This window comes from Mesorhizobium sp. M0001, from assembly GCF_040324255.1.
GTDB lineage: Bacteria > Pseudomonadota > Alphaproteobacteria > Rhizobiales > Rhizobiaceae > Mesorhizobium.
Map to the genome: position 1 here is coordinate 108983 of NZ_JAMYVS010000008.1, position 57671 is coordinate 166653.

A 57671-nucleotide genomic window follows, 5' to 3' on the forward strand; every position below is an offset into this window, starting at 1 on the left:
ACAAGCTCCGCCGGCAGGTTGCTACCGCGGTTTGGCAGAAACTCGTTCCTTTGGCTCAGCAGCATCGGGTCGCGGAATATTTGCTCCAGGACCCGTTCACGCGGTGGTCGGTCGAAAAACCGCGCGGGTATTCGGGCGATGCAGGCCTGCTGGATATTTACTACAAGCATCCGATCGCCGACGAGATCGTGGCCTCGTCTACCTTACTTGGTCGGCAAATCTATGCGTACACCAGTGAAGCTGCCAGTTCGGTGGCGGGGCGCGAGCGGCGGGATATTCTGGCCAGGACCGTGGACGAGACGGCCAGCAGTGTGGAAAAGGCTGAGGTGCTGGCGATTGCCTGCGGCCACCTCAGGGAAGCCGAACGCTCCGACGCGTTGGCCAGGCATAAACTGCAGCGTTGGATCGGCCTGGATCAGGACCCCGTCAGCGTAGCCACGGTGAACCACGACTTTGCCGGCACGGCAGTCGAGGCAGTCCAGGGTTCCGTACGCGGCATCCTGCGCCGCGCCTACGCCCTTGGCACATTCGATCTAGTCTACGCATCGGGGCTTTACGATTACCTGCCGCGTGCCATCGGCGTCCGCCTGCTTCAAAGAGCCATGGAACTCGTCAAGCCCGGTGGCGAATTCCTGTTTGCCAATTTCAGCGACGAGATAACGACGGATGGTTACATGGAGACTTTCATGGATTGGCCGCTCATCCTACGTTCGGCCGACGATATGTGGGACATCATCAATGCCGCCCTCGGCGGGAGTCCTTTCGACGCGAAAGTCTACTATGGCTCGAACCGGAATATCGTTTACGGCAAGGTGAGGAAGGGCGATCTCTAACTAGGCGCGGGAATCGCGCGCGCATCCCCGTAACAAGGTAGGTCTGCCATGACGAGGCCATGCCTTCGCCGGCTTTCCGGCGACGGGCGAGCAGGTCGTCCGGGCTGCGGGCGGCCTACGCCGTGTTCGTTCTGCTTGCCGCCATACAGATGTGGCGGCGGTTCCAGCAGCACGACGGTGCTGCCCGCTCGGCGGGCTGCGTCTGGCCGTGTTGCTGGCACTGCCGCTGATCGCCAGGCTGTCGGTCGTGCAATGCAACGCGACTGGCCGGCCTGATCAGGCCTCGAAATAGCCGGGACGGTCGAGATCGGCGATGAGCCCAAGCCCGGTCGGCTGCCATCCCAGCGCAGTGCGGGTCTGCTCACTTGACGCCGACAAGTCCCTGCCGATGAAATGCCCGAGAAAGCCGAAATGCGCAGCCGCCTCCTCGGGGCCTATGGAAACGACCGGCAGGCCGAGCCGGCGGCCGATGATCTCGGCGATCTCTTTGCTCGCCACGCCCTGTTCGGCAACCGCATGATAGCTGACGCCGCCCGCCCCCTTCTCCAGCGCCAGCCTGTACAGGGTGGCGGCGTCGAACCGGTGCACCGCCGCCCAGCAATTTGCGCCGTCGCCGACATAGGCCGAGACGCCCTTTTCACGCGCAATGGCAATCAGCATCGGCACGAAACCGTGATCGCCCTCGCCATGGACGGTCGGCGCCAGCCGCACCGTCGATGCGCGCACCCCGCGCGCTGCGAGCGCCACGGCCGTTGCTTCCGAAGCGCGCGGCATGGCGGCCGATGGAGGCGCGGGTTTGTCGTCTTCGGTTGCCGGCCTTCCCTGCGCAAAACCGGCGAGGCCGGAGGTGACAAGCAGCGGCCGCTCGGAACCCTCGAGCGCCGCGCCGAGCGTTTCGATGGCGCGCTGGTCAACTGCGCAACTGGCGGCGAATCTCGAAAAGTCGTGGTTGAAGGCCGTGTGGATGACGCCATCCGATTGGGCAGCGCCGCTGCGCAGGCTGTAGAAATCCTCGATATCGCCGCGATGCGCCTCGGCACCCGCGGCCACGATCGACTCCGCACCTGCTTCCGACCGCGCGAGGCCAAGCACCTGATGGCCCGCCCCGAGCAATTCCCGCACAACAGCCGAACCGACAAAACCGGTAGCCCCGGTAACGAACACACGCATGATGATTTCTCCTTGGTTTTTGTCGAGGGCCGTACAGGCAGCCCGTTGCGAAGGAGATAGAAGTTTGAGATCATACGATCTATACTGTAAAATCCGAGATATCTTCGCAATCGTCCGAGAACGCTCATGGATCCGCTGTCAGACGTGCTGTCGCTACTGAAGCCGCGCAATTACCTGTCGGCTGGGCTGGAAACCGGTGGCGACTGGGCGATCCAGTTTCCCGACCAGCAGGCCGCCATCAAATGCGGCGCCGTGGTGTCCGGCCGATGCTGGCTGTCGGTCGAGGGCGTCCCTGACGCGGTGCGGCTGGACGTGGGCGACTGCTTCCTGTTGCCGCGCGGCCGGCCTTTCCGCCTTGCCAGCGATCTCGGCCTGCCGACGGTCGATGCGCGAACGATCTTTTCACCGGCGCGGACCGGCGGCATCACCGTCCATAATGGCGGCGGCGATTTCCTCCTGGTCAGCAGTCGCTTCACGCTGTCCGGCGACCATGCCGGCATCCTCTTGCGGATGCTGCCGCCCATCGTCCACATCCGCGGCGAGAGCGACCATTCGGCGCTTCGCTGGCCGGTGGAGCGGATGATGCAGGAATTGCGCCAGCGGCGTCCCGGCGGCTTTCTCATCGTCGAGCACCTCGCCCACATGATCCTGATCGAGGCCTTGCGCCTGCATATGACCGCGCAAGGCAATGTCGGCTGGCTGTTCGCACTGACCGACAGGCAGATCGGCGCGACGATCGGCGCCATGCACGAGGACCCTGCACATGGCTGGACATTGCAGCAACTGGCGGAGCGCGCCGGCATGTCGCGATCGACTTTTGCGCTCAGATTCAAGCAGACGGTCGGGGCCTCACCCCTGGATTATCTGACGCGCTGGCGCATGATGCTCGCCGGCGACAGGCTGATGCATTCCGGCGATCCGGTTTCCGTCATCGCGCTGGCGCTCGGCTACGAATCCGAAAGCGCCTTCAGCACGGCATTCAAGCGCGTCATGGGCTGTTCGCCGCGGCAGTACAGCCGCCGGGAGCCGGACCTGACTGCGCAGGCCGAACGCGAAGCCGCCTGAGGCGGCGATCCGATCGCCTTGATCACCTTGCCCTTAAAGGCTGAAGCGCGAACGAAACTCGGTGAACGACATCGCCAGATGGTTCTCGTCCACATGGCCGGTGATTCCGTCCACACTGCGCGAGTCGAGTTGTAGCGGGCGAGCCAGAGCGGACAATTGCCGAAGCCGCTCGGATTTCCCAGCGCGCTTCGACCGCTGCGGCCCTTCTGCTCAGATCGATCCCTTGCTTGCTCCATGGCATGCGCTTGACAATCGACTGATTCGCAACCCTTCGGGAATATAAGTATTCCAGTTAACGTAGGGATAATCGGCAGCAGGAACTAGATTTCAGACGCACAATGGCACGAGCAAAATCGCTGTTTCCATGCTTCCAGAATGACTTGCTCGCGTGCTGGCGGTAACCGGCACAAACTTCTCCGATTTCCATGCCCCTACGGCTGGGTAGCGCAATACGGTTAATTGCGCGGCTGCTAATATGCCTATATCTTAAGCAGCGCAGGGGGCCTCATATCTCCCCGCAGTGGCCGGTGCGGTGAAGCCCCACAAGCATGCCCAACCTGCACCGGCCATTCCCTATGGCTGGGTATGGTCTTCGCGCTCGGCAATCTTTTCCAAGAGCTTCCGTGAAGCCTCTAGGACGCGTCGCGTTTCGGCGATGGTCGATTGCAGGGAGTCCAGTTGGCTCTCCGCTCGGAGCTGGCTACGGCGGGCGCTTTCAATGAACTGGTGGTCAGGTTCCCACCGGTCTTTCGTCGGGCTTAGCCTCTCTACAGACGAACGAACTTGTCGAGATGCAGGCGTATCCGCTGGCCCTCAGCATAGGACAGCGCAAACGGTTCAATCACGAATGATTCGGGTAATTTCCTGGTCTTCCTTGGCCACAGGAACGGACCATTCGCCGCCGGCTTCGACCACTTCCACGCAAGGCAATGCTTTGCGGATTGGACCCACGTTTCCACCACAGCCTCTAAACGAAAAGCAATGGTAACCTCGAGTTTTATACTCCCGTCGAAAGCGGGTTTTCAACAACAAAGATGGTCTGAATCATACCATTCGGGTTAGCGGATAGCGGCTGCCGACGTAGCGTCTCCAAGGCCAAGAAAACCGCCATCCGCGCGCAACAGCGGGTTCCATAGTCACGGCTACATCCGAAGAATCGACCGCATAGATTCAGGAATGTGTGTTGTCGTCACGGTTCCATACAATTTGGAAGGCCATTCCCCCTACGGCAGGGTAGCGCCAAAATGAAAGGATAAGCGGGCGGGCAAGTTGAAGGCGTACTGATGCCGGATCGGGCTTTGGTCCAGCAAAAGCCTCTCAGCCTGACGCCTCGGAAAAGTGCGCGGCAATGGCGCTCAGAAAAACCTTGCCGAACTCCTTGAGCTTGGCCGCACCGACGCCATTCACTTCGGCGAAATCGTGGAGGTCTTGCGGACGACGCTCGGCCATGTCGATCAGTGTACGATCCGAAAACACCACATAGGCCGGCACCTGGCGTTCCTTGGCCAGACGCAGCCGCAGCGTCTTGAGCGCCGCGAGCAGCGACGCATCTACATTTTCGCTCTGGGGGCTCTGCCCGGCGCGAGCCGCGCGGCGCGCGGCGCGCGTGCGCATCTCGACCCGATACTGGAACGGCACCTCGCCCCGGCCGAGTGCGTGGCCCTTGTCCGCGATGGCCAACCCGCCATGGCCGGCCGGGTCCGGCATCAGGAAACCGTTCGCGACCAGCTGGCGAATCATAGATTGCCAAAAATCCTTCTTGTGCGCGGTGCCATTGCCGAAGGCTGCCAGCCTGTGATGCCCCCTTGCCGCGATCTTTTCAGTCTCGTGGCCGATGAGGATGTCGATGACATGGCCGGCGCCGAAGCGCTCGCCGCTCTGCGCCACCGCCGCAAGGATGAGGCGCGCCTCGGCGGTGCCGTCGGCGCGCGGCGCCTGTTCCAGGCAATTGTCGCAATTGCCGCAAGGGACCGCCTCTTCACCGAAATAACCGAGCAGCACCTGGCGGCGGCACTCGGCCGTCTCGCAATAGCCGATCAGCGTATCGAGCCGGCCATGCGAGCGACGCTTGTGTTCGACAGCGGCGTCCTCGTCGTCGATGAACATGCGGCGCATGCGGATGTCGCCAAGGCCGTAAAGCATATGCGCCTCCGCCGCCCGGCCGTCGCGACCGGCGCGGCCGATTTCCTGGTAATAGGCTTCGAGGCTGCCCGGCAGGTCGGTGTGGAAGACATAGGCGACATCAGGCTTGTCGATCCCCATGCCGAAGGCGATGGTCGCCACCATGACGACGCCCGACAGGGTCATGAAGGCGTTTTGATTCGCATCGCGCGCCTCCTTGCTCATCCCGGCGTGATAGGCGAGCGCGGTGACGCCGTTCTTTTCGAGGAATGCCGCCATCTCTTCGGTCTTCTTGCGCGACAGGCAGTAGACGATGCCGCTGCGCCCCTGATGGCGCTCGATGAAGTTGAGCAACTGCCGCTTGCTGTCCTGCTTGGGTTCGATGGCAAGCTTGATGTTGGGCCGGTCGAAGCCAAGCACCTGCGTTTCGACACGCCCGCCAAACAGCCGTCTCTCGATGTCTGCCCGCGTCGTCTCGTCCGCCGTCGCCGTCACCGCAATGATCGGTACGTCGGGAAAGATGCCACGCAGCTGCGACAGGTCTTCATATTCGCGCCGGAACGCCGGCCCCCACTGCGAAATGCAATGCGCCTCGTCGATGGCGATCAGGCTGACATCGAGCCTGGCAAGCGCATCCAGCATCCGCTCGGTCATCAGCCGTTCCGGCGCGAGGTAGAGCAGCCGCGTCTGGCCCGACGCGACGCGGCGCCATGCCGCGACATTGGCATTACGGTCGATCGAGGAATTGATCGTATCGGCGGCGACGCCGGCGAGGCGCAGTGCCGCGACCTGATCCTGCATCAGCGCCACTAGCGGCGAAACGACAATGGTCAGCCCACCCGTGACCAGCGCCGGAACCTGGTAGCACAGCGATTTGCCGGCACCCGTCGGCATGACGGCCAGCACGTGGCGGCCGCCAAGCAGTGCCTCCATCACTGCGGCCTGTCCGGGACGGAAATCGTCGAAACCGAACACGTCCTTGAGGACACGTCGTTTGGGATCGTGCGTCGGTACGCTCGTCGTCGATATCTGCATCACTGATGTTTTCGATCGGCCGCCCGAAGCAGCGGCGTGGACAGAACGATTAGCGCAGCCCCTGCGTGACCACAACAAGCAGCAGCAACACCCCACCGGCGATCGACCTGGTTGGCATCGTTAAACCTATCTTCACCATGTTGCGGCACCGTCCAACCCTGCGGCGATGTTTCGAGTACCGCTGCGCCACGAGCGCACAGGCAACAGCCCGCGCCTCCCCAGGAGGCGCGGGTTTCCTGTTTCTGGAATTGCCGAAAAGGTTCAGGCCAGGAAATCGGCGCGGTGCGGGGTAAAGCTGTCGACCAGGCGCCCGGCCTCCAGCGCCTTGACGCCGTGCACCAGATTGGACGGCACGATGAAGCTGCCGCCGGTCTCGATTGTTTCGGTGCGGCCGTCGATTGTCACCTCGAAGCGACCTTCGGCGACATAGCTGGCCTGGACATGCGGGTGCGAATGCAGTGCGCCGACGCCGCCCTTGTCGAAGCCGAACTCGACCATCATCAGCTCATCCGTATGCAGGAGAACGCGCCGCCTGTTGCCGTCCGGCGTCGGCGTCCACGCGCTCTCGCCGGGTTGGGCAAAAATCTTATGCTCGATCATGACTGTTTCCTCATCGCGCCAGCCAGCCGCCATCCACCGGGATCACGGCGCCGTGCATATAGTCGGATGCGGGGGCCAGCAGGAAGACAGCGGCGTCGCCTATGTCTTCCGGTCCGCCCCAGCGCCCGGCCGGGATGCGCGCCAATATAGCGGCACTGCGGTCGGGATCGGCGCGCAACCCCTCGGTGTTGTTGGTTTCAATATAGCCGGGCGCAATGGCGTTGACGTTGATGCCTTTTGCCGCCCATTCGCAGGCCAGCAGCCGGGTTATGCCGAGCGCGCCATGTTTCGACGCGGTGTAGGACGCGACGCGGATGCCGCCCTGGAAACTCAGCACCGAGGCGATGTTGACGATCTTGCCGCGCCGCCTCGGGTCGGTCAGCACGCGCCTGGCAAAACCTTGGCTGAGAAAGAATAGCGTCTTCAGATTGACGTCGATGACGTCGTCCCAGTCGGCCTCGGAGAAATCGACCGCATCGGCGCGGCGGATGATGCCGGCATTGTTGACCAGCCCGTCGATCGGGCCGGTCTTCTCCCACACCTGGTCGAGCATCGCCTTGGCGGCCGCATGGTCGGCAAGATCGCATCGCACCGCCTCGAACTGGCCACCGGCTTCCGCGACTTGTCTTTCCGTGTCGTCCATCACCGAGCGGCCGACGCCAATGACGGTGCCGCCGGCGCGCGCGATCGAGACGGCGATGCCCTGGCCGATGCCAGTGTTCGCGCCGGTGACCAGGATGCGCTTGCCGGCCAGGCTGAAGGAGGAAGGTCCGCTCAACGCAGTTCGCCCAGCGGCACCGGATCGACATCGGTATAGTCGACATTGTCGCCGGCCATCGCCCAGATGAAGGCGTAGTTCGAGGTGCCGACCCCGGAATGGATAGACCAGCCTGGCGACAGCACCGCCTCCTCGTTGGCCATCACCAGATGCCGCGTTTCGTCGGGCTCGCCCATGAAATGGAAGACGCGCGCCGTCTCCGGCAGGTCGAAATAGAGATAGGCCTCCATGCGCCGGTCATGCACATGGCAAGGGATGGTGTTCCACACCGAGCCCGGCGCCAGCTGCGTCATGCCGACGACCAGCTGGCAGGTCTTGACCCCATCGGCATGGATGAACTGGAAGATCGAGCGCTCGTTGCAGCTTTCCTTGCTGCCGAGATCGAGACGCTTGGCATCGCCGATGCGGATCAGCCGGTTGGGATAGGTGTGATGCGCCGGCGCGCTGAGCAGGTAGAATTTGGCAGGCTGGCCCGCATCGGCCGACGCGAACGAAACGTCGGTGATGCCCATGCCGAGATAGAGCATGTCGCGCGCCTGCAACGGGTGGGCCTCGCCATTCGCCGTCACCGAGCCGGCGCCGCCGATATTGACGATGATCAACTCGCGGCGATCGAGAAGATTCTTGGTGCCCGTCGGCTTGATCGCTTCCAGCGGCAGCGGCGCTGCCGCCGGCACGGCGCCGCCAACGATCATGCGGTCATAGTGGGTGTAGGTCAGGCTGATGCGTCCCTGCTGGAACAGGTCGTCAATATGGAAATTGTGACGCAGTTCGTCGGTGCCCATGGAAGCAGCGGCGACCGGGTCGATGGCGAAACGCGAGGTGAAATCGGTATGCGGGTGACTTTGAGTCATTGCTGCTCCAGCTGAATGAATGGCTATTTGGTTGCCGATGCCTTGACCGAGTCGGCGTAGTAGACCTGGCGGGCGTGCAGCCGCTCGCGGTAGCGCTCTTGGCTGGCGGTGAGATGAGCGCGCATCGCCTCGCGCGCGGCTTCGGCGTCGCCTGAGGTGATCGCATTCAGGATCACCAGATGCTCGCGCTGCAGCCCGCGCTGATAGCTGTCGGATTGCACAAGTTCCGTCGACCAGGGCGAGGTCACGTCGCAGGGAATGGCGCGGCGGCCGAGCACATCGAGCATCTCGACATAGAACGGGTTGTTGGTGGCGCTGGCGATTGCCCGGTGGAAGGCGAGATCGGCGGGACCGGTCGGCTCGCTGTTGAGAAGCAGCCGTTCGAACTCGAAGAACGCTTCCTGGATCGCTGCTTCCTGCGCCGCGTTGCGGCGGATGGCGGCGAGCCCGGCCGATTCGATCTCGACGGCCAGGCGCACTTCGAGCACATTGAGCGCGATGGAATCCTTGCTGCCCATGTCGGCGGCGAGCGCGCCGAACATCGTTGAGATGTGCTCGGTGACGAACACGCCTGCGCCCTGGCGCGCCTCGACCAGCCCGTCGGCGGCGAGCTTGGCCAGCGCTTCGCGGATGACGGTGCGGCTGACGCCGAAGGTCTCGGTCAGTTGTCCTTCGGTCGGCAATTTGTAGCCGGGCAGGATCTCGCCCGCCTGCAGCTGCTTGCGGATCGCAGCGACGACGGTCTCCGACAGTTTGGGTTTTCTCTCGACCCTGAGATCAACAGCGCTATCTGATGCCATATCGCACCCCTGTTTGAAGACGTCTATTTGAAGACGCCCTATTTGAACACGCTCGGCAACCAGAGCGAAATCGCCGGAATATAGGTCACCAGCCCCAGGACCACGATGCCCGCGCCATAGAACGGCCAGATCGAGCGCATCGCTTCCCAGACCGTAATCTTGCCGACGGCACAGGCGACGAACTGCACCGTGCCGACCGGTGGCGTGTTGAGGCCAATGCCGAGATTGAGGATGGTGATGACGCCGAAATGCACGGGGTCGACGCCGTAATGGGTGACCAGCGGCAGGAAGATCGGCGTGCAGATGATGATCATCGGCCCCATGTCCATGAAGGTGCCGAGCAGCAGCATCAAGACGTTGAGCAGAAGCAGCACCACCAGCGGATCGGTGGAGATGGCGTTCATGCCTGCGATCAGCAGCACCGGCACTTTGAGATAGGCCATCAGCCAGCTGAACGAGGCCGCCGTGCCGATGATCAGCAGCACCATTGAGGTCGTGCGCACCGCGCCCTTTGTGGCATGGACGAAATCGCCCCAGGCCATCGACCGGTAGACGAAGACGGTGACCAGCAAGGCGTAGATGATGGCGATGCAGGAGCTTTCCGTCGCCGTGAAAATGCCCGAGCGAACGCCGCCGAAGATGATGCCGATAAGCAGAAGTCCGGGGATGGCGATGACCGCCAGCTGGCCGACACGCGAGAAGCCGGGAAAGGCCTCGACCGGGTAGCCGCGGCTGCGGGCGACGAAATAGGCAGTGACCATCAGCGAAGCGGCGAACAGCAGGCCAGGCAGGATACCGGCGGTGAACAGGTCGGCGATCGAAATCTTGCCGCCGCCGGCGATCGAATAGATGATCATGTTCTGCGACGGCGGCAGAAGCAGCGCGATCAGCGCCGCCATCGAGGTCACGTTGACGGCGTAGTCGGCGCCGTAGCCGCGCGCTTTCATCTGCGGGATCATCAGCCCGCCGACGGCAGCGGCTTCCGCCACAGCCGAGCCGGAAATGCCGCCGAACAACGTCGCGGCGATGATGTTGACCTGACCGAGCCCACCGCGGACATGACCGACCAGCGAGCCGGCAAAGGAAACGATGCGCTGCGCGATGCCGCCGCGCACCATCAGGTCGCCCGCAAAGATGAAGAACGGGATCGCCATCAGCGAGAACGCCGACATGCCCGACTTCAATTGCTGGAACACCACCAGGGGCGGCAGGCCGAGATAAAGCACGGTGGCGAAGGACGCCGCACCCAGGCAAAAGGCGATCGGCGTGCCGGCAAACATCAAAAGCGTGAAGACGCCAAACAGGATCCAGAGTTCCATCTAGGCCTCCTGCACGGCCGGCATTTCCGGCACTTCCTCGAGATTGATATCCTTGTCGATGTCGGCGCCGGACCAGCGCAGCACGATGCGTTCGGCCGAGAACAGGCAGATCAGAAAGCCGCCGGCGACCAGCGGCAGATAGTCGAAACCGCCGGGAAGCTCGAGCGCCGGGATGATGGTCCGCCAGGTCAGCCCGACCAGCTTGCAGCCGTACCAGACCATGCCGAAGCCGAAGCCGAACGCGATCAGGTCGGACAGGGTGCGCAGCGCCCATTTGCTGCCCTTGGGCAGGATATAGAGCAGCACGTCGAAGCCCATATGGTAATTCTCGCGCACGCCGACGGCAGCGCCCAGGAAAATGAACCAGTTCATCAGCATGATGGCGGTGACTTCGGTCCAGCTCGGTGACGCGTTGAGCACGAAGCGGGAAAACACCTGGTAGGCAACAAGCGCGGTCATGGCGACCATCCCGATGCCCGCGAGATAGAGCGCACCGTCGCAAATCTTCGAAAGCACCGCGCTGAAGCGCGGTGGCGCTCCGCTCCTGGCCGTTCCCGCAGTCATCCGATCCTCCCGGTCTTTCCGTCCCCTAAAAGCGATTGGCGGGGCGGCGCCATGCCGCCCCGCGAGAAAATCACTTGGTCGCCTGGATGCGCGTCGCGAGGTCCTTGAGCTCCGGCGTCTTCAGATACTTGTCGTAGACCGGCTTCATCGCATCGATCAGCGGCTGCTTGTCGATCTCGCTGACCTTGACGCCGGCCTTCTCGACGATCTCTCGCGACTTCTTCTCCTGCGCGTCCCACAATTCGCGCATCTTGACGACGCTATCCTTGGCCGCCTGCTTGACGATCGCCTGGTCTTCCGGCGTCAGTCTGTCCCAGCTCGATTTCGACATCACCAGCACTTCCGGCACGATCTGGTGCTGGTCGACGGTATAGTGCTTGGCGACTTCGTAGTGCTTGGCGGATTCGAAGCTGGGCCAGTTGTTCTCGGCGCCGTCGATGACGCCGGTTTCGAGCGCCGAATAGACCTCGCCATACGCCATCGGCGTGGCATTTGCGCCAAGCGCGTTGACCATATCGACGAACACGTCGGACTGGATGACGCGGAACTTCATGCCTTTCAGATCGGCGATCGAGGTGATGTCCTTCTTGGTGTTGTAGAAGGAACGGGCGCCGGAATCGTAGAAGGCAAGGCCGACCAGATCATGCGTCTCGAAGGCCTTGAGGATCTCGTCGCCGATCGGCCCGTCCATGACATGGCGCATGTGCTCGACCGAACGGAACATGTAGGGCAGCGACGGCACCGCGGTTTCCGGCACGATGCCGTTGAACGGACCCATCGAGACGCGGTTCAGATCGATGACACCGGTCTGCGTCTGCTCGATCGTGTCCTTTTCCTCGCCGAGCTGCGCCGAATGATAGACCTCGACCGAATAGCGGCCGGCGGTGCGCTCCTTGATGAGCTCGCCGAGATATTTGACCGCCTCGACAGTCGGATACCCGTCCGGATGGGTGTCGGCCGAGCGCAGTACGGTCTGGGCGCCGGCAACGCCGATCATCAGCGAGCCGAAGGCGAATGTGGCTGCCACCAGTTTTGAAAAATGCAACATGACTGTCTTCCTCCCTTTTAAAATTCCACGCGCCCGGCTCACAGCCGGTACGCCTTCTTGGCAAGCGTGTAGGCAAGCTCCCGCGCCAGCTCATGCGCCTCGTCCTCACGCAGCCGGTGCTCGGCGACGAGACGGGCGAGAAAGGCGCAGTCAACCCGGCGCGCCACATCGTGGCGGGCGGGTATGGATGGAAAGGCGCGGGTGTCGTCGTTGAAACCGACAGTGTTGTAGAAGCCGGCGGTCTCGGTGGTCATCTCGCGGAACCGGCGCATGCCTTCCGGGCTGTCATGGAACCACCAGGCAGGCCCGAGCTTCAGCGCCGGATAGACGCCGGCCAGCGGCGCCAGTTCGCGCGCGTAGCTGGTCTCGTCGAGCGTGAACAGAATGATGGAGAGGTCGCGCTCCAACCCGACGCAGTCGAGCAAGGGTTTGAGCGCCGCGGCATAGTCGGTGCGGGTCGGAATATCGAAGCCTTTGTCGCGGCCGAATCTCTGAAAAATTCCGGGCGAGTGGTTGCGCCATGAGCCGGGATGGATCTGCATGACCAGCCCGTCGTCGCGGCTCATCTTGGCCATCTCGGTCAGCATCTGGGCGCGAAACAGCTTGCGCTCGCGCTCGTCGTCCGAGCCGCGGCGGATGCGGTTGAACAGCTCTTCCGCCGCCGCATCGGAAAGATTGGCGGTCTCGGCCGTCGGATGGCCGTGGTCCGATGAGGTTGCGCCGAAGCTTTTGAAGAAAGCGCGGCGATTGCGATGCGCGTCGAGATAGCCGGCCCATGTGCCGGTGTCGCAGCCGGTGATCTCGCCCAGACGATCGAGATTGGCCGAAAATCCTTCGAAGTCGGGATCGACGACAGCATCCGGCCTGTAGGCAGTGACGACGCGGCCCTGCCAGCCGCTGTCGCGGATCGTCTTGTGCCATTGGAGATCGTCGAGTGCGCCCTCGGTCGTCGCGATGACCTCGATGTTGAAGCGCTCGAACAGCGCGCGTGGGCGATAATCGTCGCGCTGCAAAAGCGCCGCGATGGTGTCGTAATGGCGGCTAGCGGTGCTGGCGTTGAGCGGCTCTTCGATGCCGAACAGATGCTCGAGCACATGGTCGAGCCACAACCGCGTCGGCGTGCCGCGGAAGAGGTAATAGTGCTCGGCGAAGCGCCGCCAGATCGCCCTGGGATCGGTCTCGACCGGCGAGCCGTCGAGGGTCGGGACGCCGAGATCTTCCAGCCGCACGCCCTGGCTGAACAGCATACGGAAAATGTAGTGGTCGGGCACCACCAGCAATTGCGCGGGATCGGGGAATGGCTCGTTGAGCGCATACCAACGCGGATCGGTGTGGCCGTGCGGGCTGATGATCGGCAGGTCCTTGATGCCGGCATGGAGATCGCGCGCGATCGACAGCGCGCGCCCTTCGGCGGCAAAAAGTAGATCCGGATCGGTCAGTCCCGCCACGTCGTTCCTCCCAGGGGCGATATCGGTAGGATTGGAAAGAAATAATGTCAACATACAAAAATTGGATTGTTGTATGATGACTTTTAACCGGCGTCAGGTCATTGTGCGGCGGAAGAGCGGATGTTACGCCGCTAGCAGATCCCGCCCCGCACACCATCCAGCGACAAGCCGCGCCATGACCAGCAGACGCCTTTCCAACGCAACAGTGCAATCCTTGCCGGCCTCGGTCGCGGTCCCCCCCTATGATCGCGCCAGTGTCGCCCCAGGCATCGTCCATCTCGGCGTTGGAGCCTTCCACCGTGCCCATCAGGCCGCCTATGTCGATGACTGCCTAGCGGCCGGCGAGACCGGCTGGGGCATCGTCGGCGTCTCGCTGCGCAGCCCCGACACGCGCGATGCGCTGACGCCACAGGACGGGCTCTACACGCTGGCGGTGCGCGGCAGCGATGGCGAAGCGCTGCACATTATCGGCTCGATCCAGTCGATGCTGGTCGCGCCGGAAGACCCCGGCGCGGTGCTGGCCGCGCTGACCGACCCGCGCACCCGCATCGTCACCCTGACCATCACCGAAAAGGCCTATCTCAGGGCCGCCGACGGCAGCCTCGACGAAAACCATCCCGATATCGTCCACGATCTGGGCAATCCCGGATCTCCCAGGACAGCGCATGGATTCCTGGCGGAAGCGCTGGTGCGACGCCGGGCCGCCGGCACGCCGCCCTTCACCGTGCTTTGCTGCGACAACCTGCCGGCCAATGGCGCCACGCTGCACCGGCTGCTGGTCGGGTTTGCAAAACTGCGCGATGCCGGCGCTGCTGCTTCAGGCGACGCTGCCCTCGCCGGTCATATAGCCGATGACGTTGCATTCCCATCGAGCATGGTCGACCGCATCGTGCCGGCAACCACCGATGCCGACCGGGCGCGCATCGCGGTCGAACTCGGCCTCGAGGACGCCTGGCCGGTGATGACCGAACCGTTCCGGCAATGGGTGATCGAAAACAGGTTTCCAGCCGGCCGCCCGGCTTGGGAGAAATTCGGCGTCACCATGGTCGAGGATGTCCGGCCGTTCGAGGACATGAAGCTTCGGCTGCTCAACGGCGCCCATTCGGGCATCGCCTATATCGGCCTGCTCAGCGGCCACGTCACCGTCGACCGCGCCTTCGCGGATCCCGCGATCCGCGCGTTCGTCGACCGGCTCTGGGCCGAGGCCATCCCGACATTGCCTGGGGATGCCGGGCTCGACACGTCAGCCTATACGGCCGAACTTGCCGAACGTTTCTCCAACACCGCGCTGGCCCACCGCACCGCGCAGATCGCCAATGACGGCAGCCAGAAATTGCCGCAGCGCATTGTCGCTACCGCCATCGAGTGCATCCAGGCCGGCCTGGTCCCGGAGCATCTGACGCTGGTGATCGCCGCCTGGATCGCCGCCTGCGAGGCGCGCGGCAAGGACCTGCCGGAAGCCCACTTTACCGATCCGCTCGACGCGGCGCTGGCGGCGCTCGACGAACGACGGATGCTGGAACGAGTAGCGGCGGTGTTCGACTGGGCCGGCTTCGCCAGCGGCAAGCCCGAGCGGCAGACGCTGATCGAACTGGTCGCCGCTCATCGCGAGCATATCCTGCAAGGCGGGATCGTGCTTGCGCTCTCAGCGCTCGGCATACCGGAGCCGACAAACGTAGGCTGAAGCTGGTCCGGAACCGCCCATTTCAAGCCTATTGTCCCGCCGGAGCGTCCAGCCTCTGCCGCGACGAATACTCCGTGCCTTGCGAATTCCAGAACAGTCGCACTGCCTTACCGACCAGGTTTTCGGCAGGAACGAAGCCGACACTGAGCCGGCTATCGGAGGAATTATCCCTGTTGTCGCCAAGCACGAAATAGTGGCCTTCGGGCACGTCGAACACCCGCGTGTTGTCGGTTATTGAATTGTCCGTAAGACTGATGACGGAATAGGAAACGCCGTTGGGGAGGGTTTCACCTTGCAGTCTGGCGCTTTGGGGAGAGTCCTCGGAGCTGTACGGACCAACATCCTCGAGTTTGACCGCCACACCATTGATGCGAAGGATTCCGTCGACCATCTGGATTTTGTCGCCCGGCAGTCCAACGACCCGCTTGACGTAGTCCATGCTCGGATCCGCTGGAAATTTGAACACCACAATATCTCCGCGCTTCGGCTCGGCGGCAAAGATCCGGCCTTCGAAGGGCAGCAGCCCAAGAGGAACACTGTAGCGGCTGTAACCATAGGCAAACTTCGAGACGAAGAAATAGTCGCCGAGTTCCAGCGTTGGTGTCATGCTGCCTGCCGGGGTCGAAAACGGCTGGAAGAGGAATGTGCGGATCGCTAACGCGGCTCCGTAGGAGGTCAGCACGGCCAACAGCAGCACCGAAAGGCCGTGTGAATACCACCGGTTCGGTCTGTATCGTGACGCGAAAGGCACGACGAGCGCTACCCACAGGACCATGAGACCTAAACTGGAGAGATCCACCAGCCAGGCGAGATCGACCCCCGGCAGAACCGGGAATCCCACATATGTCAGCGCAATGCTTATGGCGCTGATCACCACCAGGCTGGCAACCGCCGGCCGGCCGGCGCCGATCCAAAGGAACCCGCCGAACGGACCGCCAAAGGCCGCGATCAGCGCCGTCGTCCACCGGGATCGCGAGGCCGCTTCCGGTTGCGTTGTCTGTTCCGTCATCGGCCACCCCAAATCGATAGACAGCCGGACTGTCGAACAACCAGAAAGCAGGGGCAAGCCCCGATCCGACTGTACCCCCGCAGCCAAATCGCGGTTCCGCCGGCGCCATCGCCTAATACAAGCTCATCTCGCCCTGACTGGCAGCCGGCATGCCGCCACCCGATCTGATCATGCTGGCTGCCCGCCCCGAAATCCCGCCAAGGCCCTGCGCCTATGCGAGACGATCCAGGATGGCGGCCGCAACAAAAAAGCCGGGCTGAGCCCGGCCTTTTCTTCAAGTCATTCTGCGGCTTACGCCGGCAGCAGTGCGCCTTCGAGCGTGGTCAGCTGGGCGAGGAACTGCTCGGCCTTGCTGCGGGACTGATCGTCCTTGGCGTCAGCGGCGTCTTCCTTGGCTTCCTGGATGCGGCGGGCGAGATCGGCGCGGTCGATATCGCCGACGGCAACCGCCGATTCGGCCAGCAGCGTGCAACCGGCCGGAACGATGTCGGCAAAGCCGCCGAACACCACATAGCGCTCTTCCTTGCCGCCGGCGGTCTTCAGCGTGACGACGCCCGGCTTGATCGTGGTCATGACCGGCGCATGGTGCGCCATGACCGTCATTTCACCCTCGGCGCCTGGAATGACGACTGACTCGACCTGCTCGGAAACCAGGAGGCGCTCCGGCGAGACCAGTTCGAACTTGAAAGCTTCAGCCATGTCAATTTAGTGAGTAGGGAGTAGTGAGTAGGGAGTAGGGAGAGGACAACTGTCCTGATCACCCGGCTGCTATTCACTACTGACTACTGACTACTCCCTATTGCCTTGATTACGCTGCTTCAGCCGCCAGGCGCTGAGCCTTCTCGACCGCTTCGTCGATGCCGCCGACCATGTAGAAGGCGGCTTCCGGCAGGTGATCGTAGTCGCCGTTGCAGAGGCCCTTGAAGCCCTTGATTGTGTCGGCGAGGTCGACCAGCTTGCCCGGCGCACCCGTAAACACTTCGGCGACGAAGAACGGCTGCGACAGGAAGCGCTCGATCTTGCGGGCGCGGGCCACCGTCTGCTTGTCCTCTTCCGACAGCTCATCCATGCCAAGGATGGCGATAATGTCCTGCAGCGACTTGTAGCGCTGGAGGATCGACTGCACCTGGCGGGCGACGGCATAGTGCTCCTCGCCGACGACCAGCGGATCGAGCATGCGCGAGGTCGAGTCGAGCGGATCGACGGCGGGGTAGATGCCCTTTTCCGAGATCGCGCGGTTGAGCACGGTCGTCGCGTCCAGGTGGGCGAACGAGGTCGCAGGCGCCGGGTCGGTCAAATCGTCGGCCGGCACGTAGATCGCCTGCACCGAAGTGATCGAACCCTTGGTCGTTGTGGTGATGCGTTCCTGCAGCGCACCCATGTCGGTGGCCAGCGTTGGCTGGTAACCCACGGCCGAAGGAATACGGCCGAGCAGCGCCGACACTTCAGAACCGGCCTGCGTGAAGCGGAAGATGTTGTCGACGAAGAACAGCACGTCCTGGCCCTGGTCGCGGAAATATTCGGCGACCGTAAGGCCGGTCAGGCCGACGCGGGCACGCGCGCCCGGCGGCTCGTTCATCTGGCCATAGACCAGTGCCGCCTTGGAGCCTTCGCCGCCGCCCTTCTTGTTGACGCCGGACTCGATGAACTCGTGATAAAGATCGTTGCCCTCGCGGGTGCGCTCGCCGACGCCGGCGAAGACCGAGAAGCCACCATGCGCCTTGGCGACGTTGTTGATCAGCTCCTGGATCAGAACCGTCTTGCCGACGCCGGCGCCGCCGAACAGGCCGATCTTGCCTCCGCGGGCGTAGGGCGCCAGAAGGTCGAGCACCTTGATGCCGGTGATCAGGATCTGCGCTTCCGTCGACTGTTCGACATAGGTAGGCGCCGGCTGGTGGATGGCGCGCATCTCGATGCCGTCGACCGGGCCTTCTTCGTCGACCGGCTCGCCGATGACGTTGATGATGCGGCCGAGCATGCCCGGGCCGACCGGAACGGTGATCGGCGCGCCGGTGTCATAGACGTCCTGGCCGCGGACCAGGCCTTCGGTGGAATCCATGGCGATACAGCGCACGGTGTTTTCGCCCAGATGCTGGGCAACTTCGAGCACCAGGCGGTTGCCGACATTGGAGGTTTCGATGGCGTTCAAAATGGCCGGCAGATGATCACCGAACTGCACGTCGACGACGGCGCCGATGACCTGGCGAACCTTGCCGATGGCGCCGGTCTTCTTGACGGCAACGCTCGTCGTCTTCGCTGCCGGGGCCGCGGCCTTGGCGGGCGCGGCCGCCTTCTTGGCCGGAGCGGCCTTCGCCGCTGCTGCCGGAGCCTTTGCGGCCGCCTTGGGGGCCGTCTTCGCGGGGGTCGCTGCTTTCGCCATCGTCTTTACCCTTCTCGTCCTTTGTTTCTCACGCTCCATCAGAAGGTCGATGACCTCCTGGCGGTCGCGCCTAGAGCGCTTCGGCGCCCGAAATGATTTCGATCAGTTCCTTGGTGATCTGCGCCTGCCGCTGGCGGTTATAGGTGATCGACAGTTTGTTGATCATGTCGCCGGCATTGCGCGTTGCATTGTCCATGGCGCTCATTTTGGCGCCCATCTCGCCGGCTGCGTTTTCGAGCAGCGCGCGGAAGACCTGGACCGAGATGTTGCGCGGAATGAGGTCGGTGAGGATCTCGCCCGGCTCCGGCTCGTATTCGTAGACGGCATTGCCACCGGCGGTCGCTTCGGCGGGAGCGGAAGCCACGCCGGCAGGAATGATCTGCTGCGCGGTCGGAATCTGGCTGATCACCGACTTGAACTGCGAATAAAACAGCGTGCAGATATCGAAGCCGCCTTCGCCGAACAGATGGATGATCTTACGGGCGATCGCATCGGCATTGACGAAGCCGAGCTTCTTGACATCGCGCAGGTCGACGCGGTCGATAATCAGCGAGGCATAGTCTCGGCGCAGAATGTCGAAACCCTTCTTGCCGACGCAGATGATCTTGACCTGCTTGCCGTCGGCCAGAAGCCGGCGGATATGGTCGCGGGCCAGACGTGCGATCTGCGAGTTGAAGCCGCCGCACAGGCCGCGCTCGGCGGTGCAGACGACGAGCAGATGCACATCGTCCTTGCCGGTGCCGGTCATCAGCGCCGGGGCATCGCCGCCGCCGCCGATCGCCTGCGTGATATTGGCCAGCACCGCACCCATCCGCTCGGAATAGGGACGCGCCGCCTCCGCTGCTTCCTGCGCGCGGCGCAGCTTCGCCGCGGCGACCATCTGCATCGCCTTGGTGATCTTCTGCGTCGCCTTGACCGAGGCGATACGGTTACGAAGGTCTTTTAATGAAGGCATGCTTCAAACCTGATCCCGAGCGTCCGGCTTCTTCTCAAGCGAAGGTCTTGGCGAAGGCGTCGATCTCGGCCTTCAGCTTGGCGCGCAGATCGTCCGACAGCGCCTTTTCCTTGCGGATGCCGTCCAGCACGTCCTTGCCGGCCGAGCGCATATGGCTGAGCAGGCCGTGCTCGAACTTGCCGACCTGGTTCAGCGCCAGCTTGTCGAGATAGCCGTTGACGCCGGCGAAGATCACCGTGACCTGCTCCTCGACCTTGAGCGGCGAGAACTGCGGCTGCTTCAACAGCTCGGTCAGGCGCGAGCCGCGGTTGAGCAGGCGCTGCGTGGCGGCGTCGAGATCGGAGCCGAACTGCGCGAACGCAGCCATTTCGCGGTACTGCGCGAGCTCGCCCTTGATCGAGCCGGCGACCTGCTTCATCGCCTTGATTTGCGCCGACGAACCGACGCGCGACACCGACAGGCCGACGTTGACCGCCGGACGGATGCCTTGGAAGAACAGGTTGGTTTCGAGGAAGATCTGGCCGTCGGTGATCGAGATCACGTTGGTCGGGATGTAGGCCGACACGTCGTTGGCCTGCGTCTCGATGATCGGCAGCGCGGTCAGCGAACCGCCACCCAGATCGTCGTTGAGCTTGGCGGCGCGCTCGAGCAGGCGCGAATGCAGGTAGAACACGTCGCCCGGATAGGCTTCGCGACCCGGCGGGCGGCGCAGCAAGAGCGACATCTGGCGATAGGCGACGGCCTGCTTCGACAGATCGTCATAGCTGATCAGCGCATGCATGCCGTTGTCGCGGAAATATTCGCCCATGGTGGCGCCGGTGAACGGCGCCAGGAACTGCATCGGCGCCGGATCGGAAGCTGTGGCGGCGACGATGATCGAATATTCAAGGGCGCCGCGCTCTTCGAGAACCTTCACGAACTGCGCGACCGTCGAGCGCTTCTGCCCGATGGCGACGTAGACGCAGTAGAGCTTTTCCTTTTCCGGCCCGTTGTCGTGCACGGCCTTCTGGTTGAGCATCGTGTCGAGGATGATCGCGGTCTTGCCGGTCTGGCGATCGCCGATGACCAGCTCGCGCTGGCCGCGGCCAACGGGGATCAGCGCATCGATGGCCTTGAGGCCGGTCGACATCGGCTCGTTGACCGACTTGCGCGGGATGATGCCTGGCGCCTTGACGTCGACGCGCTTGCGTTCGGTCGCCTTGATCGGGCCCTTGCCGTCGATCGGATTGCCGAGCGCGTCGACGACGCGGCCGAGCAGGCCCATGCCGACAGGCGTATCGACGATGGCGCCGGTGCGCTTGACGATGTCGCCTTCCTTGATGTCGCGGTCGGCGCCGAAGATGACGACGCCGACATTGTCGGCTTCGAGGTTGAGCGCCATGCCGCGGATGCCGCCGGGGAACTCGACCATTTCGCCGGCCTGGACATTGTCGAGGCCGTAGACGCGAGCGATACCGTCACCGACGGACAGCACCTGGCCGACTTCGGAGACCTCGGCCTCCTTGCCGAAATTCTTGATCTGGTCTTTGAGAATTGCGGAAATTTCCGCGGCGCGGATGTCCATCAGCCGACCTCTTTCAGTGCAAGCTTGAGCGAATTGAGTTTGGTTTTGAGCGACGTATCGATCTGGCGCGAGCCCATCTTGACCACCAGCCCGCCGAGCAGCGACGGATCGACGGTAACAGTGATGGCCACGTCCTTGCCGGCGACGCTTTTCAGCGCGGCCTTGAGTTCCGTCTGCTGGGCAGCCGTCAGTTCATGCGCCGAAGTGACCTCGGCTGATGTCTCACCGCGCTGTTCGGCAGAGATCCGGCGAAATGCCTTGATCATGCCGGGCACCGCGAAGAGCCGGCGGTTGCGGGCGACGACGCGCAGGAAATTGCCGGTCAGGCCGGTGATGCCGGCCTTGTCGGCGATCGACGCGATTGCCTTGGCCTGGTCCTCGCTGGAGAACACCGGGCTGTTGATGAGGCGCGTCAGGTCGGCGCTGTCATCCAGCATCTTGGCGAAACTGTTGAGGTCGGCCTCGACCTTGGCCACCGAATTCGACTGCCGCGCAAGTTCGAACAGCGAACCCGCGTAGCGTTCTGCGACACCTGAGATTGGCGATGACGATTGAGCCACGGACCGTCTTTTCTCTTGTCTGAGGGGCCGCAGATTGTTGGCGCGAGCAAAAACTCTGGCTAAATCTTTGACCTTACTAAGTTTTTCCAAGCACGGAGGCGCGGCTTCCGCTATCCCCGGCCGAAAGTCGATTGCCGTCTAGCACAGGCATTTTAAGACCGCAATGCGTCGTTCCGCATGCTTTTCGGGCACTATTGTCGCATCCGGCCGCAGAGTTCAACCGAAGCCTTTGGATTGGCTGCCGATTCAGGGCAGAAAGCCGAAGACGAAGGCGAGCGGCAACGCGGCCAGGACGAGTTCGACGACGATCGACGCCCAGTTGAAAGGCGTGTTGGCGCCGTCCGACATCATCGACAGCAAACGGCCAAAAGCGGTGAACAGCCAGGAAAAGCCGAGTGCCATATAGAGCCACGGCTGCGCCAACAGAATGCAGCACAGGCTGACGCCGAGATAGAAGCCCGACATCCGGCCGCGCCCTTCCGCGATTGCCGCTGCCCTTTCGGCCCGGACCTGCAGCCGCAGAATCCGAAATGCCAGCCCTGGCGCGAGGAAAAACAGCAGACCGAGCGCCAAGGTGACGACGGCGCTGGACCAAGCCAGCCATTCGCCCTGGCTGGTCGGCCACGGAAACGCGAATTCCATCTTGCTTTCATCCCCTCACAGCAATGCCGGATGCATTGAATGTCGCTGCAAAAAGAAGTCAAGCGCGCGGCAGTTTTGGCGCGCAATTCGTGAAGGAGCGGAAGGCTGTTTAGGCCGCGCGCGCGTCCGGCCAGCATCGTGGCCAACCTGTATTGTCAGGCGACGCCTCCCTCCTATCTGCAGGACCGGTTTTGCACAGCCAAAGGCCCCGACACCGGTCGCCTTTATTTCCTGACCGGGCACCTCAATCTGGCCGGCACTGAAGCAGATCGATGGAAGCTGAAAGTGGCCGGCAGCGGCAATGTCGCCGTGGCTGCCCAGCCCTGATCCTTGTTTTGACCCTTCAGGGCAGCATGAATGCGACCGCCGCCTCGGCATGGATGCGCGTGGTGTCGAACACCGGAATGTCGAAATCGCGCTCGCCAATCAACATGGTGATCTCGGTGCAGCCCATGATGACGCCATCGATCTTCTCATCGCGCCGCAGACGGGCGACCTCGTCGATATAGGCCGCCTTCGATGCCGCGTTGACGATGCCCCGGCAAAGCTCGTCGTAGATTACCTGGTGCACCATGTCGCGCCCGGCCTGGTCCGGCACCACGGGCTGCAGCCCGTATTTCTCCGTCAGCCGGCCCTTGTAGAAATCCTGCTCCATGGTGAAGCGGGTCGCCAGCAGCGCCGGCCGCTTGACGCCGGCGCCCTTGACCGCGACGGCCGTGGCGTCGGCAATGTGGATAAGCGGGATCGACACCGCCGCCTGCACCCGGTCGGCGAGCTTGTGCATGGTGTTGGTGCAGATCAAAAGCCCCTCTGCGCCGCCCGCCTCCAGCTTGCGCGCCGCATCCGCCAGCAGCACGCCCGCACTGTCCCAGTCGCCATGATGCTGCCGGTCGGCGATTTCGGCGAAGTCGAAGGAATAGAGCAACAGCTTTGCCGAATGCAGCCCGCTCAGCCGCTCGCGCACGATCTCGTTGAGCAGGCGATAATAGATCGCCGTCGATTCCCAGCTCATGCCGCCGATGAGGCCAAGGGTTTTCATTCGCTGAGCCTCCAGCAGGACCGAACGATCTCTCTCACAGAAAAGCTTTACGGGTCGATGTCAATCTTAACGCGCGCCGTACCACGCTCTTCGGCCCGCCTCCACAAACATCACCGCGCGCCCGATTCGGTCATCCTCGCATTGGCGCCGAGATGATGCAGGCTTTGTGTCGTGTGCCTTGAACTCCAGGCAACCGGCGGATCGGGCAGATCGAGATCGAACTGTGCCCGCCCGAGCAGCGAATTGACGATCTTGGCGCTGCGCCAAGCCATCAGGCTGAGCTGCGGCTCGGCTATGCCATGGCTGAGCCGGCCGGCATTGAGCGCGTAGATCCGGCGGTCGTCGGGCCCGTCCCATTCGACCTCGAAGCTGGCGTTGAGCCTGTAATGACCGCGCTCGTCCAGCGCGATCCTGTTCATGAGCGGCGCCATGCAATCAGGAATGGCAAAGGCATAGCCGGTGGCCAGAACCACCGCATCGACGGTGCGCGTCTCGATGGCGCCGTCGAAGCCGTTGCGCATGATCAGCCGGTATTCGCTGCCTTCCCGCGTCACGTTCAGCACTTCGCGGTGCGGCGTCATGTTGACCGCCGTCGTTTCTTCCGAGAGGTGCCGCAGCGTGTAAACCTGGCGATAGATCGCCTTCAGCGTGCTCGCCGATGCGCCGTCACCGGCAAGCAGCTGCTGTTCCAGGATCGTCTCGCGCCGCCCTTGCGGCAGCCGATGGAAGTTTTCGACATAGCCCGGCGTGAAGAGTTCGTCGGTGAAAGGCGAGTCGTCCAGTGGCAGGAAATTCGGCCGCATCGAGATCCACTCGATTTCGCGGCCGGCGAAGCGGTCGGAGGAGATCAGATGCAGAAGCACTTCGGCGCCGCTCTGGCCACCGCCGATCACGGCGACACGCTGTCCGCTCAGGCGATCGAGGCGGTTGGCGGCCTGGGCGTTGTGGAAGCATTGATCGGAGGCCGCCGCCCGCGCCCAGGCGGGGATGTTGGGCACCAGCCCGACGGCAATGGCGAGATTGCGCGCGTTCACCTGCTCGCGGCCGATACGCAGCCTGAAATTCGTTCCGTCGAAGTCGATCCGGTCGACGGCGCTGGCGAAGCGCAGCGAAGACAAGTTCTCGCCGACCCATCCGAGATAGCGGGCGAATTCCGGCCGCGGGATGGCTGAGAAATCCGCGTTGAGGAATTCATAGAACCGCTTCTGCGCGACCAGATAGGACATGAACGACCATGGGCTGGTCGGATGCGTCGCGGTGACGAGATCCTTGAGGAAGGATGTCTGCAGTTCGACGCCCGGCAGCATCATGCCCGGGTGCCATTCGAGCCGCGTCGCCCGATCGAAGAAGCGCGCTTCGACGCCGTCCACCGCATCGAGATGGGCGGCGAGGCTGAGATTGAACGGCCCGATGCCGATGCCTGCGAGGTCAAGCGTATGGGTCATGGCGAACTCCTTATGGAGCTGGCTGGGCTGCTGGGAGATCGCCGGGCTGACTCGGGGTTAAGCGGATTGTCGAGCGGTGTGCCAAGGTCAGGCAGAGGGCGTTCGCCGCTGTCGCCGTAGCCGATGGCGAAGCGCACCTTGTTGATGGCGATGCGTGGGATCTTCGGAGCAAACAGATCGAAGAGCGCGAACCGTTCCGACAGCTCAGGGTTCTGCGCCTGGTAGCGCCGGATGGCGGCGGCCAGGATGGCGTAGAAAGTCCTCTCGTCGAAGCGGTCATAGGCGGCCAGCGCCTCGGATAGGAAGCGCAGAACGCTGACGATGTGTCCCGTTTGCAGATGCTGGAGAAGATGTGCCGGCGGCCGGCGCTTCAGCGTCGACAGGATTTTGGGGTCGAGGCCGGCCAGTTCGGGAAACGGCTGGTCGACGAGATCGAGGTCGCCCTGGAAATCCTTGACCGCCACGCCGAGAGGCGTCGCTCCGTCGAGGATGATGGTGACGTTCTGGCCATGGGCGATGAAGCCGACGCCGTAACGGCACATGAAGTGGTAGAGCGGCACAAAGGCCGTGGAGAACAGGCGATCGAGCCATGCCTCCGGACCAAGGCCGGACTGCTCCATCAGGGCGCTGGCGATCGGCCTGCCATGGGCGTCGCGCTGCGGCAGGGCGCCCATCATCATCGGCCGCTGGCCCGCTGTCAGATCCTTTTCGGGGCTTTCGCGCCATATGGCGCCCAGCATCTCGCAAAACTGATAGGGCGCGCCTTCAACGCCGGTATAGTGCGGATGCGGATAGAAGGCGCCGGCGACTTCCTGCAAGACCTTGACGTCCTTGAGCACCGGGTCCGCGGCCGCCACCGTGGCCAGCCAGCGCGACAGATCGGCGCCGATCGCCATGTATTTGCCCGGCACGCCGCGCCACGCTGAGGTGTTGAGGACGGTCAGCGGCAGCTTGACGTGCAGCGCCTCGGGCCGTGCCACATTGGCAAGCGTGCGTAGCGACTGCAAGGGCAGGAACGGATCGCCGAACTGGCCAAGCGGCACCAGCCGGCCGGCGGCGATCTCGCTACCATATTGCGAGGCGATCATCGCCTGCCACTGCCAGGGGTGGACCGGCAGCAGCCTATGCGTCGATCGCGAGATCCCGGCGGCGCTGAAAGCCGCTTCGAGCCTTGCGCGCTCGTAGTCGCCGAGTGCGGCCTGCAGCAGCGCCTCTTCGTCGAGCCCGCAGTCAAGCGCCAGCAGGCAGCGATCGCTGGCGGCGGCAAGCCAGAAGAGCTGGAATGCGGTGGCCGATTCTGGCGCGTAGCGCTCGAAGTCGTCCCGTCCCCAGCCAAGCCGTCCCTTGTTGGCAGGGGCCTTCGGATGGCCGTCGAGCAATGCCTGCAACTCGGTATCCGGCAGCGCGGCTAGATCGGCGGCCGGTCGATTGCCGCGTGCCTTGGCGATCCGCATGTCGGCCATCAGCGTGTTGTAAAGCTCCTTCGCATAGGTGCAGAATGTTGCCGGCGACATGCCGAGCGTCTCGCGCGCGTCGGCGAAGAAGGCGACCGCATCGTCGACCGGCAGCTCGATGCCGGCGTCGCGAGTCAGCGTCTCCGGACGGACGGCGATCTGGCCCCACAGGCGCCGCGTCGCGGCAAAGCGATAGGTCACGCCGGGGCCGGGCGTCAGCTCCCATCGGCCGGGCGAAAGCTCGCGCGGCGACAGGCACTCCTCGAAGGTCAGTTCGGAAATGGCCTTGGCGACGGCGTCGCGGTTGATCGCGGCCCAGCGTGTCGCCTCCCCCGCTTTGGCAATCGGTTGCTGCACCGTCACAGCGGCACCTCGCGGAAGAAGCGCTCGCGTTCGCAGCAGACCAGCGCCGCGCGCTTGTGCGGGAAGTCGAACTCCTTGACTTTGTCGTAGGCGGCGCCGGCGCAATAGCTCAGCATCTTCTGGTGCGCGGCGCGTGGCTCGCCGACGACGCGCTGCGTGCGCGGCTCGTCGAGGAACAGATAGTGGGTGACGGAGCGGAACAGTGACAGCGTCTTCGGCCGGCCGAGATGGCGCATATTGCCGATCAGCCCATGCCAGCCGCGGTCCCAGTCGAGCGGCTCATAATAGGGCCCGAGCCGGTCCTCCTTGGCCCAGTAGAACTCGAAATAGCCGGTCGGCTCGCCGTCTAAGCTGGCGATGACGCCGAAAATATGCGGATCGCTTTCCTGCTCGGCGAGATATTTGTCGAGATCCTCATGGCTCTGGGCAAGTTCCCAGAAGAAGGCGACGCGGCCATCGTTCATCCAGCGATGGAAGAGGTCGAGATCGGTCCGGCGGTCGATCGGCCGCAGCGACACGGTGAGGCCGATTTCCGGAATCCAGCGTTCGTACATCGGGCCGCAGGGGCGCGGTTGGCGCAATGGCGGCAGCCGGTCTTCCGGGCCGATAGCGGTCGTCAATGCCGGATAGGTGACATGCGAGGCCTGGCTGCGCCACAGCAGCGGCAGCTGGCGCAGGACCGAGCGACGGATGACGGCGCATTCCGGTTCACCCGGAACCGTCTCGGTGGCCAGCGCCGAAACCGGCCACAGCGTCTTGGCCGCCGGCAGGAAGGCGCAGTCGACGGAAGGATGCAGGCGCAGCACGGCGTCGACGAGACCTGCCAGGATTTGCGGTTGGTCGAGGCGGCCGCCAATAAACGCGACATCGTCGATGAGCAGGCGGCCATCCGCGTCGGAGATGCGGGCCTGTCCCACCGCTGTTCCCTCAGCGTTGACCAGGCTGACATGGCCATCGCCGGCACAAATGGCGAGCGGCTCCGCGGCCGAGGCCAGATGCTGCCATCCTTCGTTGCCGGCGACGGTGGCGGGTGACCAGTTTTTCGCAGCCTCGATGTTCATGCGAATTCTCTCACATGCAGGGGGTTCGGAAGCTCGACGTAACCTGCCAGCGGGTCGGTCACTTCGGTGTTCTCATTGATGTCGCGCAGCGCGATCAGGAAATTGCCCTTGGCGGCGAGCGTCGGCGCGTTGAGCAAATAGTCGACGCAGGACCGGTCAGCCATCGGCGTGGCGGCCAGCCGCTCGAGCGAGCGGCGGAATATCGCCAGCAGATCGTCTTCGTTGGTGAGGCCAGCGGCGGCAAGGGCTGCGACGGCGGCGAAAGCGCCATTGACGACCAGATAGTAGCCGAACAGCTTCGCGGCCGCTTCCGCTGGGAAGACATGATCGCCCGCCTGACCGGCCTCGGGCACGAATTCGCGCAGCCTGGGCAGGAATTCCTCGACATAACCAGTGCCCTGGCAGTCGCGAAAATAGAGCGCATTCGGCCAGCCTCCGGAAAGACCGACGACGAGGTTCTGCTGATGGGCGCCGAACAGCAGGCCGAATTCCGAGAAGGCAACGATAAACGGCTCGATGGCGGCATGAAGGAAACGCTCGAACCACAAACGCGCCGTTTCCTCGACAGGTCGCTTCTCGTCGCGGGCGATACGGTGGACCAGGTCGGACAGATGGCTTTCGGTACGGCCGGGATGGCGCTCGCAAAGCGCGCCGAGAACGGCAGCCGGCGGATTGCCCGTGCCGCGAAACGGATTTTCGCGAAACGAGACGATGGTATCCGTCATCAGCCGGCCGTCTTCGTCACGCAGGCCGAACCAGGCGGGCTCACCCAGCACCGTCATGGTCGGGCAGCGCCGCTGCAAGGCATAGCCGAGCTTGCCCTTGACCAGCCGGTGCACCGAAAGGCCGCGCCGGCACTCATGCTCCTCGACGATGCGCCTGGAATTGGTCAGGCGCAGGCTGAGCGAGAATTTCAGCATCCACTCGACTTCAGCTGAATGAACCGTGCGCAGCGAGGTCGTGGCCCGCCACGCTGGTCCGCCGAGCCCAACATCGACGATACGGCCGGCGCAAAACAGGCGCTCGACGCGGTCTTCCAGCATGAGCCGTACGGCCTGCCACGGATGCATCGGAACGAGAACCTTGCCCTGTTGCTTGCCAGCCCGAGCAAGCAGCTGCGGATCGCTGGCGGCAAGCCCGCGGACCATCTCGGTGACATCTAGCGGCTCGACGCTGCCCCCAGTGAGGATGGTCGGGTCGACGGCCCACCAGCGCAGTTTGAACGCATTGCAGTATTCATGCCCGAAGCGCGCGGAATCCGTGTGCGTGAACTCTTCGCGACTCATCGGCGCCGGATGCACGGCATGGCCGAAGCGCAGGGCGCTTTCGGCATCGATGAAATCAGGATCGCCTTCGGAGAAGGGCCGCGACGATCCACGCGCCGCAGTCGCGTCAGCGATTGCGGCGATGCTGGCCAGGCTGCGGCGCAGGAAGGTCAGTCGGCTTTTCGCTGTCGCCCGGCCGGCAATGTCGGGATCCGCCAGGATCAGCGCCAAAAGGCTGAAAAGGTCGATCTCGGACGCCTCGCCATCGGCCCCCTCGCTACTAATATCGAGGCGCCAGAGCGGCATCGCGAAATCGTGGTAACCAACCTTCGAGCGATGCCGCGCCTCGACGAGCACCGCCGCGCGCGAGGCAGGGAAATTCAGACGCAGCACGGCCGCCTGCGGCCGAAACAGCCCGGTTTGGCTGGCGTCGACGAATTCCCAGCCATCCCATTCCCGCAGCAACGCGTTGAGGAACGGGCTTAATGCAGAGGAAGATTCTGGTTTTACTTGTTCCATGTGCATCCTCATAAATCCACACAATACTGTAGTATTATATCTTATACGCTGTGGTTATTATAACATTTCTGTTGATTATTTATTCTAACCAGGAAATAAGCTTCGCGTTATGACGACCAGTATGAAAAATCGATCTTCGCTTCTTCGCCGCCTGGCGATCGCGGTCTCGGCAATCGGCTTCGGCCAGTCGGCCTTCGTATCGCTCGTTCCCCTGGTGATGGAGCGGCTGAGGCTCGACACGTTTGCTATCGGCGCGGCAACTGCTGTCGGCGCGGCGGCCTTTCTGGTCGGCTCGTCGCTGTGGGGTCGCATGGGCGAGCGGCTTGGCCATGCCAGGCTGCTGCGCTTGCTCGGCCTCGCCATGCTGGCCGGCCAGGCGGTGTTCGCCATTCTGCTGATAGCCGGCACGGGAGCCGCGCTGGGCATCGCTTTGCTGATGCTTTCGCGAACCGTGTACGGTTTTGCCGCGTCCGGCGTCATGCCGACGGCGCAGGTCTGGGCCAGCCGCTCGGTTGCCGATGACAGGCGACAGGCCGCGCTGGGACTGCTTGGCGCCGGCGTCAGCATGGGGCGGCTGGCCGGCGCGCTGGCGGCAACGGCTGCCGTCCTGTCGCCGCTGCTGCCGCCCATCCTGTTCCTGTTCAGCCCGCTGTTGCTGTGGCTCGCGCGGGGCAAAGGGGAAGCCGGCGGACGGACCGACGGCAGGGCGGCCGACGTCGGCCGTGGAATATCGCCCTTCGATCGCCGCGCTCTGCCTTGCCTGGCGATGGGCTTGTGCCTGACGCTCGGCTTCGGACAGGTGCAGATGATGCTCGGCCCGATGACCCAGCAGCGTTTTGGCCTTGGTGCGACGCAGGCCACGACGTTGACCGGCCTGGCCCTGATGCTGGTCGCCGTCGTCATGGTTCTGGTCCAGGGACTGCTCATGGCGCGCCTGCGGCTGGCGGAGCGCAACAGCGTCATCGTCGGCTGTCTCATGGTTTGCGTCGGCATGACGGCGCTGGCCGTCACGGCCAGCCATGTTGCCTCGGCAGCGTCTCTGGTGGTGGCAGCGGCCGGCATTGCCCTGGCTACACCCGGCTACACCGCCTGGCTGATGAAGCGCCTGGAGCCCGGCGAGCAGGGCGCGGCGGCCGGCTGGCTCACCAGCACCCATGTGCTCGGCCAGAGCATCGGCGCATTGGCCGGCGGCTTCGCCTTCACGCTCTGGCCCTTTGCGCCGCTGGCCGGCTGCGCGGCGCTGGCTCTGGCCGCCGCCGGTCTTGCAGCCATGGTTCATAAGCACTAGCGAACCCGCGCTCATTCGGCGACCTCCGGCAGCGGCATCGGCGTTCCTGGCTGGGTCTTTGCGGCATCGGCGAAATGGGCATTCAGCATGCGATAGGTCGCCACCACGGCGATGCCCGACAGCACTGTCGCCAGGGTGAACAACGCGGAGTAGCCGAGCATGTCGGCGAAGCGGCCGGCCAGCATGGAGCCGACGAGATAGACGATAAGCTGGGCGCAGGACAGGATGGTGAAATCGGTGCCGGGTTGGTCCGACGACGTGACGGACATGAACAGGCTGTAGAGCGCCACGATCTCCATGTAGCGCACCAGCGTCTGCAGGAACGAGGCGCCGAAGATCGGCCAGAAGCCGGCGATAGCGCCGAAAGCGTGCAGCGCGAAGATCAGGAAGCAGATGGTTCGCAGCGCGCCGAGCAGGCCGAGCACCGAGGCGGCGCCCCTTTTGTGCAGCAGCCATGCCGCCAGCGCCGAGCCGCCGAGCCCGACGGTGAGCGCGGCGCCGCCCGAGAGATAACCGATGATGTCGAGCGGCACGCCGGCATCGACGAGATAGGAGCCTTCCATCGACTTCACCAGCCCCTCGCTGGCGCGGTAGATGAGCGCGATCCACAGGATCTGGCGTGCCTCGGGCCGGCGCAGGAAACGCAGGATCGAGGGGCGGTCGATGGCCGCCTGCAGCGCGCTGGCGACGGGATCGGTCTCGCGCATGGCGAAGGCAGCAAACAGCGGGATGACGGACAGCGCGGCCACCATGGCCACCATGGTTTGCCAGCCGGCATGATGATAAACCAACAGGCCGAGCGTGCCGCCGAGAACGACGCCGAGCGCGAAGGCGCCGCCCTGGATCGCATTGCCGATCGGCCTGTCCTTCGGGTCGAGATATTTGGCCGCGTAGCCGTCGGTGGCGATGTCCTGGGTCGACATCAACAGGCTCACGACAAGGCCGACGGCAAAGATACCGGCGACATCGGTCGGCTCGATCCAAAGCATGGCCGCGATGCCGGCGATGACGCCGATCTGGGTGATGATGACCCAGCCGGCGCGATGGGCGCGGGCCACTGGCCGAAAGTGATCGACCAGCGGCGCCCACAGGAATTTCAGCACCAGCGGCAGCATCAGCAGCGCCATCATGCCGATGGCGGTGCGCGACACGCCTTGCTCGCGCAGGATCGGCGGGATCGTCGCGGCAAACAGATAGCTCGGGATGGCCTGCGCCAGATAAAGGCAGGCGAGAACGACGAAAAGCCGCAGGCGCGAAAGCCCGGCGGGCGCCGGCCGGTCTGTGTCGCCGCTCATTTGACATAGTCCTTCGGTGCGTAACCGTTCAGGAAGGCGCCGGCCTCCGCCCGGCTGCGGGTGACGAGCACTGGAAAGCCGAACAGGCTTTGCCAGACGCGCTGCATGTTCTCGTCGGCGGCGGTGCGCACCAGTGCGCAGGCGCGACAGATCTTTTCGAGCTGCTCGCGTTCCGCCTTGTACCAGAGGTTTTGCGCCTTGCGCTGGGCGTCGCTCAGCGCGATCTCGATGCCGATATCGACCAGCAGCACGAACGGCTCTAGTTCCTGCGAAAGGCGGCCGAGCGCCTCGATATAGCGCGCGCCATCCGCCGGATCGGCGGGCGCTTCTGCCAGCAGCGAGACCAATGCACCGTTTCGTTGGAGAGACACCGCCATCGCCGCCCTCAGAATGTGATCTGGTAGGACAGAGCGACCGAACGCCCCAGCCCCGGAACGTCGGCGCCGCGCGTCGCCGATGCGGAAGGGTTGATGTAGTAGGTGTCGAACACATTGCGCACGGCAAGGTTCAGCACGCTTTCATTGGCGAACGTCTTCGATACGGCGAGATTGACCAGCGCAGCGCCGTCCAGGTCCTGGGTGGCGATGCGGTCGCGCCCGGAAAACAGCTCCAACTCGCTGCGCAGGGTCAGCTCGTTCTCGAAACGGGTGGTGAGATAGACCAGGCCCTTGTAGGTCGAGGGGATACGGTTGTTCGGCAGATACTCGTTAGCTTCGATGTGGCCGTCGTGATCCGCATCGTATTTGCCTTCGACATAGCCGACCGATCCGCCCAGCGTAAACATGCCGCTGAGATCTGCCTCGAGATTGGCTTCCACGCCCCAGATGCGTTCCTTCTGCTGCGATACCCGGTTGTTGACGATGTCGTAGCTGACGCCGTTGTCCGAGGTCGACAGATAGGCGCTGACGCCGCCGCGATAGTCGCCCCAGTCGCCGCGCAGACCGGCTTCCCAGGTGTTCACCAGCTGGGGTTCAGGCGCGATATCGGCATAGCTGATCGCGTAATCCGGCGCGTTGGTGCACGGCAGCAGCGGCCGGATGGCGGTGCCATAGGCGTCGCAGGTTTCGGCGTTGGAGTTCAACCCGGCCCGGCGGGTGAAGCCGCCAATGTCGGTCAGGCTGTAGCCTTGCGAGAAATTGCCGAAAAGCTGCATCCTTTCGGTCAGATCGTAGACGGCGCCGGCGTTGAAGGTGACGGCGTCGTAGTCGAACGAGCCGCCGGTCACCTGGATCGCCGGCAGGCCGATAATGTTCCGGCCTAGCAGAACGGCAGCGGCAGGCCGGGTGAAGTCTTCAACGTTGAGATAAAACTGGTCGTAGCGCGCGCCGCCGCTGATGCGAAAGCGATCCGTCACCGGAATTTCGCCCTGCGCAAACAAGGCGACCGAGTTCTGGGTCGTGGGCGAGATGGCGTCCTGGCCGTTGGTCAGCTGCTGATCGGTGGCATCGAAGACGTGGTCGGCGCCCCAGGTCAGCGTGCTGCCCTGAGTGATAAAGTCCATCGGAGTGTTGACGGTCAGGTTGACGCCGCTGCGCCGCGATTGCAGCGCCGTCTGGTTGAAGTCGGCGGTCGGGTCCGTACCCGGCGGCAGGATCACCGGCCGCGTCGGGTTCGTCGGTAAATACACCTGGCTGTTGACGGCCGAGAATTTGGTAAAGGGCGACTGCTTGAAGATGTCGTTGTAGAACGCCTTGACCTCGAGGTTTCCGAGCGCGAAGTCGCTGTCGGTGTATTTGGCGGTCAGATATTTCGAATCTTCCTTCAGCGGCTTGCCTTCATAGGGATCGCCGAAATCCGGGGAGACGGGATTGGTCGTGTAATCGGTGAACCAGTCCGGCTTCTGGTTGGCATAGGTCCAGTCGACGCTGGCCTCGAAGCGCCTGGAATCGAACTGGTAGCCGGCCACGCCGAACAGATTGCCCGTGCCGGTGCGGTCGCCGCCGCCTTGGCCAAGCATGGCGTCCGAAGCCACCTCGTTGCCGTGGCCGCCATAGGTGCGACGCGACAGATCGCCGGACGCCGAGAAGAAATAGTCGAAATCGCCTTTCTTGCCCTCGACCGAGACGCTGGTGCTGGGCCCGGCCGATTTGCCGGGATTCTCGGTGAAGGCGGTGACGCCGGTGCGCACTGTCACCTTCGGCTTGTCGCTATCGCCGCGCTTGGTGATGAAGTTGATCGTGCCGCCGGTGGCCCCGGCGCCATAAAGGCTGGACGCGCCATTGATGACTTCGATGCGCTCGACCGAATTCAGGTCGATCATCGACAGGATGCGTGAGACGTCCCGCAGCGGTGTGTTGCGCGGCACACCGTCGACCATGATGAGAACGCTGCGCCCGCGGAAGGTTTCCGAAGCGCCGGAAATGGTCTGGTTGCGTGGCGCGTAGCCGGGGACGATGCGGCTGATCAGGGTCGCGGCGTCGATATTTTCCTGCGTTGCTTCCTCGACCTGTTCCTGTTCCACGACCTGGACAGACTGGGCGACGCTGGAAATCGACCTTTCATTGCGGCCGGTGACCAGGATCTGGTCGAGCACGGTGGCTCCCTGCTGGTCTGTCGGAGCGGTTTCCTGGGCAAATGCCGCGCCTGCCATAATCGACGAACCCAAAGCCGATGACCAAAGAAGCGTACTGAAAAATCTGCGCATGCTGTCCCCATCCATGCCCTGGTCCCCAGCGCCAGAGCGGAAAGGCCCAGTTATAATTCATGATAAAATGAGTCAACATTTATTTTGTGGCTTTTCAAATCAGGATTAGTCAGCGAACGGATGAGAGCCGGGTACATGAACGGCGCGCATTTTAGCCGGCACTAAGATGCTGAGTTTTCTTGACAAACGGCTTACGGGCGGCCGGCGGCGGCGTCAGCCTTTGTGCTTACAAGAAGCTCTGCGGATCGATGTCGACCTGCACGCGGACCGAGCCGCGCTGCTTCGGCCCTTCGGCCAGCATGGTTCGGATGAAGCCTTGGATGTCGGCGCGCTTTTCACCCTGGATCAGCAAACGGAAACGATGGCGCCCACCGAGCAGCGACAGCGGCGCCTCGGCCGGACCGAGCACGAACAGGTCGCTGGCCTGGGGTGCTGCACGGCGCAGGCCGCGCGCGTGGCCTTCGGCCTCGGCCCGCGTCACCGCACTGACGATGACGCCGGCAAGCCTGCCGAAGGGCGGCAGGGCTGCCCGTTCGCGCTCAGTGATCTCGCGTTCGTAAAAGGCCTCGGCATCGCCCGAGACGATCGCCCGCATCACCGGATGGTCCGGCTGGAAAGTCTGCAGCAGGCCGAGGCTCTTCTTGCCGGTGCGGCCGGCGCGGCCGGTCACCTGGCTGAGCAACTGGAAGGTGCGCTCAGCGGCGCGGGGATCGCCATTGGCGAGGCCGAGATCGGCATCGACGACACCGACCAGCGTCATGTTGGGAAAGTTATGGCCCTTGGCGACCAGCTGCGTGCCGATGACGATGTCGGCCTCGCCATTGGCAATGGCCTCGAGCTCCAGCCGCAGCCGGCGCACTCCACCCATCAAATCGGATGACAGGACGATCGTGCGCGCGTCGGGGAAATGCGCCACGACTTCTTCAGCTATCCGCTCGACGCCAGGCCCGCAGGCGACCAGATGGTCGAGCGTGCCGCATTCCGGGCAAGCCTCCGGCCGCTTCTCATTGTGCCCGCAATGATGGCAGACGAGTTGGCCGCGAAAGCGGTGCTCGACCAGCCAGGCCGAACAAACCGGGCAGCCGAAGCGGTGGCCGCAGACACGGCACAGCGTCAGCGGCGCATAGCCGCGCCGGTTGAGGAACAGCAGCGACTGCTCCTTCTTCTCCAGCGTACGTTGCATCTGGTCGATCAGCAGCGGCGACAGAAAGCCGCCGCGGGCCGGCGGCGCGCGCCGCATGTCGATCGTCTTGAGATCGGGAAGCGCGGCTTCGGCAAAGCGCGCCGACAGCACCGCCCTGCTGTAGCGGCCCTGCTGCGCATTGACCCGGCTTTCGACCGATGGCGTCGCCGACGCCAGCACCACCGGGAAGCCGCTGATATGGCCGCGCACCACCGCCATGTCGCGCGCATTGTAGAAGACGCGATCCTCCTGCTTGTAGGCGGGGTCGTGCTCCTCGTCGACGACGATCAGCCCGAGCTCGCGGAACGGCAGGAACAGCGCCGAACGCGCCCCGGCAACGACGCGCACGCCGCCTTCCGCCACCTGTCGCCAGACCTTTTCGCGCATTCGGGGCGGCAGGTCGGAATGCCATTCCGCCGGCTTGGCGCCGAAACGCTGCTGGAAGCGTTCGAGGAAGGCATGCGTCAGCGCGATCTCCGGCAGCAGGATCAACACCTGCCTGCCCTGGTCGAGGGCTGCCGCCACCGCCTCGAAATAAACTTCCGTCTTGCCCGAGCCGGTGACGCCGTCGAGCAGCGTGACGTTGAAAGCAGCGGCCGCGACATTGGCGCGCAGCATGGCGGCCGCGTCTGCCTGGTCCGGCATCAGCTCCGGCATGGCGTAGGAGGGATCGGGCGCGGCGACCACCGGTCGAGGCGGGATCATCACCGTCTCGAACACGCCTTGCGCCTTGAGTCCCTCGACCACCGTCGACGACACGCCCGCCGCGTGCGCCAGGCCGGATCGCGTCCAGGCAAGCCCCCCTTCCGCCGTCTCCAGCACGCGCGTCCTGGCATCCGTCATCCGGTCGGGCATGACGAGGGTCCGCTGCAGGCCCTCGATCCATGGTTCGGGATCGAACGCCTCCGGCGCGCGCAACAGCATGCGCGCCACCATGCCGGGCGGCGACAGCGTGTACTGCGCCACCCAGTCGACGAAGCGGCGCATGCCGCGGTCGATCGGCGGGCAGTCGAAGACCTGTTCGATCGGGCGCAGCTTTTTGGCGTCGATATTCTCGACCGCACCATCCCAGACGATGCCGGCAACCTGGCGCGGACCGAGCGGCACGCGCACGATCGAGCCCGGCACCACGCGCACGCCGGCAGGCACAGCGTAGGTGTAGGGCCGTTCGGCCGGCATCGGCACCAGCACCGGCGCGGCTGCGACAAAGGGCGAATCTTCGATCATCGGGCGTGACCTTGCCCCGACTTTGGTCTAGATCAAAGGGCAACCCGGAATGTGCATGGCATGCACATGGAAATCTTTCAGGAGACCCCCATGAAATTTTTTGTCGACACCGCTGACATCAAGGACATCAAGGAACTGAACGACCTGGGGCTGCTCGACGGCGTGACCACCAATCCCTCGCTGATCCTGAAATCCGGCGGCAAGATCGCCGAGGTCACCAAGCAGATCTGCGACATCGTCAAGGGCCCGGTTTCGGCCGAGGTCGTTGCGATCGAATACAAGGACATGATGGCCGAGGCCAACATCCTGGCCAAGATCGCCGACAATGTCTGCATCAAGGTGCCGCTGACGCTCGACGGCCTGCGCGCCTGCAAGACGATCCGCACCGAGATGAACCGCATGGTCAATGTAACGCTGTGCTTCTCGGCCAACCAGGCGCTGCTGGCGGCCAAGGCCGGCGCCTCGTTCATCTCGCCCTTCGTCGGCCGCGTCGACGATACCGGCGCGGACGGCATGGAACTGATCCAGGAGATCCGGCAGATCTACGACAATTACGATTTCGACACCGAGATCCTCGTCGCTTCGGTTCGCACCGTGAATCACGTCAAGCAGGCAGCCCTGATCGGCGCCGATGTCGTTACCGCGCCGGCCGCGACGCTGAAGGCGCTGGTCAAGCACCCGTTGACCGACAAGGGCCTGGATCAGTTCGCTGCCGACTGGGCCAAGACCGGCCAGAAGATCGGCTGAGATCGGTTCGATACAAACGAAAAAAGGCCGGGAAACCGGCCTTTTTGTTGCGGACTGCTAAAAGTCTAGTTGGCAGCGCCAGGGAATGCTCAGGCCTTCTTGCCGTGCCTGACCAAGTCCTGGGCGACCGACAGGCTCACCATTTCAGCCAGTTCACGCGCGGCGCGGTTCTCGGCGTCGAGCTGCGCCCGGTAGGAGGCGAACTCCTGCGTCGGCTTGTCGAAGGATGATGGGATCGACCGTTTGCCGGTTGCGATCACCACGCCGGTCCTGGCATCGGTCAGCACATAGTTTGCGGTCAGCGTCACCGTGCCTGCCGTCGGCTCGTCTTCGTCGGTCTGGATCTGCACCACCGCGGCCGATTCGACCAGTTCGGTGACGCCGAGATCGAGCATGTAGACCGGCGCCGGCGGCTCGCCGGCGCCTTGACCAAAGGCAAATATCAGATTGTTGCGGACCTGCTGGGCGTAGCGGGTCTTGACCGGCTTGACCGCGACCGACGCCAGTTCCGCTGAAGCGCTGAGCGTCGAGCCGGCCGTCAACGGCGCGCTGGAATAGAGCGGCCTGACCGTACAGGCCGAAACCAGCGCCATCGAAGCGACCATGCCGTACAGCGCTGCGCGGCGCAGCAAGCGCGTCGTCTTTTCCAGATCGGGCCCCATCCTTCTGAGGTCAAGCAACGACATTGACGATCCTCTGCGGCACGATGATCACCTTGCGGGGCGCCTTACCTTCCAGCGCTTTCTGCACGAAGTCGAGAGCCAGAACCGCTTTTTCGACCGCACCTTGGTCCGCGTCGCGGGCAATTGTCAAATCGCCGCGCTTCTTGCCGTTGACCTGGACCGGCAGCACGATCTCGTTGTCGACGACCAGCGCCGGATCATAGACCGGCCATGGCCGTTCGGCGACCAGATCGGTGCCGCCCAGCGTGTGCCAGCACTCTTCGGCCAAATGCGGCATGACCGGCGCGACCACATGCACAAGAATCTCCACCGCCTCGCGGCAGGCGCCTTTCAGCGCCGCGTCGGCCTTGCCCTCGGCGACGTCGTTGAGCGGCGCGGTCAAGGCATTGGCCAGTTCGTAGATGCGGGCGATGGCCCGGTTGAAGCCGAGCTTCTCGATATCCTCGCCGATAGCCTTCAGGATCTTGTGCGCGGCCTTGGAAACGGCGCCCGCCTCGCCCTCCGGCGCCGCCTGCGGCTTGGCGCCGTCAAGCGTCTCGGCGGCAATGGACACCAGGCGCCAGACACGCTGGATGAAGCGATGTGCGCCGGCGGCGCCATCGTCCGTCCACTCGACGTCGCGCTCGGGCGGCGAATCCGACAGCATGAACCAGCGTGCGGTGTCGGCGCCGTAGCCGTCGGTGATGTCTTCCGGGCTTACCGTATTCTTCTTCGACTTCGACATCTTTTCGAGCGAGCCGATCGCCGCCTCTTCGCCGGTGGCGATCTCGATGGCGCGGCGCTTGCCGCCGACATCCTCGATCCTGACCTCAGCCGGCGACAGCCAGCGGCCATTGCTCGACGCACCGCCGACGCGGTAGGTCTCATGCACCACCATGCCTTGCGTGAACAGGCCCTTGAACGGCTCGGCCAGGTCGAGATGCCCGGTCGCGCGCATGGCGCGGGTGAAGAAGCGCGAATAGAGCAGATGGAGGATCGCGTGCTCGATGCCGCCAATATACTGGTCGACGGCCAGCCAGTCATCGGCAGCCTTCGGCTCCGTCGGCTCATTGGCCCAGGGCGCTGTAAAGCGCGCGAAATACCAGGACGAATCGACGAACGTGTCCATCGTGTCGGTCTCGCGGCGCGCATCCTTGCCGCATTGCGGACACTTCACATGCCGCCAGGTCGGGTGGCGGTCGAGCGGATTGCCGGGACGGTCGAACTCGATGTCGTCGGGCAGCTTGACCGGCAGGTCGGCTTTCGGCACCGGAACCACGCCGCAATCCTCGCAATGGATCATGGGGATCGGACAGCCCCAGTAGCGCTGGCGCGAAATGCCCCAGTCGCGCAAGCGGAAGTTCACCTTGCGCTCCGCCATTGGCCGCCCGCCTATGGTTTTCTGCTCCAGGAGCTTTGCCACCTCGTCGAACGCCTGCTCCGGCTTCATGCCGTCGAGGAAACGCGAATTGATCATCACGCCGTCATCGACATAGGCGTCTTCCGTGACCTGGAAGGTTTTGGCGTCGGCATCTTCCGGCATCACCACCGGGATCACCGGCAGGCCGTATCTGTTGGCGAAATCGAGGTCGCGCTGGTCGCCCGACGGGCAGCCGAATATGGCGCCGGTGCCGTATTCCATCAAAACGAAATTCGCGACGTAGACCGGCAGGGTCCACGAGTCGTCGAACGGATGCACGACGCGGATGCCGGTGTCGAAACCTTTCTTCTCGGCCGTCTCCAGTGCGGCCACCGACGTGCCCATATGTCTGATTTCTTCGATGAACTTGGCCAGTTCGACATTGCTCTCGGCGGCCTTCCTGGCCAGCGGATGATCGGCGGCGACCGCCATGAAGGAGGCGCCGAAAATGGTGTCGGGCCTGGTCGTGTAGACTTCCAGCTCGCTCGTGTCGCCACCAATCTTGCTAGAACTTGGCTCTGCCAGCGGCCAGCGGACCAGCAGCCCTTCCGAGCGGCCGATCCAGTTCTGCTGCATCAGCTTGACCTTTTCCGGCCACTCGCCGAGACCGTTCAGCGAATCCAGCAAGTCCTGCGCGTAATCGGTGATCTTGAAGAACCACTGCGTCAACTCACGCTGTTCGACCAGCGCGCCCGAGCGCCAGCCGCGCCCGTCGATGACCTGCTCGTTGGCGAGCACCGTCATATCCTCCGGGTCCCAGTTGACCTTGGAGGATTTGCGCGTCACCAGCCCCTTCTCGACGAAATCGAGGAACAGCATCTGCTGGCGGTGGTAATAGTCGACGTCGCAGGTGGCGAACTCGCGCGCCCAGTCCAGCGACAGGCCCATCATCTTGAGCTGCTCGCGCATGGCGGCGATGTTGGCGTAGGTCCATTCCTTGGGATGGACCTTGTTCTGCATCGCCGCGTTTTCGGCCGGCATGCCGAAAGCGTCCCAGCCCATCGGGTGCAGCACGTTGAAACCCTTGGCCCGCTTGTAGCGCGCCACCACGTCGCCCATCGTGTAGTTGCGGGTGTGGCCGATATGGATCTTCCCCGAGGGATAGGGGAACATCTCCAGCACGTAGTATTTCGGCTTCGGATCGTCGTTATGCGCTTCGAACAGCTTCTTTTCGGCCCAGGCCTTCTGCCATTTGGGCTCTGACGCGCGCGGATTGTATCGTTCGGTTGCCATCGGATGATTTTCACTTAAAAGCAGGCGCAGACCGCCGGACAAGGCCCGGTGGCCGAGGTAAATGTCGTCGCGGTGTTCACCATGGATTGCCGGACCCGTCAACTGCGGCGAGCCGGCCAAGACGATTAAAGACAGGCAGGATATGGGCATGGCCAGCGCCGTCGAACAGTTTTTCGCCGTCAAGACGAGGATCGCTGCCGCCGAGCGCGAGGCCGGCCGTGACGCCGGTTCGGTGACGCTGGTTGCGGTGTCGAAGACTTTTGAGACCGACGTCATCCGCCCGGTCATCGAGGCTGGCCAGCGCGTCTTCGGCGAAAACCGCGTGCAGGAAGCGCAAGGCAAATGGCCGGCCTTGAAAGCGGAATTCCCTAATATCGAACTGCATCTGATCGGCCCGCTGCAGTCGAACAAGGCGAGGGAAGCCGTCGCTCTCGCCGACGTCATCGAGACCGTCGACCGCGAAAAGCTCGCCGCCGAGCTCGCCAAGGAAATCGTGCGCCAGGGCCGCACGCCAAAGCTTTATGTCCAGGTCAATACCGGTTCGGAGCCGCAAAAGGCCGGCATCGAGCCGCGCGACGCCGTCGCCTTCGTCGCCCGCTGCCGCGATGTCCATGGCCTCGCCATCGAAGGCCTGATGTGCATCCCGCCGGCCGACGAAAACCCCGGCCCGCATTTCGCCTTGCTGGAAAAGCTCGGCAAAGAGGCCGGAGTCGCAAAACTGTCGATGGGCATGTCCGGCGACTTCGAGACCGCCATAGCCTTCGGCGCCACCAGCGTCCGCGTCGGCTCGGCGATTTTCGGCGGCCGATAAACCTCGGTGATCTCGCCGCCCTAACAGTAGCATTGTTGCTGCATCGCTGCAGCGATGCTATATCTAGCCAAGCTAGCTAGGTACCTTCCATGAACTGGCATCTGCAGGACGCAAAAAACAATCTCTCGAAGCTGGTTCAGCAGGCTCGTGAAAAGGGCCCGCAGACCATCACCTTGCGTGGAAAGCCCGCTGCTGTCGTGTTGGCCGCTGAAGAATACGAAAGGCTCGTCGGCTCTAAGCCCTCACTTGCGGAATACCTTCTTTCCGGTCCCGAATGGGACGACGACTTCGTCGAAGAGGTCAATCGCCGCTCCAAGGGGCCCGGCCGAGACGTGGACCTCTGATGTTTCTTCTGGACACGAACGTCGTGTCGGATGCGCGAAAGCGAGGGGGGCCAGTGGCGGATTGGATAATCAAGCAAGAGCGCCAGTCTCTGTTTCTAAGCGTCATCACGCTCGGTGAAATCGCACGCGGAATCGAAATGAAGCGGCGAAACGACCCCGACACTGCAAACCATTTAGCAACGTGGTTCCACGGTCTGCGCCACAGCTACGAAAACCGAATTCTCGGCATAGACGAGAACATCGCTGCCCAATGGGGTCGCATCTCCGCGATCCGCACGCGCGGCGACGCAGATGGGCTTATAGCCGCGACGGCGCTCTTCCACGATCTCATACTGGTCACACGCAACGTCGCCGATTTCGACGATACTGCCGTCACAATGTTCAACCCTTGGGAAGCCTGACCCGCCTGTGTTGATCCGGTGTTGGGTCGGCCGCAGGTTGTGCCAGAGCCGGCCCATCATTGTGCCACCACTGGAAACGAAACGCACCGTTCCTATTTGCTTGGCGTCATCACCAATCTGCTGGAGCCGCCACCATGCGCTACAATCAACTCGGAAATACGGGGATGTTCGTCTCCGAACTGTGCCTCGGCACCATGACCTTCGGCGCCGCCGGCGAGAATGCCCAATGGGGCCTGATCGCCAGCCTCGACCAGAAGGGCGTCAACGACATCGTTGCCCGTTCCATCGCCGCCGGCGTCAATTTCTTCGACACGGCCGACGTCTATTCATTCGGCCAGTCCGAACGCCTGCTTGGCCAGTCGCTCAAGGATCTTGGCGTCAAACGCTCGGACGTCGTCATTGCCACCAAGGTGCATGGCGCCATGGGCCAGGGCCCGAACGAGCGCGGCTCTTCGCGCGGCCACATCATGGATTCGGTCGAGGGCAGCCTGGAGCGGCTGCAGCTAGACCATATCGATCTCTACCAGCTGCACGGCACCGACACCGTGACGCCAGTCGACGAGACGCTGCGGGCGCTCGACGATCTCGTTGCCAGCGGTAAGGTCCGCTATGTCGGCGTCTCCAACTGGGCGGCCTGGCGCATCGCCAAGGCGCTGGGCGTTGCCGAGCGCAAGGGATTTTCCCGCTTCGAGACCATCCAGTCCTATTACTCGATCGCCGGCCGCGACCTCGAGCGCGAGATCGTGCCGCTCATCAACGAGGAAAAGCTCGGCCTGATGGTCTGGTCGCCAATGGCCGGCGGCCTGCTGTCGGGCAAATACGGCCCCGGCGCGCCCAGCAATGGCGAAGGCCGCCGCGCCGCCTTCAACTTCCCGCCGGTCGATGAGGACCGCGCCTGGGCGGCTGTCGCCGTGATGCGCGAGATCGCCCAGAAGCACGGCGTCAGCGTCGCCACGGTGGCGCTCGGCTATGTCCTGGCCAAACCTTTCGTCATGAGCGTCATCATCGGCGCCAGCCGCATGGAGCAGCTCGAGCAGAACCTTGCCGCGGCCGAGGTGAAGCTCGACGCCGACGATCTCGCCAGACTGGATGAGGTCAGCGCGCTGCCGGCCGAATATCCCGGCTGGATGCTGGAGCGTCAGGGCGCCGGTCGCCGCCCGGCGCCGTTCACCCCGAAGAAATAGTCACCGCTGTCGCCTGATGCTTGGGGGGTCATCTGGCTCCCCAACGTCTTTTCAGCTCATCCGCACGCTCTCGACCAGAAAGTCGAGAAACGCCCGCACCCGTGCGGGCAAATGCCGGCCCTGGCCGACATAGACGGCGTGGGTAGGCTCCCCGTCGCCCGGATTGAAATCCTCCAGCAGCGCCGTCAGCCGCCCCGCCGCGATGTCATCGGCCACATGCCAGTGTGCCAGCCGGGCGATGCCGGCGCCGCCGACCGCCATCAACCGCATCGACTCGCCATCGCCGACCAGCGTGTTTCCGGTGATCGGCACCATGACGGCGTTCCCGGTTGCATCGACAAACGACCAGCCATCGACATGCCGGACAAAGCCGAAAGCCATGCGATTGTGCCGGTCGAGATCTGCTGGAACCAGCGGCGTGCCATGTGCCTTGAGATAGGACGGTGCGGCAACGACTGTCATCCGGCTTTGCCCGAGCTTGCGCGCCACCAGCCGCGACTCGCCGAGCGGCCCGGCACGGATGGCGACGTCGGCACGTTCAGCCATCAGATCGATGACGCTGTCGGTCAGCACCAGATCGACCGAAATCCCGGGGTAGCGTTCGAGGAAATCAGGCAGCAGCGGGATCAGCCGATGCACCCCGAAGGGCACATAGGAGTTGACGCGCAGCCGTCCGCGCGGCGCGGCACCCACGGCGGCCTCGCGCTCGGCCGCCGCCATATCGGCCAGGATGCGCACCCCGCTGTCATAGAACGCCGTCCCTTCCGGCGTCAGCTGCAGCTTGCGCGTGGTGCGGGTGACCAGCCGCGCGCCGAGCCTTGCCTCCAGTCGCGCGATCAGCTTGCTCACCGCCGACGGTGTCATACGCAGCGAACGAGCCGCAGCCGAGAAGCTGCCCGCCTCGACGACGCGGACGAACACTTCGATCTCGCCGGAACGGTTGATATCGGGTCTGGCCATCTGTGAATCTATTTCACAGGAAATATGCCCAAGGCAAGTCTGGTTCACAAGACATGGCAACACGATCTCTGCGGTCGGGGCGCGGGTCTGGACAGCGCGCTCGTTCGAGTTCGAACTGGAAACCGCCATGCCTCTTGCCCTCTACGCCCTCGCTGCCGGCGCCTTCGGCATCGGTGTCACCGAATTCGTCATCATGGGGCTGCTGATCGATGTCAGCAAAGATCTCGGTCTCGATCTCGGCCGCCGGCCAGTTGATTTCGGGCTACGCGTTGGGCGTCGTCATCGGCGCGCCGCTTTTGACCATCGCCACCGGCAACTGGCCCCGCAAGACCGTCCTTCTGGCCCTTATGGCGATCTTCACGCTCGGCAACCTCGCCTGTGCGATCGCCCCCGACTACTGGACGCTGATGGGCGCCCGCATCATCACCGCCTTTGCCCATGGCACTTTCTTTGGCGTCGGCTCGGTGGTCGCCACCGGCCTGGTCGCGCCCAACAAGAAAGCCTCGGCGATCGCGCTGATGTTCACCGGCCTGACTATCGCCAACATCCTCGGCGTGCCCTTCGGCACCTGGCTCGGCCAGACCTTCGGCTGGCGCACCACCTTCTGGGCCGTAACCGTGGTCGGCTTGGCAGCCTTTGCCGTCATCCTGCTTCTGGTGCCGCGCAGCAAGGAAGCGCCCGAGAAGACCAATCTGCGCGCCGACCTCGCCGTGCTGCGCCGCACGCCGGTGCTGCTCGGCCTCGCCACCACCGTGCTCGGCTACGCCGGCGTCTTCGCCGTCTTCACCTACATCGCCCCGCTGCTCACCGAGATCACCGGTTTTGGGGAAGCCGCCGTGTCGCCGATCCTGCTCGTCTTCGGCGGCGGTCTTATCGCCGGCAATCTGCTTGGCGGCAAGGTCGCCGACCGCTGGTTGGCCACCATGACCTTCGCCGTCCACAGCCAAATCCTGCCGTCATCTATGTCGGCCTGCTTGGTGCCGCCGCCTTCGCCACCGTGGCGCCGCTGCAGATGTGGGTGCTGGAAAAGGCGCAAGGCGCGGGCCAGAGCCTCGCCTCCTCCTTCAACATCGCCGCCTTCAACCTCGGCAATGCCGCCGGCGCTTGGCTTGGCGGCGCGGTGATTGCCCATGACCTCGGCCTCGGCTCACTAACCTGGATCGCCGCTTTGCTGCCGGTCGCGGCTCTTGGCGTCGCTGCCCTGGCGCTGCGCCTCGATCGCGCCCCCACAATCGGGGTGCCGGTCTGCGCCCAGTCATGAGCATCACGCGCAATCCTTCTTCGACATCATCAAGGAGCATAAAATGGATTATCGACGTCTCGGCGCATCGGGCCTGAAAGTGCCCGCACTCTCTTTCGGCGCCGGCACTTTCGGCGGCTCCGGGCCGCTGTTCGGGGCCTGGGGCAACAGCGATGCCAAGGAAGCGCGGCGGCTGATCGACATCTGCCTCGAGGCCGGCGTCAATCTGTTCGACACCGCCGATGTCTATTCGAACGGCGCCTCCGAGGAAGTGCTTGGCGAAGCCATCAAAGGCCGCCGCGACGCGGTGCTGATCTCGACCAAGACTTCGCTGCCGATGGGCGACAGACCGGCCGACTACGGCTCGTCGCGCTCGCGGCTGATCAAAGCCGTCGACGCCGCCCTGAAGCGCATGGGCACCGATTACATCGACCTGTTGCAGCTGCACGCCTTCGATGCCGGCACGCCGATCGAGGAGGTGTTGTCGACGCTGGACGACCTCGTGCGCGCCGGCAAGCTGCGCTATGTCGGCGTCTCCAACTTCTCCGGCTGGCAGGTGATGAAATCGCTGGCGGAAGCTGACAAGCATGCTTATCCGCGCTACGCCGCGCATCAGGTCTACTACTCGCTGGTCGGTCGCGACTATGAATGGGAGCTGATGCCGCTCGGTATCGACCAGGGCATCGGCGCGCTGGTGTGGAGCCCGCTCGGCTGGGGCCGCCTGACCGGCAAGATCCGCCGCGGCCAGCCCCTGCCGGAAAAGAGCCGGCTGCACGACACCGCCGATTTCGGCCCGCCGGTCGCGGACCAACATCTCTACCGGGTCATGGATGCGCTTGATGCAATGGCTGAAGAGACCGGCAAGACCGTGCCGCAGATCGCCATCAACTGGCTCTTGCAGCGCCCGACCGTGTCCTCGGTCATCATCGGCGCCCGCAACGAGGAACAGCTGCGCCAGAACCTCGGCGCCGTCGGCTGGGCGTTGACGCCGGAGCAGGTCAAAAAGCTCGACAAGGCAAGCGAAGTGACCGCGCCCTACCCGTACTTCCCCTATCACCGCCAGGAAGGTTTCGCCCGGCTGAACCCGCCTGCGGTGTGATCGCCGACGTTGAAGCTGCCAATCTCCCCCCTCGCGGGGGAGATCAGCTATACTGCCGCTCAGTGCAGCACGAACTCCCCATCCACCTTCCGCCATTCGTTCGGCGCGATCAGCTTCTGGTGCGTGTAGCTGATCGAATGCAGCGGCCCGTCGAGCCTGGCCTTCCAGAACTCGATGAACTTGATCAGCACCGGAAACTTCGGCGCCAGATCGTAATCCTGCCAGATGAAGCTCTGCAGCAGATGCGGGTGGTCGGGAAAATGGTACAGAATCTTGGCCGTGGTCAGGCCATACCCCTTGAGCATCAGGTCCATTTCGGAATGATCGCGCATGACAGCCCCTTGGCCTAGTTGATTCTCCATTCCTCCCAACACCGAATTGTGCGCGCCGTTCCTTAACTGTCTATGATTTTCCTGATCCCAGTCGGGTTTTATGCACGAAAACATGCAGTTAGCAGCGACCGCTGCCGAGTGCTGATACAACCGAAACGGGAGCTGCGGCATCCCGCCACGCGAATCCAACGTCTAATGTTGCCGTCAGCGCGGAACTGTTAATAATGCCGCCGAATTCGCGGCTGCGTCGCCGTGATCCTGGCTGTGGTCAAGCCGGCGGGGTGGTTTGGGAGGAAAGTGAAGACATGTCCGAGGTGAAGATCCACCGCGTCCAGCCGGCGTGGAAGAAGAACGCGCTGATGGACAACGACACCTACCTCAAATGGTATGCCGACAGCGTGAAGAATCCGGACAAGTTCTGGGGCAAGCACGGCAAGCGCATCGACTGGTTCAAGCCGTTCAGCAAGGTCAAGAACACCTCCTTCGAGGGCAAGGTCTCGATCAAATGGTTCGAGGACGGCGAAACCAACGTCTCCTATAACTGCATCGACCGCCATTTGAAGAAGCGCGGCAACCAGACCGCCATCATCTGGGAAGGCGACAATCCCTACGACGACAAGAAGGTCACCTACAACGAACTTTACGAGCATGTCTGCCGGCTCGCCAATGTGATGAAGAAGCACGGCGTCAGGAAGGGCGACCGCGTCACCATCTACATGCCGATGATCCCGGAAGCCGCCTACGCGATGCTGGCTTGCACCCGCATCGGCGCCATCCACTCGATCGTCTTCGGCGGCTTTTCACCGGACGCGCTGGCCGGCCGCATCGATGACTGCAAGTCGACCTTCGTCATCACCGCCGACGAAGGCCTGCGCGGCGGCAAGCCGATCCCGCTGAAGGAAAACACCGACAGAGCGATCGAAATCGCCGCCAAGGCCGGCACCAAGGTCGATAAGGTGGTCGTCGTTCGCCGCACCGGCGGCAAGACCGGCTGGGTCCAGGGACGCGACATCTGGTACCATGACGAGATCGCCACGGTGAAAGGCGACTGCAAGCCGGAGAAGATGAAGGCCGAGGATCCGCTGTTCATCCTCTATACCTCAGGCTCGACCGGCAAGCCGAAGGGCGTGCTGCACACCACCGCCGGCTATCTCGTCTATGTCTCGATGACCCACCAATATGTCTTCGACTACCATGATGGCGATATCTACTGGTGCACCGCCGATGTCGGTTGGGTCACCGGCCACAGCTACATCGTCTATGGCCCGCTCGCCAACGGCGCCACCACGCTGATGTTCGAGGGCGTGCCGAACTACCCCTCGCAGTCGCGCTTCTGGGAAGTCATCGACAAGCACAAGGTCAACATCTTCTACACCGCGCCGACGGCACTGCGCGCGCTGATGGGCGCCGGCGACGAACCGGTGAAGAAGACCTCGCGCAAGTCGCTGCGCGTGCTGGGCTCGGTCGGCGAACCGATCAATCCGGAAGCCTGGGAGTGGTATTTCAACATCGTCGGCAACGGCAAGGTGCCGATCGTCGACACCTGGTGGCAGACCGAGACCGGCGGCATCCTGATCACGCCGCTGCCCGGCGCCACCGACCTCAAGGCCGGCTCGGCGACGCGGCCCTTCTTCGGCATCAAACCGCAGCTGGTCGACGGCGAAGGCAAGGTGCTGGAAGGGGCGGCCGACGGCAATCTCTGCATTGCCGATTCCTGGCCCGGCCAGATGCGCACCGTCTATGGCGATCACGACCGCTTCGTGCAGACCTATTTCTCCACCTACAAGGGCAAATACTTCACCGGAGACGGCTGTCGCCGCGACGCCGATGGCTATTACTGGATCACTGGCCGCGTTGACGACGTCATCAACGTTTCCGGCCACCGCATGGGAACGGCCGAGGTCGAATCGGCGCTCGTCAGCCATGAGAAGGTGTCGGAAGCAGCTGTCGTCGGCTATCCCCACGACATCAAGGGCCAGGGCATCTACAGCTACGTTACCTTGATGAAAGGCGTGGAGCCGAGCGAGGAACTGCGCAAGGAGCTCGTGGCCCATGTCCGCAAGGAGATCGGCGCCATCGCCTCGCCCGACAAGCTGCAGTTCGCGCCCGGACTGCCGAAAACCCGCTCCGGCAAGATCATGCGCCGTATCCTGCGCAAGATCGCCGAGGACGATTTTTCCGCACTCGGCGATACCTCGACACTGGCCGATCCGGCCGTGGTCGATGATCTGATCGCCAACCGCCAGAACAAGAAGGGCTGAGGGGATTTGATGGCTGCACTGGGCGCAGTCACGGAGCTCTGGCGTTACCCTGCAAGTTCGCTTGCCGGCGAACGCCAGGACGCCATTTCGGTCGGCCTTGAAACCATCGACGGCGACCGGCTGTTCGGCCTTGTCGATGTCTCGGACAATGAGATCGCGCGGCCCGACCGCGACGCCAAGTGGCACAAGGTGCCGCGCATCCGCACCCGGCTGAGCAAGGACCGCAAGCTGGAGATCGCCGTTCCCGACGGCGACTGGCTGGTAGCGCCGGGCGCTGAATGCGACAGCGCCGTCTCGACCTATCTCGGCTTCGCCGCCTCGATCCGGCCGTTCAGCCAGGACAACGCTCCCGGCTACACCGGCCCGCTGACCGCGGCGCGCTACCGCAAAGCGCCGATCCATCTCTTGACCACCGCATCGCTGGCCCGGCTCAAGGCGCTGCACCCCGAAGGCATTCCCGATCCGCGCCGCTTCCGCCCCACCATCGTCGTCGACATGGCGGCGGTCGAAGGCTCGTTTCCCGAGACCGAATGGATTGGCCGCAAGCTTGCCATCGGCGACCTGCTGGTGACCGTCTCGGAGCCGTGCCGCCGCTGCGGCTTCACCATCATCAGCCAGGACGGCTTCGACCACGATCCCGGCATCCTGCGCAATCTGGTCCGCCACAACGCCCATAATCTCGGCGTCTATTGCACTGTGGACAGGCCTGCCCGTGTCGAGATCGGCGCGCCGATGCGGTTCGTGTAGGCCTCTACCGCGAGGCAGCGAATCGCAGACCTTGGAAAGCGTGGGGTTCGGCCCCGAATTCTATCTCTACCGATACAGATCCGCCCGTGTCGGCGGCAGCCCGCTCGGCCCGCGTGCGCGTTTGGTGACGACGGTCTGAAAAATCTGCGCCGAGGCGCGCTCGAAGGTGATCGAGCAGCCGGTGAGATAAAGCAGCCACAGCCGTGCCTTGGCCTCGCCGACTTCGGCGACCGCCTCGTCGAAGCGAGCCTGTAGCCGCTCGGCCCACAGCCGGCAGGTGCGCGCATAGTGCTCGCGCAGATTCTCGACGTCGTAGACCAGGAAGCCATGCGCCTCCAGATTGCCCAGCGTCATGCCGATCGTGTCGAGTTCGCCGCCTGGGAAAATGTATTTGAGCAGCGCCTTGAACTCCGGCCCCTTGCGCAAGGTTTTCTTCAAGTCGCCCTTGCTGCGCCTGGTGATGGCGTGGTGCAGATAGATGCCGCCGGGCTTCAGCAAGCGATGGATGGTCTTGAAATAGGTGGCGTGGTTGGCGAGGCCGAGATGCTCGAACATGCCGATCGACGATATCTTGTCGAAGGAGCCTTTGAGCTCCGTATAGGATTTGATTTCGATGGTGATGCGGTCCTGCAGCCCTTCGGCGCGGATGCGCTCGCGGGCGAGATCGGTCTGCGCCTGCGACAGCGACACGCCATGGCCGACGACGCCGTAATTTTTGGCCGCATGGATCAGCATGGCACCCCAGCCGCAGCCGATGTCCAGCAGCTTTTCGCCCGGCTTCAGCCTGAGCTTGCGGCAGATATGGTCGAGCTTGTCGGCCTGCGCCTGGTCGATGCCATCGGCGAAATCCTTAAAGTAGCCGCAGCTGTAGACCATGCGCTCGTCGAGGAAGAGCCGGTAAAAGGCATTCGAAATGTCGTAGTGATGCTGGATCGCCTCCTGGCTCGACCCGCTGACATAGGGGTTGCGACCCGACAGATCGGTGCGTGCACTCATCTGCTTGCGTGACAGGAGCACCGCCGGCAGGTCGCGCAGGATCGCCAGCTTCGGCAGCGACTTGAGCTTGGTCCTGAGCTTGCCTTGCGACGGCAGTGCGTAGAAATCGAAAATCGTCCCGTCTTCGATGTCTATCGTCTTGGAGATCCACATCTCGATCAGCGTCGACAACGATGGCCGCTTCACCACCTGCCAGACGATGTCCTGGTCGTTGATGGTGAGCACGGGCCCGATGGCGGGACCGATCCGCTCGCCGGTCCACAGCTTAACCGCAAAACCCGGCTTCAGCGTTTCGATCACCGTTCGCACGATGCGCGCGGCCTTCTCGGCTGCCTCCATGGCCATCCTCCCGAGTCCTGACAATCCACCTTGCATGGATTTTGCCCGCCCTCGCGGCTCTTCGCAACCCGGCGCAAAAGGCGGCTCGCCAGCTATTTCAAATCGGCATCTTGTTTTTTGCTGCAACGCACCCCATCATCTGTACGTGTTCAACAAATCGAAAGGAGGTGATCCGATGTCGAGTGATTTCGTTTTCCAGAACGTGGCCTCAGCGGATTGCACTTTCGGGAAGCAGTCTTCCCGTTAAGGCGCGATAAGCGCGGCGGGTGACCTCGGTCGCCGCCATTGGCCGCGCCACGGACGGAAACACGGAAGGCCGCCGGCTTCGTCAAGAAGCGGCGGCCTTTTCCATTTCCGGATTGTGTGTCGAAGCGGATCAGAATCCGGTCACGCCAGCATCCGCGCGCTGACCGTCTTGTCGACGCCGTGATAGGGCGGATTGAACAGCTTGCCCTCCTGCTCGTAGGTCCAGACCTTGAACAGCGAGAGTTGGTGTGGGCCGAAGCTGTGCAGCAGCGGCACATCCGTGGCATCACGACCGCGCGCGATGACGACGCGGCCTATCCTCGGACGATTATGACGGGGGTCGAACGTGTACCATTTGCCGTCGAGGAACACTTCCATCCAGGCCGAAAAGTCCATCGGCGCCGGGTCGGCCGGTACGCCGATGTCGCCGAGATAACCGTTCACATAGCGGGCCGGGATGTTCATGCAGCGGCAGAGCGTGATCGCCAGATGGGCGAAGTCGCGGCATACACCAACCTGCTCCTCATGCGCTTGGGCTGCGGTGCGCGTCGACCGCGCATAGCCATAGCCGAAGGACAGCCGGTTGTGGACATAGTCGACGATCGCCTGCACCCGCGCCCAGCCGGAGGGAACATGGCCGAAAAGCTGCCAGGCCAGACTGCTCAGATGATCGGTCTCGCAATAGCGGCTGCCGAGGAGGTAGCCGAGCACATCGTCCGGCAGTTCCGCCACCGGCACTTCCCTGGCCAGCGTGTTGACCGCGTCAGGCTCCCCGCCGTCCTCGACGGCTGCGTCATAGAGAATGCGGAAACTGCCGGCGGGTACGGTGAAGCGGCGGCAGGTATTGCCGAACAGATCGTGATAGACCTTGCTCGGCACTGAAGGCGACGTCAGCACGCGCGTCTGCCGTTTGATGTCGGCCTGACGATCCCTGTGGATATCAAGCAGCGAGATGACCGGCGTGGCGCCGACGCATTCAATGGCGATTTCGTAGCCGAGCCGGATCAGCACAATGATTGCCCCTTCGATCCCGTGGAAAACAGTATGCTCAAAACGCCAGAGGCGGGACCATGGTTCCCTGGAACTATCGAAAAGGCTCTCGCGCGGCTTCCCAGGCAGGCGTGGCGACGTTACGGTCGCACGACATGTTTCGACCCTCCCGAAACGATCCCTAACCCCGTGGAAAATCTGATGTTTGCAGGCAGAAAATTCGCCGCGTTCCTGTTCGATATGGATGGCACGGTGCTCAATTCGATCGCCTCGGCCGAGCGCGTCTGGGCGGCGTGGGCGCTTAAGCACGGTCTCGACGTCGAAGCCTTCCTGCCGACGATCCATGGCGTGCGGGCGGTCGAGACCATCACCAGGCTGGCGCTTCCCGGCGTCGACCCTGTTCATGAGGCGTTTGTGCTGTTGCAGGCCGAGTCGGACGATGTCGAAGGCGTGCTGCCGATCGCCGGCGCGGTGCCGTTCCTCAACGCTTTGCCGCCAGAGCGCTGGGCGATCGTCACCTCGGCGCCGCGCCCGTTGGCGCTGCTGCGCATGCGGGCCGCCGGCATCCCGGTTCCCGCCTTGGTGGTCGCGGCCGAGGATGTGTCGCACGGCAAGCCGGCGCCCGACTGTTTCCTGCTGGCGGCAAAACGGCTCGGCGTCGATATCGGCGACTGTCTGGTCTTCGAGGACGCACCGGCCGGTATCGCGGCGGCGGAAGCAGCGGGCGCGTCGGTGATGGTGATCAGCGCCACTCACCAGCATCCAATGACGACTCAGCACAACTCGATTGGCGGCTACGAAACCGTCTCCATCGCCATCGATGACAGCGGCTGGATGACGCTGGGGGCACAGCGCAGCGCGGCCTGAGGACTGGAGGACTGGAGGACTGCTATGCGCCTTTTTCTTCAACTCTTCAGTTCACCAGTTCCCCAGTTCTTCCGTTCCTGAACCCCTAAAAATCGCTAGCCAGTCCCTTCACTTCCCAGTCGCCGTAGCGGCCGGGTTCCTTGCCGCCGCGGCCGCCGATTTCCTTCGGCAGCGCAGCTTCCTTCTGGCGATACGCTTCACGGCGCGCCTCGGCTTCAGCCAGCGCTCGGCTGGCCGCCGGCGTCAGGTCCTTCTCCCGGTCGGCATCGGCTTTGCTGGGTTGGTCGGTCATGCGATAGTCCGGGCGGATTGAAACGAAGGGCGGCGTTTCCCATCATATAGCCATGAGTTCACCCCGATCGACCTTTTTTTGCCACGGCCGCACAGGGAGCAGATGATGAGCACGCTACGCACCACCATGCTTCTGGCCGCGATGACGGTGCTGTTCATGGGCGTCGGCTTTCTGATCGGCGGCACCGGCGGCATGATGATCGCCTTCCTGGTCGCCGCGGGCACCAATCTGTTCAGCTACTGGAATGCCGACAAGATGGTGCTGTCGATGAACCGCGCCGTCGAGGTCAACGCGAAGAACGCGCCCGAATTCCACGCCATCGTCGAGGCGTTGGCCAAGCAGGCCGGCCTGCCGATGCCCAAGACCTATCTGATCGACAATCCGCAGCCGAACGCCTTCGCCACCGGCCGCAATCCCGAGAACGCCGCGGTCGCGGCCTCGACCGGGCTGCTGGAGCGCCTGTCGCATGAGGAGGTGGCGGCAGTCATGGCGCATGAGCTGGCCCACATCCAGCATCGAGACACGCTGACCATGACCATTGTCGCGACACTCGCCGGCGCCATCTCGATGCTCGGCAATTTCGCCTTCTTCTTCGGCGGCAGCCGCGACAACAACAACCCGTTCGGCTTTGTCGGCGTGCTGGTGGCGATGCTGGTCGCGCCCTTCGCCGCCATGATCGTGCAGATGGCGGTCAGCCGCACCCGCGAATACGAAGCCGACCGGCGCGGCGCCGAAATCGTTGGAAATCCGCTTTGGCTGGCATCAGCGCTTGACAAGATCGCCCGCGGCGCCGAACGCATCCGCAACCAGGATGCCGAACGCAATCCCGCGACCGCGCATCTCTTCATCATCAATCCCCTTCACGGCGAGCGAATGGACAGCCTGTTTTCGACCCACCCGAACACCGACAACCGCATCGCCGCGCTGCAGGCGATGGCGCGCGACATGGCAGGCCGCCAGCCGGCGCCGCGCCAGGCGCCGACGCCAGAGCAAACAGAAGAATTCCCGGCCGATGTCGAGCAAGGCCCGTGGGGCAAGGCAGCACAACCCACGCCGCCGACCAAACCGGCCAAGCCGAAAGCCAATCCGTGGGGCCGCAACCCGACCGGACCCAAAGGTCCGTGGTCGTGAGCGGCGCCAGACCCCGGCCCGCACATTCAGGCGTTCGCGAAAACAGCTCGGACGAATTCGTCGCCGGCCTCGCCGCGCGCAAGGCAGCGGCGCGGCTCCTGGCCGCCGTTATCGACGCCAAAACGCCGCTCGACGGGCTGACGGACCACGAGAACGGCCATCCGCAATACAAGGTGCTCGACCTGCGCGACCGCGGCCTGGTGCGCGCCATACTGGTGACCGCGCTGCGCTACCGCATGACCATTGCCGGGCTCCTCGCCCGCCGCCTTGAAAAGCCGCTGCCGCCCAACGCCACAGCTTTGTCGCACATCCTGCATGTTGCGGCGGCGCAGATCCTGTTCCTCGACATCCCCGACAGCGCCGCCGTCGATTTGGCTGTGACCCACGCCAAGTCGGACCCACGCACGCAGCGCTTTTCCGGCCTCGTTAATGGCGTGCTGCGCACTTTGGTGCGCGCCAAGGAGACCGAACTGCCGGCAGCTCTTGCCGCCACCGACGAGGCGCCAAAATGGTTCTCCGACCGGCTGAAGGCCGCCTATGGCGCCGAGATGACCAGACAGATCCTGGCGGCGCATCGCGTTGAGGCGCCGGTCGATTTCACGGTCAAGGCCGATCCCGAATTGTGGGCCGAAAAGTTCGGCGGCATCGTGCTGCCGACCGGCACGGTGCGAGTGGAAAAGCTCAGCGCCTCCGTCACCGAACTGCCGGGCTTCAGCGAAGGCGCATGGTGGGTCCAGGACGCCGCCGCCAGTTTTCCGGCGCGGCTGTTCGGCGATGTCAAAGGATTACGCGTCGCCGACCTCTGCGCCGCCCCCGGCGGCAAGACCGCTCAGCTTATCCTTGCCGGCGCCAAAGTCACCGCCGTGGACACCTCGAAGAACCGGCTGGCGCGGCTGACGCAGAACCTCGAACGGCTTGGGCTGTCCGCCGAGATCGTGCAGGCCGATCTGCTGAAATACCAGCCGGCGGAGCTTTTCGACGCCGTCCTGCTCGACGCGCCCTGCTCTTCCACCGGCACGGTTCGGCGCCACCCGGACGTGCCATGGACCAAGACGGTAGCCGACGTCGAAAAGCTAGCCGATCTGCAAGCAAAGCTGCTCGCCCGCGCCGTCACTTTGGTCAATCCGGGCGGCCGGATTGTTTTTTCCAACTGTTCGCTGGACCCGATCGAAGGCGAGGATCTGTATCGCGCCTTTCTGGCCGGCAACAAGACCGTCGCCGACGATCCGCTGCAGCCCGGCGAAATCGCTGGCATCGACGCCTTCCTGACCCCGCAAGGCACGCTGCGTACCACACCCGCCGATCTTGACCTTGGTTCGCCAGGGGTTTCCGGCCTGGACGGCTTCTTCGCCGCCCGCATGCGACGTCTGGCCTGACTCCGACGCGACGACATGCCTAAAGCATGTCGTTCAGACTCCAGTGCTTCCCCCACCTTGCATCGATCTCATCATCGACATTCTGGTAGCGGATATCGGTGGAGAGCCGGATACGCCCCTCCGCGCTCTGGTTGGTCGTCGAGGCGTGGATCATATAGGGCGAGTGGAGGACGACATCGCCGGCCTCGAAATCCGCGATCAGCCAGCGTGTATCGAACCGCTCCGCCATGTCGGGCAGGTCCTTCGACACCCAGCCGCCCTCGCTCATGTTCCTGTTGTAGGCGCTGATGCGCTCCTGCGGGCTCAGCCCGGCATTTTCCCTGGCGAACCGGGCCTCCATGTCGAGGCCGATGGCGTGCGATCCCTCGAGATAGACCAGGCCGCCCATGTCGACGGGAACGTCGCCGATCGGGATCCAGGCAGTGACGATGCGGCTGGTGCCGCCGCGCAGATAAACGAGGTCGTAATGCGCCGGCGTCGCCACGGTGGTGCCCGGTTGGTGAAACGCATGATCTTGCGCTTGTGCAAATAGGACAGCCCGCCGACGAACGCATCCATTAGCCGGGCCATCAGGGGCTGTGCGCAGAACCCTTCATAGGCGGTGGAGCGAACCAGCGCCATCAACCGGCGATCGGCGAGCTGACGGTCGAACGTGCCGGCGGCCGCCGCCAGGCCAAGCGCGGGATCGGACCCGGGCTGCAGCAAGCCGGTGTCGGCCAGATACGAAAACACCCAGCCGCGAAAATCGATGACGTCGCGGCGCGGCAGCATACTTTTCAGC

Annotated in this window: 49 protein-coding genes and 2 pseudogenes (2 of these 51 running past the window's edge); 17 read left to right on the top strand and 34 right to left on the bottom strand. The window is 63.7% G+C overall.

Annotation, left to right across the window (positions count from 1 at the left end; translation table 11 throughout):
* A protein-coding gene (locus tag NKK50_RS21995) for a class I SAM-dependent methyltransferase (RefSeq protein ID WP_023684116.1) crosses the window boundary here: on the top strand, positions 1-833 show its 3' portion. It extends 214 nt beyond the left edge of the window; the window shows 833 of its 1047 coding nt (coding positions 215-1047); its start codon lies off the left edge, out of view; the stop codon is at positions 831-833.
* Positions 834-1109: 276 nt separating this feature from the next.
* Here NKK50_RS21995 and NKK50_RS22000 read toward each other — a convergent pair whose 3' ends face one another.
* Complete coding sequence (locus tag NKK50_RS22000) at positions 1110-2003, bottom strand: SDR family oxidoreductase (protein ID WP_352543849.1); 894 nt, start codon at positions 2001-2003, stop codon at positions 1110-1112.
* 126 nt (positions 2004-2129) lie between these two features.
* On the opposite strand from NKK50_RS22000, the gene NKK50_RS22005 reads away from it, so the two are divergent.
* A complete protein-coding gene (locus NKK50_RS22005; RefSeq protein ID WP_352543850.1) occupies positions 2130-3068 on the top strand; it encodes an AraC family transcriptional regulator in 939 nt (312 codons plus the stop codon).
* A 1317-nt stretch (positions 3069-4385) separates the two neighbouring features.
* Here NKK50_RS22005 and recQ read toward each other — a convergent pair.
* The 9 genes from recQ to uxaC form a co-directional block, all read right to left on the bottom strand.
* The gene (recQ, locus tag NKK50_RS22010; RefSeq protein ID WP_352543870.1) at positions 4386-6224 is read right to left on the bottom strand and encodes a DNA helicase RecQ; all 1839 of its coding nucleotides are present in this window, start codon (positions 6222-6224) and stop codon (positions 4386-4388) included.
* Positions 6225-6485: 261 nt separating this feature from the next.
* The gene (locus tag NKK50_RS22015) at positions 6486-6824 is read right to left on the bottom strand and encodes a cupin domain-containing protein (protein WP_023715915.1); all 339 of its coding nucleotides are present in this window, start codon (positions 6822-6824) and stop codon (positions 6486-6488) included.
* A 10-nt stretch (positions 6825-6834) separates the two neighbouring features.
* Entirely contained in the window at positions 6835-7602 is a 768-nt protein-coding gene (gene kduD / locus NKK50_RS22020) for a 2-dehydro-3-deoxy-D-gluconate 5-dehydrogenase KduD (protein ID WP_352543851.1), read from the bottom strand.
* Positions 7599-8456 (bottom strand): 5-dehydro-4-deoxy-D-glucuronate isomerase, encoded by an 858-nt coding sequence (gene kduI / locus NKK50_RS22025; protein ID WP_352543852.1) that lies wholly within the window; start codon positions 8454-8456, stop codon positions 7599-7601. Before kduI ends, kduD begins: the two co-directional genes overlap by 4 nt.
* A gap of 23 nt (positions 8457-8479) precedes the next feature.
* Positions 8480-9256 (bottom strand): FadR/GntR family transcriptional regulator, encoded by a 777-nt coding sequence (locus NKK50_RS22030; protein WP_023668680.1) that lies wholly within the window; start codon positions 9254-9256, stop codon positions 8480-8482.
* 38 nt (positions 9257-9294) lie between these two features.
* Positions 9295-10575, bottom strand: a complete 1281-nt coding sequence (locus NKK50_RS22035; RefSeq protein ID WP_023684106.1) for a TRAP transporter large permease — start codon at positions 10573-10575, stop codon at positions 9295-9297.
* Entirely contained in the window at positions 10576-11139 is a 564-nt protein-coding gene (locus tag NKK50_RS22040; RefSeq protein WP_023688890.1) for a TRAP transporter small permease, read from the bottom strand. It lies immediately after the preceding gene.
* A 70-nt stretch (positions 11140-11209) separates the two neighbouring features.
* The gene (locus NKK50_RS22045; RefSeq protein ID WP_023668677.1) at positions 11210-12187 is read right to left on the bottom strand and encodes a TRAP transporter substrate-binding protein; all 978 of its coding nucleotides are present in this window, start codon (positions 12185-12187) and stop codon (positions 11210-11212) included.
* Between the two features lie 38 nt (positions 12188-12225).
* Positions 12226-13635 carry a glucuronate isomerase gene (gene uxaC / locus NKK50_RS22050; RefSeq protein WP_023835226.1) on the bottom strand — a complete coding sequence of 470 codons (1410 nt, stop codon included), beginning with the start codon at positions 13633-13635 and terminating at the stop codon, positions 12226-12228.
* 175 nt (positions 13636-13810) lie between these two features.
* On the opposite strand from uxaC, the gene NKK50_RS22055 reads away from it, so the two are divergent.
* Positions 13811-15319, top strand: a complete 1509-nt coding sequence (locus NKK50_RS22055; RefSeq protein WP_023688888.1) for a mannitol dehydrogenase family protein — start codon at positions 13811-13813, stop codon at positions 15317-15319.
* 28 nt (positions 15320-15347) lie between these two features.
* Here the strand turns inward: NKK50_RS22055 and lepB are convergent, their stop codons facing one another.
* The 7 genes from lepB to NKK50_RS22090 form a co-directional block, all read right to left on the bottom strand.
* Positions 15348-16094: a signal peptidase I gene (gene lepB, locus NKK50_RS22060; RefSeq protein WP_032889989.1), complete on the bottom strand. Its 747-nt coding sequence runs from the start codon at positions 16092-16094 to the stop codon at positions 15348-15350.
* A gap of 525 nt (positions 16095-16619) precedes the next feature.
* On the bottom strand, positions 16620-17027 hold the full coding sequence (locus tag NKK50_RS22065; RefSeq protein WP_023750363.1) for a F0F1 ATP synthase subunit epsilon: 408 nt from the start codon (positions 17025-17027) through the stop codon (positions 16620-16622).
* 109 nt (positions 17028-17136) lie between these two features.
* On the bottom strand, positions 17137-18708 hold the full coding sequence (gene atpD, locus NKK50_RS22070; RefSeq protein ID WP_023668673.1) for a F0F1 ATP synthase subunit beta: 1572 nt from the start codon (positions 18706-18708) through the stop codon (positions 17137-17139).
* A gap of 70 nt (positions 18709-18778) precedes the next feature.
* The gene (locus tag NKK50_RS22075) at positions 18779-19663 is read right to left on the bottom strand and encodes a F0F1 ATP synthase subunit gamma (protein WP_023668672.1); all 885 of its coding nucleotides are present in this window, start codon (positions 19661-19663) and stop codon (positions 18779-18781) included.
* A 34-nt stretch (positions 19664-19697) separates the two neighbouring features.
* Positions 19698-21227 (bottom strand): F0F1 ATP synthase subunit alpha, encoded by a 1530-nt coding sequence (atpA, locus tag NKK50_RS22080; protein ID WP_023684101.1) that lies wholly within the window; start codon positions 21225-21227, stop codon positions 19698-19700.
* Positions 21227-21787: a F0F1 ATP synthase subunit delta gene (locus NKK50_RS22085; RefSeq protein ID WP_023732973.1), complete on the bottom strand. Its 561-nt coding sequence runs from the start codon at positions 21785-21787 to the stop codon at positions 21227-21229. The genes atpA and NKK50_RS22085 overlap by 1 nt, the downstream gene beginning before the upstream one ends.
* Before the next feature lie 246 nt (positions 21788-22033).
* On the bottom strand, positions 22034-22429 hold the full coding sequence (locus NKK50_RS22090; protein WP_023688886.1) for an AGROH133_08824 family phage infection protein: 396 nt from the start codon (positions 22427-22429) through the stop codon (positions 22034-22036).
* 138 nt (positions 22430-22567) lie between these two features.
* Between NKK50_RS22090 and NKK50_RS22095 the strand changes: the two genes are divergently transcribed.
* A complete protein-coding gene (locus NKK50_RS22095; protein WP_023693181.1) occupies positions 22568-22756 on the top strand; it encodes a hypothetical protein in 189 nt (62 codons plus the stop codon).
* A gap of 16 nt (positions 22757-22772) precedes the next feature.
* Here the strand turns inward: NKK50_RS22095 and NKK50_RS22100 are convergent, their stop codons facing one another.
* The 5 genes from NKK50_RS22100 to NKK50_RS22120 form a co-directional block, all read right to left on the bottom strand.
* Positions 22773-23468, bottom strand: coding sequence for an aspartate/glutamate racemase family protein (locus NKK50_RS22100; protein WP_023684097.1), 696 nt, complete (start codon positions 23466-23468; stop codon positions 22773-22775).
* A 110-nt stretch (positions 23469-23578) separates the two neighbouring features.
* Entirely contained in the window at positions 23579-24913 is a 1335-nt protein-coding gene (locus NKK50_RS22105; protein WP_352543853.1) for a lysine N(6)-hydroxylase/L-ornithine N(5)-oxygenase family protein, read from the bottom strand.
* Positions 24910-26730 (bottom strand): IucA/IucC family protein, encoded by a 1821-nt coding sequence (locus tag NKK50_RS22110; RefSeq protein WP_352543854.1) that lies wholly within the window; start codon positions 26728-26730, stop codon positions 24910-24912. The genes NKK50_RS22105 and NKK50_RS22110 overlap by 4 nt, the downstream gene beginning before the upstream one ends.
* Entirely contained in the window at positions 26727-27791 is a 1065-nt protein-coding gene (locus NKK50_RS22115) for a GNAT family N-acetyltransferase (RefSeq protein ID WP_352543855.1), read from the bottom strand. The genes NKK50_RS22110 and NKK50_RS22115 overlap by 4 nt, the downstream gene beginning before the upstream one ends.
* Positions 27788-29575, bottom strand: a complete 1788-nt coding sequence (locus tag NKK50_RS22120) for an IucA/IucC family protein (RefSeq protein ID WP_352543856.1) — start codon at positions 29573-29575, stop codon at positions 27788-27790. The genes NKK50_RS22115 and NKK50_RS22120 overlap by 4 nt, the downstream gene beginning before the upstream one ends.
* A gap of 121 nt (positions 29576-29696) precedes the next feature.
* On the opposite strand from NKK50_RS22120, the gene NKK50_RS22125 reads away from it, so the two are divergent.
* Positions 29697-30863, top strand: a complete 1167-nt coding sequence (locus tag NKK50_RS22125; RefSeq protein WP_352543857.1) for an MFS transporter — start codon at positions 29697-29699, stop codon at positions 30861-30863.
* 11 nt (positions 30864-30874) lie between these two features.
* Here the strand turns inward: NKK50_RS22125 and NKK50_RS22130 are convergent, their stop codons facing one another.
* The 4 genes from NKK50_RS22130 to NKK50_RS22145 all read right to left on the bottom strand — a co-directional run bounded on the left by NKK50_RS22130 (position 30875) and on the right by NKK50_RS22145 (position 37212).
* Entirely contained in the window at positions 30875-32158 is a 1284-nt protein-coding gene (locus tag NKK50_RS22130; RefSeq protein ID WP_352543858.1) for an MFS transporter, read from the bottom strand.
* Entirely contained in the window at positions 32155-32535 is a 381-nt protein-coding gene (locus NKK50_RS22135; protein ID WP_155923622.1) for a hypothetical protein, read from the bottom strand. Before NKK50_RS22135 ends, NKK50_RS22130 begins: the two co-directional genes overlap by 4 nt.
* Before the next feature lie 8 nt (positions 32536-32543).
* Positions 32544-34748 (bottom strand): TonB-dependent receptor, encoded by a 2205-nt coding sequence (locus NKK50_RS22140; protein ID WP_050591331.1) that lies wholly within the window; start codon positions 34746-34748, stop codon positions 32544-32546.
* A gap of 280 nt (positions 34749-35028) precedes the next feature.
* Entirely contained in the window at positions 35029-37212 is a 2184-nt protein-coding gene (locus tag NKK50_RS22145) for a primosomal protein N' (protein WP_023684089.1), read from the bottom strand.
* Between the two features lie 90 nt (positions 37213-37302).
* Between NKK50_RS22145 and fsa the strand changes: the two genes are divergently transcribed.
* Positions 37303-37959: a fructose-6-phosphate aldolase gene (gene fsa / locus NKK50_RS22150; protein ID WP_023684088.1), complete on the top strand. Its 657-nt coding sequence runs from the start codon at positions 37303-37305 to the stop codon at positions 37957-37959.
* Between the two features lie 89 nt (positions 37960-38048).
* Here the strand turns inward: fsa and NKK50_RS22155 are convergent, their stop codons facing one another.
* Together NKK50_RS22155 and leuS are read right to left on the bottom strand one after the other, a co-directional pair.
* Positions 38049-38645: an LPS assembly lipoprotein LptE gene (locus tag NKK50_RS22155; protein WP_023750361.1), complete on the bottom strand. Its 597-nt coding sequence runs from the start codon at positions 38643-38645 to the stop codon at positions 38049-38051.
* Positions 38632-41274, bottom strand: coding sequence for a leucine--tRNA ligase (leuS, locus tag NKK50_RS22160; RefSeq protein ID WP_031204737.1), 2643 nt, complete (start codon positions 41272-41274; stop codon positions 38632-38634). Before leuS ends, NKK50_RS22155 begins: the two co-directional genes overlap by 14 nt.
* A gap of 148 nt (positions 41275-41422) precedes the next feature.
* On the opposite strand from leuS, the gene NKK50_RS22165 reads away from it, so the two are divergent.
* The 4 genes from NKK50_RS22165 (at position 41423) to NKK50_RS22180 (ending at position 44014) form a co-directional block, all read left to right on the top strand.
* A complete protein-coding gene (locus NKK50_RS22165; RefSeq protein WP_023745345.1) occupies positions 41423-42085 on the top strand; it encodes a YggS family pyridoxal phosphate-dependent enzyme in 663 nt (220 codons plus the stop codon).
* Positions 42086-42174: 89 nt separating this feature from the next.
* Positions 42175-42429 (top strand): type II toxin-antitoxin system Phd/YefM family antitoxin, encoded by a 255-nt coding sequence (locus NKK50_RS22170; RefSeq protein WP_023684084.1) that lies wholly within the window; start codon positions 42175-42177, stop codon positions 42427-42429.
* The gene (locus NKK50_RS22175) at positions 42429-42830 is read left to right on the top strand and encodes a type II toxin-antitoxin system VapC family toxin (protein WP_023684083.1); all 402 of its coding nucleotides are present in this window, start codon (positions 42429-42431) and stop codon (positions 42828-42830) included. The genes NKK50_RS22170 and NKK50_RS22175 overlap by 1 nt, the downstream gene beginning before the upstream one ends.
* A gap of 134 nt (positions 42831-42964) precedes the next feature.
* Entirely contained in the window at positions 42965-44014 is a 1050-nt protein-coding gene (locus NKK50_RS22180) for an aldo/keto reductase (protein WP_352499945.1), read from the top strand.
* Between the two features lie 51 nt (positions 44015-44065).
* Here NKK50_RS22180 and NKK50_RS22185 read toward each other — a convergent pair whose 3' ends face one another.
* Positions 44066-44974, bottom strand: coding sequence for a LysR family transcriptional regulator (locus tag NKK50_RS22185; RefSeq protein WP_023745346.1), 909 nt, complete (start codon positions 44972-44974; stop codon positions 44066-44068).
* 127 nt (positions 44975-45101) lie between these two features.
* Here NKK50_RS22185 and NKK50_RS22190 point away from each other — a divergent pair.
* Together NKK50_RS22190 and NKK50_RS22195 are read left to right on the top strand one after the other, a co-directional pair.
* Positions 45102-46235 (top strand): annotated as a pseudogene (locus tag NKK50_RS22190) (MFS transporter).
* Between the two features lie 43 nt (positions 46236-46278).
* Complete coding sequence (locus NKK50_RS22195; protein ID WP_352543859.1) at positions 46279-47313, top strand: aldo/keto reductase; 1035 nt, start codon at positions 46279-46281, stop codon at positions 47311-47313.
* 59 nt (positions 47314-47372) lie between these two features.
* On the opposite strand, the gene NKK50_RS22200 is transcribed toward NKK50_RS22195, so the two are convergent.
* The gene (locus tag NKK50_RS22200; protein ID WP_023668649.1) at positions 47373-47645 is read right to left on the bottom strand and encodes an usg protein; all 273 of its coding nucleotides are present in this window, start codon (positions 47643-47645) and stop codon (positions 47373-47375) included.
* A gap of 305 nt (positions 47646-47950) precedes the next feature.
* On the opposite strand from NKK50_RS22200, the gene acs reads away from it, so the two are divergent.
* On the top strand, positions 47951-49906 hold the full coding sequence (gene acs / locus NKK50_RS22205) for an acetate--CoA ligase (protein ID WP_352444795.1): 1956 nt from the start codon (positions 47951-47953) through the stop codon (positions 49904-49906).
* A 9-nt stretch (positions 49907-49915) separates the two neighbouring features.
* On the top strand, positions 49916-50653 hold the full coding sequence (locus NKK50_RS22210) for an MOSC domain-containing protein (RefSeq protein WP_023818256.1): 738 nt from the start codon (positions 49916-49918) through the stop codon (positions 50651-50653).
* Between the two features lie 66 nt (positions 50654-50719).
* On the opposite strand, the gene NKK50_RS22215 is transcribed toward NKK50_RS22210, so the two are convergent.
* Both NKK50_RS22215 and NKK50_RS22220 read right to left on the bottom strand, forming a co-directional pair.
* Positions 50720-51988, bottom strand: a complete 1269-nt coding sequence (locus tag NKK50_RS22215) for a class I SAM-dependent methyltransferase (protein ID WP_023688864.1) — start codon at positions 51986-51988, stop codon at positions 50720-50722.
* Between the two features lie 387 nt (positions 51989-52375).
* Positions 52376-53245 carry a transglutaminase-like domain-containing protein gene (locus tag NKK50_RS22220; RefSeq protein ID WP_352543860.1) on the bottom strand — a complete coding sequence of 290 codons (870 nt, stop codon included), beginning with the start codon at positions 53243-53245 and terminating at the stop codon, positions 52376-52378.
* A gap of 180 nt (positions 53246-53425) precedes the next feature.
* Here NKK50_RS22220 and NKK50_RS22225 point away from each other — a divergent pair, with 180 nt between their 5' ends.
* Complete coding sequence (locus NKK50_RS22225) at positions 53426-54091, top strand: HAD-IA family hydrolase (RefSeq protein ID WP_023684076.1); 666 nt, start codon at positions 53426-53428, stop codon at positions 54089-54091.
* An 85-nt stretch (positions 54092-54176) separates the two neighbouring features.
* Here NKK50_RS22225 and NKK50_RS22230 read toward each other — a convergent pair whose 3' ends face one another.
* Positions 54177-54383 carry a DUF1674 domain-containing protein gene (locus tag NKK50_RS22230; RefSeq protein WP_023688862.1) on the bottom strand — a complete coding sequence of 69 codons (207 nt, stop codon included), beginning with the start codon at positions 54381-54383 and terminating at the stop codon, positions 54177-54179.
* A gap of 105 nt (positions 54384-54488) precedes the next feature.
* On the opposite strand from NKK50_RS22230, the gene htpX reads away from it, so the two are divergent.
* Together htpX and NKK50_RS22240 are read left to right on the top strand one after the other, a co-directional pair.
* Positions 54489-55514 carry a zinc metalloprotease HtpX gene (htpX, locus tag NKK50_RS22235; protein WP_352543861.1) on the top strand — a complete coding sequence of 342 codons (1026 nt, stop codon included), beginning with the start codon at positions 54489-54491 and terminating at the stop codon, positions 55512-55514.
* Positions 55505-56890 (top strand): RsmB/NOP family class I SAM-dependent RNA methyltransferase, encoded by a 1386-nt coding sequence (locus NKK50_RS22240; RefSeq protein ID WP_502896563.1) that lies wholly within the window; start codon positions 55505-55507, stop codon positions 56888-56890. Before htpX ends, NKK50_RS22240 begins: the two co-directional genes overlap by 10 nt.
* A 19-nt stretch (positions 56891-56909) precedes the next feature.
* Here NKK50_RS22240 and NKK50_RS22245 read toward each other — a convergent pair.
* A pseudogene (locus NKK50_RS22245) lies at positions 56910-57671 on the bottom strand (phytanoyl-CoA dioxygenase family protein) (it continues 176 nt past the right edge of the window).

Excerpts from the sequence above, each read along its gene's own strand:
- NKK50_RS22000 (WP_352543849.1), bottom strand. The coding sequence starts at position 2,003 with ATGCGTGTGTTCGTTACCGGGGCTACCGGTTTTGTCGGTTCGGCTGTT.
- NKK50_RS22005 (WP_352543850.1), top strand. The coding sequence starts at position 2,130 with ATGGATCCGCTGTCAGACGTGCTGTCGCTACTGAAGCCGCGCAATTAC.
- recQ (WP_352543870.1), bottom strand. The coding sequence starts at position 6,224 with ATGCAGATATCGACGACGAGCGTACCGACGCACGATCCCAAACGACGT.
- NKK50_RS22015 (WP_023715915.1), bottom strand. The coding sequence starts at position 6,824 with ATGATCGAGCATAAGATTTTTGCCCAACCCGGCGAGAGCGCGTGGACG.
- kduI (WP_352543852.1), bottom strand. The coding sequence starts at position 8,456 with ATGACTCAAAGTCACCCGCATACCGATTTCACCTCGCGTTTCGCCATC.
- NKK50_RS22030 (WP_023668680.1), bottom strand. The coding sequence starts at position 9,256 with ATGGCATCAGATAGCGCTGTTGATCTCAGGGTCGAGAGAAAACCCAAA.
- NKK50_RS22035 (WP_023684106.1), bottom strand. The coding sequence starts at position 10,575 with ATGGAACTCTGGATCCTGTTTGGCGTCTTCACGCTTTTGATGTTTGCC.
- NKK50_RS22040 (WP_023688890.1), bottom strand. The coding sequence starts at position 11,139 with ATGACTGCGGGAACGGCCAGGAGCGGAGCGCCACCGCGCTTCAGCGCG.
- NKK50_RS22045 (WP_023668677.1), bottom strand. The coding sequence starts at position 12,187 with ATGTTGCATTTTTCAAAACTGGTGGCAGCCACATTCGCCTTCGGCTCG.
- NKK50_RS22055 (WP_023688888.1), top strand. The coding sequence starts at position 13,811 with ATGACCAGCAGACGCCTTTCCAACGCAACAGTGCAATCCTTGCCGGCC.
- lepB (WP_032889989.1), bottom strand. The coding sequence starts at position 16,094 with ATGGTCCTGTGGGTAGCGCTCGTCGTGCCTTTCGCGTCACGATACAGA.
- NKK50_RS22065 (WP_023750363.1), bottom strand. The coding sequence starts at position 17,027 with ATGGCTGAAGCTTTCAAGTTCGAACTGGTCTCGCCGGAGCGCCTCCTG.
- atpD (WP_023668673.1), bottom strand. The coding sequence starts at position 18,708 with ATGGCGAAAGCAGCGACCCCCGCGAAGACGGCCCCCAAGGCGGCCGCA.
- NKK50_RS22075 (WP_023668672.1), bottom strand. The coding sequence starts at position 19,663 with ATGCCTTCATTAAAAGACCTTCGTAACCGTATCGCCTCGGTCAAGGCG.
- atpA (WP_023684101.1), bottom strand. The coding sequence starts at position 21,227 with ATGGACATCCGCGCCGCGGAAATTTCCGCAATTCTCAAAGACCAGATC.
- NKK50_RS22090 (WP_023688886.1), bottom strand. The coding sequence starts at position 22,429 with ATGGAATTCGCGTTTCCGTGGCCGACCAGCCAGGGCGAATGGCTGGCT.
- NKK50_RS22100 (WP_023684097.1), bottom strand. The coding sequence starts at position 23,468 with ATGAAAACCCTTGGCCTCATCGGCGGCATGAGCTGGGAATCGACGGCG.
- NKK50_RS22105 (WP_352543853.1), bottom strand. The coding sequence starts at position 24,913 with ATGACCCATACGCTTGACCTCGCAGGCATCGGCATCGGGCCGTTCAAT.
- NKK50_RS22115 (WP_352543855.1), bottom strand. The coding sequence starts at position 27,791 with ATGAACATCGAGGCTGCGAAAAACTGGTCACCCGCCACCGTCGCCGGC.
- NKK50_RS22120 (WP_352543856.1), bottom strand. The coding sequence starts at position 29,575 with ATGGAACAAGTAAAACCAGAATCTTCCTCTGCATTAAGCCCGTTCCTC.
- NKK50_RS22125 (WP_352543857.1), top strand. The coding sequence starts at position 29,697 with ATGAAAAATCGATCTTCGCTTCTTCGCCGCCTGGCGATCGCGGTCTCG.
- NKK50_RS22130 (WP_352543858.1), bottom strand. The coding sequence starts at position 32,158 with ATGAGCGGCGACACAGACCGGCCGGCGCCCGCCGGGCTTTCGCGCCTG.
- NKK50_RS22135 (WP_155923622.1), bottom strand. The coding sequence starts at position 32,535 with ATGGCGGTGTCTCTCCAACGAAACGGTGCATTGGTCTCGCTGCTGGCA.
- NKK50_RS22140 (WP_050591331.1), bottom strand. The coding sequence starts at position 34,748 with ATGGCAGGCGCGGCATTTGCCCAGGAAACCGCTCCGACAGACCAGCAG.
- NKK50_RS22145 (WP_023684089.1), bottom strand. The coding sequence starts at position 37,212 with ATGATCGAAGATTCGCCCTTTGTCGCAGCCGCGCCGGTGCTGGTGCCG.
- fsa (WP_023684088.1), top strand. The coding sequence starts at position 37,303 with ATGAAATTTTTTGTCGACACCGCTGACATCAAGGACATCAAGGAACTG.
- NKK50_RS22155 (WP_023750361.1), bottom strand. The coding sequence starts at position 38,645 with ATGTCGTTGCTTGACCTCAGAAGGATGGGGCCCGATCTGGAAAAGACG.
- leuS (WP_031204737.1), bottom strand. The coding sequence starts at position 41,274 with ATGGCAACCGAACGATACAATCCGCGCGCGTCAGAGCCCAAATGGCAG.
- NKK50_RS22165 (WP_023745345.1), top strand. The coding sequence starts at position 41,423 with ATGGCCAGCGCCGTCGAACAGTTTTTCGCCGTCAAGACGAGGATCGCT.
- NKK50_RS22170 (WP_023684084.1), top strand. The coding sequence starts at position 42,175 with ATGAACTGGCATCTGCAGGACGCAAAAAACAATCTCTCGAAGCTGGTT.
- NKK50_RS22175 (WP_023684083.1), top strand. The coding sequence starts at position 42,429 with ATGTTTCTTCTGGACACGAACGTCGTGTCGGATGCGCGAAAGCGAGGG.
- NKK50_RS22180 (WP_352499945.1), top strand. The coding sequence starts at position 42,965 with ATGCGCTACAATCAACTCGGAAATACGGGGATGTTCGTCTCCGAACTG.
- NKK50_RS22185 (WP_023745346.1), bottom strand. The coding sequence starts at position 44,974 with ATGGCCAGACCCGATATCAACCGTTCCGGCGAGATCGAAGTGTTCGTC.
- NKK50_RS22195 (WP_352543859.1), top strand. The coding sequence starts at position 46,279 with ATGGATTATCGACGTCTCGGCGCATCGGGCCTGAAAGTGCCCGCACTC.
- NKK50_RS22200 (WP_023668649.1), bottom strand. The coding sequence starts at position 47,645 with ATGCGCGATCATTCCGAAATGGACCTGATGCTCAAGGGGTATGGCCTG.
- acs (WP_352444795.1), top strand. The coding sequence starts at position 47,951 with ATGTCCGAGGTGAAGATCCACCGCGTCCAGCCGGCGTGGAAGAAGAAC.
- NKK50_RS22210 (WP_023818256.1), top strand. The coding sequence starts at position 49,916 with ATGGCTGCACTGGGCGCAGTCACGGAGCTCTGGCGTTACCCTGCAAGT.
- NKK50_RS22215 (WP_023688864.1), bottom strand. The coding sequence starts at position 51,988 with ATGGAGGCAGCCGAGAAGGCCGCGCGCATCGTGCGAACGGTGATCGAA.
- NKK50_RS22225 (WP_023684076.1), top strand. The coding sequence starts at position 53,426 with ATGTTTGCAGGCAGAAAATTCGCCGCGTTCCTGTTCGATATGGATGGC.
- NKK50_RS22230 (WP_023688862.1), bottom strand. The coding sequence starts at position 54,383 with ATGACCGACCAACCCAGCAAAGCCGATGCCGACCGGGAGAAGGACCTG.
- htpX (WP_352543861.1), top strand. The coding sequence starts at position 54,489 with ATGAGCACGCTACGCACCACCATGCTTCTGGCCGCGATGACGGTGCTG.